At 42.8% G+C, this 46,843-nt stretch carries 40 protein-coding genes and 2 pseudogenes; 20 read left to right on the plus strand and 22 right to left on the minus strand.

Annotated elements, in window-relative coordinates; all coding sequences use genetic code 11:
* The 3 genes from CEX98_RS21535 to CEX98_RS22955 form a co-directional block, all read right to left on the minus strand.
* Window positions 1-2,875: hypothetical protein (locus CEX98_RS21535; RefSeq protein WP_143484367.1), on the minus strand; the 2,875-nt coding region annotated here is incomplete at its 3' end.
* Window positions 2,876-3,110: 235 nt separating this feature from the next.
* Window positions 3,111-3,686, minus strand: a complete 576-nt coding sequence (locus CEX98_RS21540; RefSeq protein WP_099644043.1) for a hypothetical protein — start codon at window positions 3,684-3,686, stop codon at window positions 3,111-3,113.
* A 125-nt stretch (window positions 3,687-3,811) separates the two neighbouring features.
* Window positions 3,812-3,985: a hypothetical protein gene (locus CEX98_RS22955; RefSeq protein WP_172439828.1), complete on the minus strand. Its 174-nt coding sequence runs from the start codon at window positions 3,983-3,985 to the stop codon at window positions 3,812-3,814.
* 255 nt (window positions 3,986-4,240) lie between these two features.
* Between CEX98_RS22955 and CEX98_RS23635 the strand changes: the two are divergent.
* A pseudogene (locus CEX98_RS23635) lies at window positions 4,241-4,352 on the plus strand (ISAs1-like element ISPsesp1 family transposase); the annotation flags it as partial.
* An 820-nt stretch (window positions 4,353-5,172) separates the two neighbouring features.
* On the opposite strand, the gene CEX98_RS21545 reads toward CEX98_RS23635, so the two are convergent.
* Window positions 5,173-5,343, minus strand: a complete 171-nt coding sequence (locus tag CEX98_RS21545; RefSeq protein WP_242441782.1) for a tyrosine-type recombinase/integrase — start codon at window positions 5,341-5,343, stop codon at window positions 5,173-5,175.
* Between the two features lie 184 nt (window positions 5,344-5,527).
* On the opposite strand from CEX98_RS21545, the gene CEX98_RS21550 reads away from it, so the two are divergent.
* Window positions 5,528-5,686, plus strand: a complete 159-nt coding sequence (locus CEX98_RS21550; protein ID WP_172439829.1) for an IS3 family transposase — start codon at window positions 5,528-5,530, stop codon at window positions 5,684-5,686.
* Between the two features lie 123 nt (window positions 5,687-5,809).
* On the opposite strand, the gene CEX98_RS21555 is transcribed toward CEX98_RS21550, so the two are convergent.
* Window positions 5,810-6,724, minus strand: a complete 915-nt coding sequence (locus CEX98_RS21555) for a LysR family transcriptional regulator (RefSeq protein WP_172439830.1) — start codon at window positions 6,722-6,724, stop codon at window positions 5,810-5,812.
* Between the two features lie 103 nt (window positions 6,725-6,827).
* Between CEX98_RS21555 and CEX98_RS21560 the strand changes: the two genes are divergently transcribed.
* Window positions 6,828-7,271: an SRPBCC family protein gene (locus tag CEX98_RS21560; RefSeq protein ID WP_099644047.1), complete on the plus strand. Its 444-nt coding sequence runs from the start codon at window positions 6,828-6,830 to the stop codon at window positions 7,269-7,271.
* Window positions 7,272-7,477: 206 nt separating this feature from the next.
* Here the strand turns inward: CEX98_RS21560 and CEX98_RS21565 are convergent, their stop codons facing one another.
* Window positions 7,478-9,034, minus strand: coding sequence for an AbgT family transporter (locus tag CEX98_RS21565; RefSeq protein ID WP_099644048.1), 1,557 nt, complete (start codon window positions 9,032-9,034; stop codon window positions 7,478-7,480).
* Between the two features lie 185 nt (window positions 9,035-9,219).
* Here CEX98_RS21565 and CEX98_RS21570 point away from each other — a divergent pair, with 185 nt between their 5' ends.
* Both CEX98_RS21570 and CEX98_RS21575 read left to right on the plus strand, forming a co-directional pair.
* On the plus strand, window positions 9,220-10,077 hold the full coding sequence (locus tag CEX98_RS21570; protein WP_099644049.1) for an HDOD domain-containing protein: 858 nt from the start codon (window positions 9,220-9,222) through the stop codon (window positions 10,075-10,077).
* An 87-nt stretch (window positions 10,078-10,164) separates the two neighbouring features.
* Window positions 10,165-11,397, plus strand: a complete 1,233-nt coding sequence (locus CEX98_RS21575) for an NRAMP family divalent metal transporter (protein ID WP_099644050.1) — start codon at window positions 10,165-10,167, stop codon at window positions 11,395-11,397.
* A 54-nt stretch (window positions 11,398-11,451) separates the two neighbouring features.
* Here the strand turns inward: CEX98_RS21575 and CEX98_RS21580 are convergent, their stop codons facing one another.
* The 6 genes from CEX98_RS21580 to fadI all read right to left on the minus strand — a co-directional run bounded on the left by CEX98_RS21580 (window position 11,452) and on the right by fadI (window position 18,835).
* On the minus strand, window positions 11,452-11,727 hold the full coding sequence (locus CEX98_RS21580; protein WP_099644051.1) for a YfcL family protein: 276 nt from the start codon (window positions 11,725-11,727) through the stop codon (window positions 11,452-11,454).
* Between the two features lie 13 nt (window positions 11,728-11,740).
* Complete coding sequence (locus tag CEX98_RS21585; protein ID WP_099644052.1) at window positions 11,741-12,862, minus strand: ATP-NAD kinase family protein; 1,122 nt, start codon at window positions 12,860-12,862, stop codon at window positions 11,741-11,743.
* On the minus strand, window positions 12,852-13,418 hold the full coding sequence (locus CEX98_RS21590) for an elongation factor P hydroxylase (protein WP_099644053.1): 567 nt from the start codon (window positions 13,416-13,418) through the stop codon (window positions 12,852-12,854). The genes CEX98_RS21585 and CEX98_RS21590 overlap by 11 nt, the downstream gene beginning before the upstream one ends.
* 66 nt (window positions 13,419-13,484) lie before the next feature.
* A complete protein-coding gene (locus CEX98_RS21595) occupies window positions 13,485-15,017 on the minus strand; it encodes a sensor domain-containing diguanylate cyclase (RefSeq protein ID WP_099644054.1) in 1,533 nt (510 codons plus the stop codon).
* Between the two features lie 408 nt (window positions 15,018-15,425).
* Window positions 15,426-17,525, minus strand: coding sequence for a fatty acid oxidation complex subunit alpha FadJ (fadJ, locus tag CEX98_RS21600; RefSeq protein ID WP_099644055.1), 2,100 nt, complete (start codon window positions 17,523-17,525; stop codon window positions 15,426-15,428).
* On the minus strand, window positions 17,525-18,835 hold the full coding sequence (fadI, locus tag CEX98_RS21605; protein WP_099644056.1) for an acetyl-CoA C-acyltransferase FadI: 1,311 nt from the start codon (window positions 18,833-18,835) through the stop codon (window positions 17,525-17,527). Before fadI ends, fadJ begins: the two co-directional genes overlap by 1 nt.
* A gap of 277 nt (window positions 18,836-19,112) precedes the next feature.
* On the opposite strand from fadI, the gene CEX98_RS21610 reads away from it, so the two are divergent.
* From CEX98_RS21610 to CEX98_RS21655, 10 genes are all read left to right on the plus strand, one after another.
* Window positions 19,113-20,069: an AAA family ATPase gene (locus tag CEX98_RS21610; RefSeq protein WP_099644057.1), complete on the plus strand. Its 957-nt coding sequence runs from the start codon at window positions 19,113-19,115 to the stop codon at window positions 20,067-20,069.
* A 4-nt stretch (window positions 20,070-20,073) separates the two neighbouring features.
* Window positions 20,074-21,027 carry a DUF58 domain-containing protein gene (locus CEX98_RS21615; protein ID WP_099644078.1) on the plus strand — a complete coding sequence of 318 codons (954 nt, stop codon included), beginning with the start codon at window positions 20,074-20,076 and terminating at the stop codon, window positions 21,025-21,027.
* A complete protein-coding gene (locus tag CEX98_RS21620; protein ID WP_099644058.1) occupies window positions 21,028-21,459 on the plus strand; it encodes a DUF4381 domain-containing protein in 432 nt (143 codons plus the stop codon).
* Window positions 21,452-22,435, plus strand: coding sequence for a vWA domain-containing protein (locus tag CEX98_RS21625; RefSeq protein WP_099644059.1), 984 nt, complete (start codon window positions 21,452-21,454; stop codon window positions 22,433-22,435). The genes CEX98_RS21620 and CEX98_RS21625 overlap by 8 nt, the downstream gene beginning before the upstream one ends.
* Window positions 22,436-22,439: 4 nt before the next feature.
* Window positions 22,440-24,260, plus strand: a complete 1,821-nt coding sequence (locus tag CEX98_RS21630) for a VWA domain-containing protein (protein WP_099644060.1) — start codon at window positions 22,440-22,442, stop codon at window positions 24,258-24,260.
* Window positions 24,254-25,885, plus strand: a complete 1,632-nt coding sequence (locus CEX98_RS21635) for a BatD family protein (protein ID WP_099644061.1) — start codon at window positions 24,254-24,256, stop codon at window positions 25,883-25,885. The genes CEX98_RS21630 and CEX98_RS21635 overlap by 7 nt, the downstream gene beginning before the upstream one ends.
* 143 nt (window positions 25,886-26,028) lie before the next feature.
* The gene (locus tag CEX98_RS21640) at window positions 26,029-26,550 is read left to right on the plus strand and encodes a sigma-70 family RNA polymerase sigma factor (RefSeq protein ID WP_340069477.1); all 522 of its coding nucleotides are present in this window, start codon (window positions 26,029-26,031) and stop codon (window positions 26,548-26,550) included.
* Window positions 26,550-27,269 (plus strand): DUF3379 family protein, encoded by a 720-nt coding sequence (locus tag CEX98_RS21645; RefSeq protein ID WP_099644063.1) that lies wholly within the window; start codon window positions 26,550-26,552, stop codon window positions 27,267-27,269. The genes CEX98_RS21640 and CEX98_RS21645 overlap by 1 nt, the downstream gene beginning before the upstream one ends.
* A gap of 120 nt (window positions 27,270-27,389) precedes the next feature.
* The gene (locus CEX98_RS21650; protein WP_099644064.1) at window positions 27,390-28,232 is read left to right on the plus strand and encodes a Tim44 domain-containing protein; all 843 of its coding nucleotides are present in this window, start codon (window positions 27,390-27,392) and stop codon (window positions 28,230-28,232) included.
* A 333-nt stretch (window positions 28,233-28,565) separates the two neighbouring features.
* On the plus strand, window positions 28,566-28,877 hold the full coding sequence (locus CEX98_RS21655; RefSeq protein ID WP_099644065.1) for a hypothetical protein: 312 nt from the start codon (window positions 28,566-28,568) through the stop codon (window positions 28,875-28,877).
* 436 nt (window positions 28,878-29,313) lie between these two features.
* Here CEX98_RS21655 and CEX98_RS21660 read toward each other — a convergent pair whose 3' ends face one another.
* The 7 genes from CEX98_RS21660 to CEX98_RS21690 all read right to left on the minus strand — a co-directional run bounded on the left by CEX98_RS21660 (window position 29,314) and on the right by CEX98_RS21690 (window position 35,184).
* The gene (locus CEX98_RS21660) at window positions 29,314-30,126 is read right to left on the minus strand and encodes a kinase (protein WP_242441783.1); all 813 of its coding nucleotides are present in this window, start codon (window positions 30,124-30,126) and stop codon (window positions 29,314-29,316) included.
* A gap of 37 nt (window positions 30,127-30,163) precedes the next feature.
* A complete protein-coding gene (locus tag CEX98_RS21665; RefSeq protein WP_099644066.1) occupies window positions 30,164-32,170 on the minus strand; it encodes a TonB-dependent receptor plug domain-containing protein in 2,007 nt (668 codons plus the stop codon).
* Between the two features lie 129 nt (window positions 32,171-32,299).
* On the minus strand, window positions 32,300-32,560 hold the full coding sequence (locus CEX98_RS21670) for a CBU_0592 family membrane protein (protein WP_099644067.1): 261 nt from the start codon (window positions 32,558-32,560) through the stop codon (window positions 32,300-32,302).
* A gap of 166 nt (window positions 32,561-32,726) precedes the next feature.
* Entirely contained in the window at window positions 32,727-32,978 is a 252-nt protein-coding gene (locus tag CEX98_RS21675; protein WP_099644068.1) for a hypothetical protein, read from the minus strand.
* A 6-nt stretch (window positions 32,979-32,984) separates the two neighbouring features.
* The gene (locus CEX98_RS21680; protein WP_099644080.1) at window positions 32,985-33,395 is read right to left on the minus strand and encodes a DUF1761 domain-containing protein; all 411 of its coding nucleotides are present in this window, start codon (window positions 33,393-33,395) and stop codon (window positions 32,985-32,987) included.
* 51 nt (window positions 33,396-33,446) lie between these two features.
* Window positions 33,447-33,962 carry a response regulator transcription factor gene (locus tag CEX98_RS21685; RefSeq protein ID WP_099644069.1) on the minus strand — a complete coding sequence of 172 codons (516 nt, stop codon included), beginning with the start codon at window positions 33,960-33,962 and terminating at the stop codon, window positions 33,447-33,449.
* On the minus strand, window positions 33,943-35,184 hold the full coding sequence (locus CEX98_RS21690; protein WP_099644070.1) for a sensor histidine kinase: 1,242 nt from the start codon (window positions 35,182-35,184) through the stop codon (window positions 33,943-33,945). Before CEX98_RS21690 ends, CEX98_RS21685 begins: the two co-directional genes overlap by 20 nt.
* Window positions 35,185-35,364: 180 nt before the next feature.
* On the opposite strand from CEX98_RS21690, the gene CEX98_RS21695 reads away from it, so the two are divergent.
* Both CEX98_RS21695 and CEX98_RS21700 read left to right on the plus strand, forming a co-directional pair.
* Window positions 35,365-36,435: a ketoacyl-ACP synthase III gene (locus CEX98_RS21695; RefSeq protein ID WP_099644071.1), complete on the plus strand. Its 1,071-nt coding sequence runs from the start codon at window positions 35,365-35,367 to the stop codon at window positions 36,433-36,435.
* A gap of 394 nt (window positions 36,436-36,829) precedes the next feature.
* Window positions 36,830-38,308, plus strand: a complete 1,479-nt coding sequence (locus CEX98_RS21700; RefSeq protein WP_099644072.1) for an aminoacyl-histidine dipeptidase — start codon at window positions 36,830-36,832, stop codon at window positions 38,306-38,308.
* Window positions 38,309-38,361: 53 nt separating this feature from the next.
* On the opposite strand, the gene CEX98_RS21705 is transcribed toward CEX98_RS21700, so the two are convergent.
* Together CEX98_RS21705 and CEX98_RS21710 are read right to left on the minus strand one after the other, a co-directional pair.
* Window positions 38,362-39,726, minus strand: coding sequence for a leucyl aminopeptidase family protein (locus CEX98_RS21705; protein ID WP_099644073.1), 1,365 nt, complete (start codon window positions 39,724-39,726; stop codon window positions 38,362-38,364).
* A 55-nt stretch (window positions 39,727-39,781) separates the two neighbouring features.
* Window positions 39,782-40,156, minus strand: coding sequence for a hypothetical protein (locus CEX98_RS21710; RefSeq protein WP_099644074.1), 375 nt, complete (start codon window positions 40,154-40,156; stop codon window positions 39,782-39,784).
* Window positions 40,157-40,686: 530 nt separating this feature from the next.
* On the opposite strand from CEX98_RS21710, the gene CEX98_RS21720 reads away from it, so the two are divergent.
* Window positions 40,687-43,338, plus strand: coding sequence for a TonB-dependent receptor plug domain-containing protein (locus CEX98_RS21720; protein WP_099644075.1), 2,652 nt, complete (start codon window positions 40,687-40,689; stop codon window positions 43,336-43,338).
* A 96-nt stretch (window positions 43,339-43,434) separates the two neighbouring features.
* Complete coding sequence (locus CEX98_RS21725; RefSeq protein WP_099644076.1) at window positions 43,435-44,901, plus strand: tetratricopeptide repeat-containing sulfotransferase family protein; 1,467 nt, start codon at window positions 43,435-43,437, stop codon at window positions 44,899-44,901.
* On the opposite strand, the gene CEX98_RS21730 is transcribed toward CEX98_RS21725, so the two are convergent.
* The gene (locus CEX98_RS21730; protein WP_099644077.1) at window positions 44,843-45,763 is read right to left on the minus strand and encodes an alpha/beta fold hydrolase; all 921 of its coding nucleotides are present in this window, start codon (window positions 45,761-45,763) and stop codon (window positions 44,843-44,845) included. The two genes, CEX98_RS21725 and CEX98_RS21730, sit on opposite strands and share 59 nt — an antisense overlap.
* A gap of 123 nt (window positions 45,764-45,886) precedes the next feature.
* Here CEX98_RS21730 and rlmF point away from each other — a divergent pair.
* A pseudogene (gene rlmF, locus CEX98_RS21735) lies at window positions 45,887-46,747 on the plus strand (23S rRNA (adenine(1618)-N(6))-methyltransferase RlmF).
* Window positions 46,748-46,843 lie beyond the last annotated feature (96 nt).

The following is a 46,843-nucleotide window of genomic DNA, read 5'->3' on the forward strand; positions in this document are numbered from 1 at the left end:
CTTCAGGAGAGTCAATAAAAGTGGCAATCTTATATTCTGGAGCCCCAAATGCTTGATACGTTGTTGTGGTAACGTTCTTGAGTGGATCCGTCACTTTAATTTTATTGCTCGCTAGGTACGCATGTTTGGTAGCGCCAAGACCCGACACACTTACTGTTTTTGTGCGGCCTAATGCGTCATAAGTCGTACTGGTACCGTTTAATTCAGTACTATCAGTGCTAACAAATGAGACTAAGGTCTGACGATTTTTATAATCGTACTCAAAATTTTGATATCGAACACGGCTTTTTGCATCTGCATTTATCGTGTTATCTATAGTTTTAGTCTGGGTAAGTCTCAGTAAGCTGTCGTAGGTTTCTATTGTTTCAACAAGAGGCCTGGCTTCATTACACTGATTGTCTTGATTTAAAGTACAACGCTTAATGGTACGAGTATTATTTACATCATCCCAGACGAATCTAGTATCAAGCCAAGATTTATCAGCAGAGTCGTTTTCTAAGTCGATCGATAGTATCCTACCAACTGAGTCGTAACTTAACGAAGTTGAGACACCACTAAAATCAGTTTGCTTTGTGACTAAACCATCATCATTTACTTCTATAGCAGCATGAATTGCTCCTGTTGCGCTGAACCTAGATGGAATAGTCACTTTTCTAGCGATACCTCGCTTAAAATCAGAACGTTTAAAGTACCGTTTTTCATTGCTACTCTTTGGCCACAGATTTTGGTTAAACTCGATCTCAGCAACATTCCCTTCATTTGTATATTTCTTGAAAGTTTCTGTTAATCGGCCATTGTCGTAAATTTCTTTAACTAGTTTCAGGTTTCGATAGCTGTTATCAGCTGCCGTGAAATCACCATAGTTTACTTCTTGCGTCTTTTTATAAGTCTCGTCATTTGAAGAAATAGAAACTGACTCTAGTAGGTTGAATGCATGATGAGCGACGTCGTGTTTATAGGTGCGCTTCACAAATTTACTGCCACTAGGTCCTGATTCCTGAGTTTTGGTGGGCGCATCATATTCATTGAAAGTAAGATGGGTGAACTCAAAATTATCTTTAGAGCCATCCTCAAAAGTGTCTATTGTAACCTGAGACTTCGGGCGCATAAAGAAACCACTAGTAAAGTCATTCTTAACTAAGCTATTTCCTCGCAAAGTGCTTTTATCATTAGTACTGATAACTCGTCTCAGCGGCGGCAACGTACCATCTTTACCTAGATAATCGATGAGAATTGGAAGGTTTTCTGTCCATCCCCATTTTGCACTGTGATGATGCGCAACTTTCTCACCACCAGGAGTAGTGACCACAGTTGTTTTCAGATCGTAAGGTTTAAGGCCATATGGTAACGTACCGAACTTCCAACCAGCCCTTCTTGATTCACTAGGCTTTTTATCATTATGAAAATAACCTGAAGCATTAATATAGCGGTAATTCCATGTATAACTTTCGTTATCTGAGTAGGTAACCGTTTTATTATCTAAAGCATACGCTAATGAACAAGTTTGCGCTTCAATTAATACAGAGTCCCATTGGGTATCAAAGTCAGGTTTAAGTATACGAAGTTCCACATTTGCGCGATTAAAGGACCTATTTTTATAACTATACGTTGCTTTAAACCCACTAGGGTGCTCTATGTCGATTAACGTCCCTTTCACAGTAAAATATTCACATACTTTCCAGTTTAGATTTCTTTCTTCAGAAGGCACTGTGAATGTATGGAGACCAAGGTAAGCCTTTATCCAGTCAGTTGTTTTTGGGTGTTTGAATGACCAGTTTCTGTTATCTGGTAAGGTTACTTTTGATAATGCATTGATCTGCTCATTGAGTACGTAGCTTAAACCGCCTTGTTGGGCATAGCTATAATTCCAAGTTTTTCCATTTGCACTTGCTGTTGCCACTAAGTTTTTAAATGGACCTGAACTATAATAGGTTAGAGTGATTTTTCGACTACTAACACTAGATTTACCTTCGTTTCCCTCTATAGATATTAACTTTCCTTGGCTATCATACTTATACTCAACAGTATTGCCGAATTTGTCTTCAACTTTTGTAGCTAACAAAAAAGCATGGTAGGTCTCAAAGTGAGGTGAATCCTTTTTAGATGATGCTCTCTTTTCTACTAATTTTAGTATTTTACCCTTAACCACTTTTAATTGGTTAAAAGTGTAGATAGTGCCATCTAACGTTGTTATTTTAAAGCCTTCATAGCCACCAGGTGCAAACGTACATTCAATTTTCCATTGTTGATTGGTCGTTTTAACACCATTTGTACCACTCTTATTGATGATTTTTGCACTACCCTGATTTGGAATGTAGATATTGTCACCATTCCAAAAACTTTGTCCCTTTTCGATTTGTAAATTTTGGTCATAATACGGGTTACGGTTTTTATCCGTAAACTCCCCTACATCACCTAACTTACCTGAGCATGCTTTCCCCGTTCCCCAGCTACCTTTAAAGGATTTTTCGTCTTTCAACGAAATCATATTCGCTCTCACATGAGGAATGTCTATACCCCAAGTGCCAAAGTCTCTGGTATTACTGTCAAATGAGTCACTACCAACAAAGACTCGAGTTAAGTTAACAGGTAAGCTGCTATTACCGGGTATACTTATATCTGTTTGACGGAAAGTCACCGATCCGGTAGCTGGACTAAACTCCTCACCTAAATCATCAATTGTATATGGCTGAACACTATGGTCCAAGTTAAACAGTTCTCGATAGTTAGTCGTTATCTCTTTATGAATCGGTCGACTGTCAAGAGGAGTTTCAATCATCGCGGCTGAAACACTGCCACTTATTAACATTCCAAGACTAGCTAGAGCTGTACAATTAAAAATAGCTAGCCCATTAAACATTTTTTTTATTTCCATTTACGTAATTTCACTATTATTTTTAAGAAGTTACCTTTCACACTACTTTTCGATTTATCCATTTTAGTAGAGTATTTTCACATACTTCCACCATCATTACTGCTCATAAACCAAGCAAAAACGCCCCATATATGTTCAAAATATATCTCTCGCTCTTATTTGAAACAAAGGTTTCAGCCGCTTATTATATATGATTATCGCTTTATCATTAAGTAGCTTTAATAAAAACAGCAGATTATTTTATCTTACTTTGAGCAACTGGACTACCAAGATAATCTGTATGAATAAAAACAACTTTCTTGGGCTTTTTTATATTCACCTTTATCGTATAATTTTTACTCAACCCTTCTGAATCCAAGGCTTTTATCATAATAATGGAATGTCCCACTATATCTGGGAGAGGCTTTATATTAAGCTTCCATTTGGCCCTGAACTCCCCTGTACTTTCGATGACTCTTCCATTATCTTCAATAAGTAATTTATTGCTAATTTCACTGGTTTGAACTAAAGATATATTTTCCAATGGTAAAACATTTTCATCATTACTTGCCATCACAGATAATGAAAAGTTCGATGAATCGACGTCGCTGGCTGTAAAAGTAAAGGTTTCTCGTTTACCGATTATTACCTCTAACTCTTCAGGTAAACTGATAACAACAGGGTCATTTATACATTCCACTATATAGCTCGTGGTCACCAATTCTGTTGTTTGTTGATTGTTGTATCTGCCTCCCTCAAAATTCAATTCAGGTGAGCTATTCATGCCCTTTAAAGGACCTAACTCAAGCGGCGGATCTTTAATAATAGTCAACGGAAACCCGTTTTTAACAATATATTCTGTACTATCTTTACCACAGAAATTAGAAGCTGGTCTGTAGATTAGTGAATAGTTTGAGTTCCATGCCTTTGAAACAAGGCCATGTTCTGGGAAACTTGTTATCTGTTCGATGTAGGGAGGAGCCGACGTGAAGCCGCACTAAATACATCATTGATAGAATGCTCAACATAACTATCTTCATCTAAATACACCACGTGCTCTACTGATGCAAACGATACGCTAGAGCGAGCCAAAATAGCTAACGTTAGTAGTAGTCCTTCTTGTAACCTCATTACTGCTTATAGTTCCATAATAAAAAAACAAATCGAATCACAAAAATAACACAAAAACACATTTTTTTAACCCACCGTGCGAGACTAGGCTTTAACTACTCATCAAACAACTTCCCAAAAAAAGAAAGCCTAGATGAAAAAATCATATCTTGAAAAAGTATTATCTGGGGTTATTGGGTGGTTAAGAAAATGCTTTAATACCCACCTATTTCCTGATCTAGTAACGCTCACTTTATCAATATCTACTTATTAATTATGTCGTTATTCAGCCACCTTAAGCTTGTCGAAGATAAGCGTTCTTCTATCCCCCCCTGATTTTGCATATTTTTTGTTTCTAATCATCACGGCTATTTTATCCGGTTGTGAGGGTTAGAAAAATATCATCAATTCGAGCCTTAGTTTCAAATTCAATCGCCACATTTGATACGTTTCATTGTCAAAAAGCGACACTATTAGTACTGATTTCAAGAGGGGCTGACTATCTGGTTCAAGTGAAAGTAAATCGGAAAACACTTTGTAAAGCAGTCACTTTATGTTTTGACACAGCTTTTGAAGAAATAATGTTAGCGGGGTTTACAGTCTTAGCTGGCGGCTTCTCAGGTATGATTGGCATCTGAAGCAGCGCACCGTTGGGTGCTAAAGCAACCTACTATTTAAGCGTACTAACCATCAAGAAAATATTTGCGGAGTTGCTGGTGGTGGCCCTGCCAATATGATTTTAAAATAACCTAAACGGCATCGGCTAGTTACTCAATATCGTCAGATTTAACACACCAAAATGATGTCCATAGAACGACGTTATTCCCGACTTCAACTGAGCTTACAATATTGAAATGGCAGCTCCCATGTTAGTGAAGCTGCCAAATACGAGTCTATGATCAGAAATCAGGGAGTATATTACATTCTTCGTCTGATTATATGTACACGGATTCTGGAATACCTTATTGCCATGCGAATTGAAAAGTCACCAGAAAGATCAAAATGGAATGAAGCGCCATCCATACCTTGCACAGAAGAAGAAATTTTAATGTACTTACCCGGTAGTAAACTGGTAAGTCTGTTTTTCACTGTTCCCCCCAGTTACTCATTTTAGGTTTCAATGTTCGAACATCTTCTGTTTTTTCACCGAAGTAACAACCATAAATACACCTCTTATCAGACTACTTAAGTATAATTTAGCGATATAGTCATGCCAATAGTTCAAAACAAACCACTTGCTTTAACAGCCGAGGGATGTGTTGCTTCATAACTTCAGATGATTTTTTACGGCTAATGTGTGTATAGCGTTGTATGGTGAAAATACTAGCATGGCCCAGCATTTTTTGAATATGACGTAGATCGGCACCATTGTCTAACATAAATCGCCCCGTGTGACATTTATAGATGCTTACCGTGAGCATTACAGTGTCGAGTCAATTTGCAAGGAATTGCCGATTGCACCATCGCTCATAAACAGCTTCAGCGACAGCCTGAGCGTTTATCTAAACGAAAAAAGCGTGATGCTGAGCTGATGATAGTTACTCGACAAGTATGGGAGACAACATGTCTGTTTATGGGGCTAGAAAAGTATGGAAGCAATTACAGTTAGATAACCATCAAGTAGCTCGCTGCACTGTTGAGCGCTTAATGCGAAATATAGGTATTCAAGGTGCTCATCGCGGTAAAACGTGCAAAACAACGATACCAGATGAGCAACAATGATCTGTGATTCGGTAAAACATGATTTTTTCATAATTAGTCTTCTACTTGAATGATTGCAGAAAACGCCAATTATACCTGTCACACTTTATGGTACTGCGATACTAAAAGTTTAAATGAATCACCCTAGATTTTAAGTTTAGGTGACTGCCCAGCTATGTCGCCCTGTTTCAGTATGAACTCCTTAAATACACGTACAAGCTCAGACTGATGCTGTGTTTTACGATATACCAGACTCAACGGTTTTGAAGGCAAACTCAGATGCGGAAACACATTTATTACTAGGCCTTTGTCTATCGGCTCCACAAGCGCATCCTCTAAATTAAACCCAATACAACCATGTTCTAGAACCAGTTGATGTATTGCTCCTAAATCATCAATTTGATCTTGATTACTGGCTACAAAGGTAAACTGTTCTCGCTTTAACCACTGCCTAAGTTCAGAAGAGAGATTCTCTAGTGGAGGTAAAGCCACACGATGAGTTGCCAAGGTAGAGACTTCTTTTGGTACTCCATAATCAGATAAATACTTAGGCGTTGCATAGAAAATAGGCTTCACCTGCTTGAGGACTTTAGCTACTAACTTCGAACTATCTGCAAGCTCTCCAATTCGGAACGCAAAATCTAATTCAGAGTCTTGAAAGCTTTCAATGGCTTCCGAAAATGTTAGCCGGTAACGAACTTGTGGGTATGCTTTGGAAAATTTTGATAAATATTTTAATACAGATGAACCTAACAACGACTTGGACAAGGTTATACGGAGCTCACCTGCAACCGTTTCATCGTCAGCTTTTATCTGACTTTCTGCCAGTGAGATTTGTTTCAATATTGATACCGCTGACTGGTAAAACTGATAACCCCGCTCTGTCGTGCGCAGCTTTTTGTTTGAACGGTCAAATAGCTGTGCATTTAATGCCGCTTCAAGATTAGCTATCTGTTTGCTAAGTGCCGATGGCGTAAGGTTCAAGCTATGGGCAGCTAGACTGATACTACCTTTATCAACCACAGCAACAAACGCTTCGTATTGTGAAAATTTAGACAATTTAAATTCCATTTTGGAAAGATAAACTCAATTATATTTCGCTTTAAGTACAATAAAAAGCGATTTATATTTTAGTCAATAATAATTAAGTAAGAGAAACACGATGATTTTATTGGCTAAAAAAGACATAACACTGAACGTAGACACTGAAAAAGCATATTCATATCTCACCAATATGGAAAACTATGGAGATTGGTTTCCAGGTGTATCGTCGATAGCATCGGCAAATAATTTAGCGCATTCGGCTGTGGGAAAAAAATACACTGAACATCTCACTCTCCCTACAGGTGAATCCACGTTAACTATCGAAGTTACCCGCAGTGAACAAAATACGGCTTTTTATACTGAAGGCGATTTACACCCGCTTTACCCCGCAATGGCTATGACATTTAAGAGACTCAATAAGAACGACACACAATTTACTATTGAGTATTTTTCTCGAAGCCAAGAAGCAACATTGAACCAAGGTATGCTTTCAAGTTTGCAAAATGATTTGTCAGAAAGGTTGGATATCGCTGAAACAAACTTACAAAGGATTTTTGCATAGATGCTTGTGTCACCTTCCCATAAAATGAAACATACATAGCTAAAACTTTCTGCAATCATAAAAGCAGAAGACTAACTAACCTGAATTCGGGTTAACTACGAAAAAATCCGATGACCTGCGATCATCGGATTTTTATTTTCTTGTGCCAAATATCAATTACGTAACTGAATGGCGGTACTGCGATTACAGTACTTTCACTTTATCCGCTACATGCCTGCTGGATAAACATAATTAGCTTGTAAACCTAATGGGATCCCAAGCGTCCAGTAGATAAGTAAGAAGATACTCCAGCCAATTAAAAACGCGATTGAGTAAGGTAGCATCATGGCTATCAAAGTACCAATTCCCGTCGACTTAACGTATTTCTGGCAATAGACCACCACCAGTGGGAAATACGGCATCAGTGGCGTAATAATGTTCGACCCAGAGTCACCTACACGATAAGCGGCTTGAGTTAAATCTGGTGAAATACCCAATTGCATTAGCATAGGAACGAAAATAGGACCTAGCAATGCCCATTTTGCTGAACTCGATCCAACAAACAAGTTAACAAATGCCGTTAAGAAAATAATACCCACAACCGTGACATAACTAGGTAACGCCAATGCTTTGAGAATTTGCGCTCCCTCAATAGCCAATAACGCTCCAAGGTTTGAGTGGCTAAATGCACTGATAAATAGCGCACAGAAGAATGCCATTACGATGTAATAAGACATGCTATTCATCGCTTTGGTCATTGCATCTATCATGTCTTTTGACGTTTTAAATGTTCCAACCACAAAACCATAAACGGCGCCAGGGATCCAAAACAGTAAGAAAATGAGCGGTACTATGGATTGCATCAACGGAGCACTAAAGTCGGTTAATGCACCGGATGGACTGCGCAGAGCTGAGTCCTCTCCACTTGATGCGTACACTAACAAAGCGATACCCGCTAACATCACCAAAGACGCGATAACAAAGCCTTTTTTCTCTTTGCCCGTGATTTCATCGAATGAAGGCAAGCTATCGGTATCGCCGTCTATTTCTGTCGCTTTCAATCTTGGCTCGATAATTTTATCTGTGATATACCAACCCAGCAGAATAATGAAAAGACTAGAAGCCGACGTAAAGAACCAGTTGTTTAACGGATTAATAGCGATTTCAGGGTCAATAATTTGTGCTGCACTCTGAGTGAAGCTTTGTAGTAAAGGGTCTATGCCCGATGGAATAAAGTTTGCGCTAAAGCCACCACTTACACCAGCAAATGCAGCCGCAATACCCGCAAGAGGATGTCTTCCCATAGCATAAAATATTACCCCTGCAAGCGGGATCACAAGTACATAACCAGCGTCAGTTGCGGTGTGGCTTACTATTGCAATTAAAATAATAGATGGCGTTAATAACACTTGTGGTGTGCGTTTAAGCATAATTTTTAGGCCAGTGTTAATATAGCCTGAGTGCTCAGCGACTCCCACACCTAACATGGCCACAAGCACCACGCCAAGCGGTGCAAACCCTGTGAAGGTTTTCACCATGGTTGCCATAAACCCAGCAAGTGCATTGGGGTCAAGTAAATTGTGAACTACAATTGCTTGATTAGTACGAGGATCAATTGCGCTAAATTCCACGCCTGAAAATAGCCAAGAAAGTAACCAAATCAGCAACATTGCTGATAAGAAGATAATTGCAGGATCAGGCAGTTTGTTTCCTACCCTTTCTATCCCGTTCAAAAAACGGGTGATCGCAGAGTTTTGCGAGTTCGCTTGTTGTGTTTCGTGCATACCATTGCCCTAAGAAAAAAACTGCTTAACCATAACTTAATATTTACATGTTAGGCAAGAAAACGTGTCCAATGCTGAGACACTTTGCTGATTAAGTAGCCGGCTTTGTATTTTTTGCTGTCAATCAATGTTCAATAATGAAAATGCGCTATGCTTGTTATATCTCTGAATGTAAGGGTCTTTAGATGATAGATTTAGACGACAAAGTATTGTCCGACGTCAAGCATGGCTTCAGTTTACCACCAAAGCCTGCACTGATTAGCGAGCTCCAAGCTGCCCTGTCAATGGAGCAGCCTGATCTCAACGATGTCGCAACCATTATTGCTCATGATGTTGGCGCTTCCGCCGCGGTGCTAAAGGTGATTAATTCTCCATTGTATGGCTTGTCTAGATCGGTAACAGATGTCAAGCAAGCTGTGGTTTTTCTTGGCTTGAGCGCCATTAGTACGTTAGTGACTGGTTTTTTGCTCAAAGAGTCGTTTGAACAGAAAAAATGCTGTATTAGCCTTGAGCGATTTTGGGATAACGCATCCGATATAGCAGACAGTATTATGGTGATTGGCAACAAACTTAAATCTCGCGTACCTATTGAAAACCTTCATCTACTGGGCTTGTTTCATGACGCTGGGATCGCTGCTATGGCCGTAAACTACCCCGACTATATTGAAACGTTGATCGCAGCAAATAAAGATTACGACAAACTGTTGGTAGAACACGAAGAGTTAAAGTACAAAACCAATCATGCTGTTGTTGGGTACTTTTTGGCAACTTCTTGGAATCTACCCAAGGGCATTTGCCAGATGATTTTGTGTCACCACGACCCTAGCTTCTTACCTAGTTGCAAAGACGAAGAACAAAAGCTTGCATTTTCTGCCTTAAAAATGGCCGAAAATTTTGTGCATATTAATAAACGCTTTATTGCGGCACCAGATTGGCATTTAATGAAGGCCGATGTGTTAAAAGCCTTGAACCTCGATGAAGATGACTATCAGGATATTAAAGAAGATTTAGATGAATACTTTTTAGAGCAAGACGGCGCCTAGCTGACTCTATGCACATGACTGTTGCGGCAATAATGAAAACTGAATAGACTGGCTTTAATTAAAATAACAATAAATAAGGAACATACCTTGCCAGCATTGCGTGCCCTAAAAGATAAATTTGCCATATTTGGCCCCGGTATTTTAATGGCAACGGCAGCGATTGGCGGTTCGCACTTGGTTTCATCAACACAAGCCGGCGCGCTATTTGGTACTCAGCTGATTTGGCTTATCGTCGCAGTCAACCTACTCAAATACCCGTTTTTTAAATATGCGGTGGAATACACCAGCCATTCTAAGCAGACTGTCGTTGAGGGTTATCATAGCCACTACCGATTTGGCTTTAAGGTATTTGTTTTATTAAATATCTTTGCTGCTATCGTCAATACCGCAGGAGTCTTGCTGCTCACATCCAGTTTGCTCAGTTACGCTTTACCCTTCGCTATAAATATAGAATTACTCAGCTTTATTTTGCTCGCAAGCTGCCTGACCATCTTGCTATTGGGTCACTACAAAATCCTCGATGTGACGAGTAAATGGGTGATGATTATTTTGACTCTGTCAACCATTGCTGCACTTGCCATAGCAGCTACAAATGGCCCAGCGCATGCCCCTCCTTCGGTGCCTACCTCCCCTTATGATCTGGCGCTTTTAGGCTTTTTGGTTGCATTGATGGGGTGGATGCCAGCGCCGATTGAGATTTCGGTTATCAATTCTTCTTGGCTGAAAACCAAAATGATGAAACAGAAATTGACTAACAAGCAAATCCTACTTGATTTTAAGGTGGGTTATTTTGTTACCTTGGGACTGGCTGTGGTCTTTTGTCTACTTGGCATGTTAATGCAGTATGGGCAAGAAAAACCAGTTGAGCTTGCAGGGGTTGCATTTTCACAACAACTCATCGATATGTACGCTAACACCATTGGCGAATGGGCTCGCTGGCTTATTGCAGGCGTTGCCTTTTTGTGTATGTTTGGCACCACCATCACGGTACTTGATGGTTATTCAAGGGTGCTGAGTGAATCATTACAGCTCACTCGCCCGAGCACCACAAAAAAAAGCTACACCTATATTTTGCTGCTTCAAGCCGCACTTGGTATGTTGGTTGTGCTGTTTTTTAAAGCAGATCTAAAAAGCATGCTAATGTTTGCAATGAGCTCTGCGTTTGTCACCACTCCGGTGTTTGCGTGGATGAACTTAGGCTTAGTTAAAGGTGAGATTTTTACTCGTCAGCCCACTTATACCAAAGTGTTAACTGGATTGGGATTGGTTTATTTGATTGGATTTGCGCTACTGTTCGTGTTGTGGCGCTTATCGCTGTAGGAAGGTCGCGCAGCAGGTGTGCCATTGGTAACATGTGCTGCGCAAATTATAGGCTTATTTGAGGTTTTGCACCTGCTCCCAAATAGTCACCACATGGGCTTTATCTTCATCGTTCAGCTCACCATTTCGATAAGCTTTTACTAAGCTTTTTTCAACCTGTTCGTTCAATTGTTCAATCGACAAATCTGCTTCTTCAACTTGTGCATAACCCACAGCTAAGTCAAAGTGACCACGTAAGTAACCGCCGGCAAACAACTCATCGTCATTTGCTTTATCTACCAGTTCATCAAAAAACTGCTGTGCTTTTTCTACATATTCTACTAATGACATTTGTATTCCTACATTATTCTTGATGACCAATGGCATACATGACATGGTCGTTAAATCCAGTGATCACTTTAATAAATCCAGCGAGCGATTCGTCAAGTTGTTCATCTCCTGTATCCGCAATCAAAGGGCGACCATTTAGTGCCTTCAATTTTGATTTTGTTGCGATAAGGATAATATTGTCTTTGCCTACTTTTTTGATGAGTTCAGGGCTTAGCTGCTGATTACCACGGCCAAATATATGGCCTTGTCCACCAATCAGGGTGATCACAAGTTTGCTGTTACCGTCAGCCAGCGCTAACAATTGCTGCGCAGTTTGGTCTTGCGCTATTAGGGTTTGATCTTTTACCACATCCACCCCTAGCAAGGTATTTTCAAGGCCCATTTCTTCCATCACCGCAGCGACGGTAGAGCCTGACCCCATGATGTAAGTATGATCCTCTTCCATTTCAGAGACCACATATGCCGCAATATCGGCAAGCACCAACTCATCGCTTTCTTTGCCGCCATTTTTCACGGCTTGTACGTATCTCAGCTCTGTAGGCACTTGCATCTCGCCATAACGTTTCGCCCGCACAGTCCCTTCTCTAAATGCGGCTTCATCAATGTCCATTACATCCGCTTCACCGATAGAAACCAGCTCTCCTGTGACTAACAGTTCGACAACTCGTCCAGCGGCTTTAGGCGTAATTGCATAAACACCACTATGAATTTTGCATCCAGCAGGGATCCCAAGGACAGGACAGTCATCACCGAGCGCATGGCAGATATTGCGAGCGGTGCCATCACCACCTGCAAATAGTAATAAGTCAACACCTTGCTGTTTAAGCAGTTGCGCTGCAGCTTCGGTATCTTCTGGTGTTGTTGCAGGGCTGTTAGTCCGATATACCACATGGGTATTAAAGCCAAGCTCGGTTGCTGTGCGCTCACCCATTTCGCCGTTTACGGTGAAAATCTCTATCTGATCTCGATGCCCTAGCAGCTGAGTTAATGCGGTCTTGGCCCTTTGATTGGCTCTTGGCTCTGCACCTAATGCCAATGCCTGCTGCGCGGTATCATTACCATCACTGCCCTTTAAGGCCACGCTGCCGCCTAGTCCCGCTAAGGGATTAATGATTAGTCCAAGCTTAAAGTGCATCTTCAATCTCCATGCTAAACTCTGGCGGGATATGCCAGCTAAATTGCTCTGGGCTTAGTGGCCAAGGCGTATTATAAAAATCGCTCAACGCTTTTAGTAATTGTGTGGTTCGGGAATTAAAACCATGCTCTAGGAAGGTGAGTACTTGCTGATGCACCCGCTTTTGAAAACTAAAACGGCAAGTTTGCTCACCGTTAAGGTTGTCCACCGATACATTAAACGCAAAGCCAGCAGCACAGCTTAATGCCCACTCGATAGCTTGAGGCTTTACTTCAACCTTTTCGAACTCATGTTGTTGTGTTTTATCTCGACCATCAGGACAATACCAATATCCGTAATCCTCCTGTTGCCGGCGTGCCTTGCCCGCAACTAACCAATGCGCAATTTCATGTAATGCACTGGCATAAAACCCATGCGCAAAAACAATGCGATGATGAGAGTGTTCCTTGTTGGCTGGGAGGTAAATTGGCTCATCCTCTCCCGCTACGAGTTCTGTGTTGAGGGTACTTAGAAATAACCCATTAAAAACTGCAATGAGATCTTCTATGTTATGCATCAACATCCGCCACAAATCTAAATAGGGCGCAAATTGTAAGGTTTTTAGCGGATAATGTAAAAGGCATCAGGCCTTTTTATCGAGTACACCGTGAGGGGCAATATAAAGTGTCGCTTGGTTCCGCCCTGATTCTTTCGACTCATATAAGGCCAAATCGGCTTCTTCAAACGCGCGTTCTTGATTAAAGCTTTCGCCAATAAGTTCATAGCCTGCAACACCAATACTGAAGGTTAACCCAAAGCTGGTAAAGCGCGTAAATTCATCAACTAGCCGCTCAGCGAAATTAAGTGCCGCATCAGGGCGGGTTTCAGGGCACACAATCACAAACTCATCCCCTCCCCAGCGTCCAATGTGGTCACTTGGCCTAGCTTGCTCTTGTAAAAATTGCCCTACTTCTTTAAGCGCATTGTCACCATCTTGGTGTCCTGCGGTATCATTTAACTGTTTAAAGTAATCAATATCTATAACTAAAACAGATAGGGCTCGATGATAACGAATGGCTCTTTGTACTTCCTCCTTTAAGGCCGCCTCAACTTTTCTGCGATTCATCACCTGAGTCAAAAAGTCCAGTTCAGCACGAGACTTTAGCGCTTGCTCTTGCCGCAAATCTCTTACTACCGCGATAAAAACATCGTCTTTTGAAACTGATACACTCGACAAAGCAATGTCCAAGGGGATTTCTACTCCCGATTGATGACGCCCCACTATATCAAGCCCTTCGTGTGTTACCCTTCGCATGCTGGCGCTACCGTGGAATGCTTCTCTATCAGCCCTATGTTTACGAACAAACCGCTCTGGAATTAAATCTTCAACCTGCATTTTTAATAGTTCATGAGCCGGATAGCCAAACAATTCAGTGCAAGCTTGATTCACTTCTTTTAAGTAACCTGATTTGTCACAGTACAAAATGGCATCTGGTGTTGCATTGAATAACTTGCGCTTTTCGTTAAGCAACTTCAGTATAAAAACGAGAGTAAAAATAGTGAGGCAAGCAAATAGCAACATCACAGGCAATATCAACAGTGCCCCTGTTTTTGCGATACCTTGCGTTCGAATAAGCTCTGCGGCTTGATCCGCTTTTGCACTTGTAAACTGCTCACCAATTGATTGACGTAAAAAATTAAACCCAGCTTCCGCTTGAGTATCATCCACTTTAACTAGCCTATCTATCTCTGTTGGGCTTAACTTCCCAGCGGTGAGCCTTGATTTTGCCAACGCTAACATTCGAGTGTATTCATCAAAGGTGTTTTGAATTGCCCCTAAAGCTTCGCCCTCTTGCTCGCTCAGCGGCAATAAACTAAGCGTTTTTATGGTCGCTTTCGTCGCTTCAATATCACTGAGTGCCGCGTCATAATAATGCGCCTCTTGACGTAACACGTAATTTTTAAAGTGGTGAATAAAGCCGTTGTAACCAAAACCGCGCTCTAGTTCAGCCAAAAGCTGTGCACGTTTGATTGTAACTTCGGTATCAGACTGCCAAGACTGATGAAATGAGGAGAGAGATTGGGTTAGCAAAGTTGACCAATACATCACGCCACCACTCATTAGGATGGTAAAAATAACCAACGCACAAATTTGTAGATACACACGCTTATTCATATACCCTGCCGCCAAAACTCAGCTAACCAAGGCCACTACACCCAAAGCTTATGGAGTTAAGTGATCTAAGTCGCTGTCAGATCCATGTATTACCAATTCGCTTAATCAAGTCACCTATTTAAACACCGCACAGCATCCAGCTATCTCCAAGGCACTTACATTTATGTAAGCAAGGCGAAAATTTTGCTATTTAGTTGTTCTAAATCAGAAATTTTTAACGCTGTTAGCGTCAAATTTATTCCCCACATTGAGCAGGTATTAATGCGAATTGGTATATTGCCACAGCAATTGCTGATAGTAAGTCTAGACCAGAGAATGAAAAAAGCCGCATTACAGCGGCTTACAGATAAACTATCTTAACCTGAACTCAAGATAATAGTTAATCAGGTTATACTAGTATAAAAGTGGCTAGTAATAGGCTTTGCCAGCTTCTGCCATCGCCAGTAATGGTTCAGCAGGCGTGAATACTGGGTTATCCGCAGCATAAGTAGATAGCTCAGAGCAAACCTTATTGGCGCCCTTTTTATCCATATAGCTAAATGGACCACCTAAGAACGGCGGGAAGCCAATACCAAAGATTGCACCAATGTCGCCATCTCTTGCATTACGGATAATTCCCTCGTCAAGGCAGCGAGCCGCTTCATTCAGCATCTGCGCTACACAGCGATTCGCAATTTCTTGTTTATTCAGTCTTGGGGACGGCGTTACACCTAAGAGTTCGTAAACCGACTCATCCACTTTTTTGCCTTTTTTCCCTTCGTAGTTATAGAAACCACGACCCGTCTTACGGCCAAGACGTTTGCTATCAATCATGCGCGCAAAGGCATCGGGAGCTTTAAAGCGATCACCTAACTCTTTTTCTAAAATAGGAGCAATTTTAGAACCAATGTCCACCCCTACTTCGTCAAGTAATGCCAACGGTCCGACAGGGAAACCAAACTCAACAAGTGCTTGGTCGATTTTCTCAATCGGCTCTCCGGCAAGTAATAAATTCGCCGCTTCGTTCACATATGGTGCTAGGATGCGGTTAACATAAAAGCCTGCTTTGTCCTTTACTACAATTGGCGTTTTGCCCTGTTTACGCGCAAACGCCACGGTGCGTGCAATCACATCATCACTGGTTGTCTCGTGTGGAATGATTTCAACCAATGGCATTTTTTCTACAGGTGAAAAGTAATGCAAGCCAATCACGTTTTCTGGTCGTGCGGCTTTTGCTGCGATTTGGCCAATTGGTAACGACGAGGTGTTACTGGCAAAAATAGTCTGCTCACCACACTCACGCTCAATATCAGCCACCATTGACTGCTTTAAATCTAAATCTTCAAATACCGCTTCAATCACCATATCTGTGTGTTTAAAGCCCGAGTAATCGGTTGTACCTGTGATCATATTCAAGGTTGACTGCATCTCAGCCTTTGACATGATACGACGTTTTTGACGTTTAGATAGAATCTTATAACTGTAGTTAAGAGCGTTACTGATCCCTTGGTGGGCTACATCTTTAATCCTAACTGGTGTACCTGCTTTCACCGCACTCACATGCGTGATCCCGGCCCCCATTAAGCCACCACCGAGCACAGCTACACGTTTCACAGGCGCTAAATCTTCGCCCTGAAAGTCTTTTTTCATTTCCGTTGTAGCGAAGAAAATACCGCGAAGTGAGCGGGACACTTCAGACATAACCAGATCCGCAAACCCTTCAGCTTCTGTTTTGTAGCCTTTGAGTTTATCTAGCTCAATTGACGCCCTAACGGCCTTAATAATGGCAATTGGCGCGGGGTAATGGCCGCCGGTTTTCTTTTCTACGTTTTCTTGGGCTTTTTTGAAAATGATATTGCGACCAAACGGATTTGACTCCAGTAATTGGCTGATTTTGTCTAAGTTAGGTTTGCGCGGCTTCGGCTTACCTTTTCTTGCAAGCTTAACGGCAACATCCAGTAAGATGCTATGTGGAACAGCATCATCAACTAAGCCTGCTTTTTTCGCTTGCTTCGGACGAACCTGTTTGCCTGTCAGCATCCACTCTAATGCTTTTTGAATACCGACGAGTTTAGGTAACCGTTGCGTGCCGCCACCGCCAGGAAGTAGACCAAGCTGTACTTCAGGTAAGCCTAACTTAGTCTTACTGTCTTCGGTACAAACACGGTAATCACAAGCAAGCGCAAACTCTAACCCACCGCCTAGCGCAACGCCGTGGATAGCAGCCACCGTAGGGAATGGCAACTCAGCCAATTTAAAGAAGGTTTTATGACACATTTCTGATATTGCTAACGCGTCATCACGGGTTTTCGCGTTATCGAGCATTTTAATATCAGCACCAGCAATAAAGTTATCGTCTTTGCCGCTGACAAAAACCATACCAGTTACGTCGTCTTGCTTGCTTTTAGCAATGATCTCAAGCAATTCATCCGCAAATGAATCGCGCAAAGTGTTCATCTTTTCACCCGGCACATCAATGGTGACGATGGCGACTTTATGGTCATTTAGTTCATAAGAAAATACTGACATTACGCGCTCTCCAATACAAATGCTGCTCCAAGACCACCTGCTGCACAGGCCGTTGTTAATGCAAGGCCACCACCACGACGCTTAAGCTCATGTAAGCTTTGCGTGATCAAACGTGCCCCGGTCGCGGCAAATGGGTGACCATAAGCCAGTGAGCCACCGTTTACGTTAAACTTATCCATGTCGATTTCACCAATGGCCTTGCTACGTCCAAGCTTCTCTTGCGCAAACTTATCAGAGCCAAACATTTTCATGTTCGCCAGTGCTTGTGCCGCAAAGGCTTCGTGCATTTCAATCAAATCAAGATCGCCAAGCGTAATACCCGCTCTGTCCAGTGCAACCGGTGTGGAATGCGCAGGACCCATCAACATATCTTCGTGTACGCCAATGGCAGAGAATGCAAAGCTACGCACATATCCTAAGATATCGTAACCAAGGGCTTTTGCCTTACTTTCACTCATCATTAGTACCGCTGCGGCACCGTCTGTTAGAGGCGTTGCGTTTGCAGCTGTCACAGAGCCATGTTTTCGATCAAACACAGGTTTTAGTTTCGCATAACCTTCTAACGAAGAGTTTTCACGAATATTGTTATCTTTGTCAATAAAGCTCTTGTATGGCTCTACATGGGCCGCCATCACTTCGTTATTTAGTAACCCTTGTGACCAAGCTTTTGCCGCTAAACTGTGCGAGCGATGCGCCATAGCGTCTTGATCTGCTCGGCTGATCCCATGTGTTTTTGCCATTTGCTCTGCAGTTTGGCCCATGGATAGTCCCGTTGAGTACTCGGCAACGGCAGGGGGAACTGGCAGTAAATCTTTTAGTCTTAGTTTCGAGAAAATCTGTAAACGCTGCTTAAGTGTGCGTGCTTTATTCAGATCCACTAGGCTGCCTGCAAGCTTTTTGCTTACCCCGATTGGCAGCACAGAAGAAGAGTCCGCGCCACCTGCAACGCCAACGTGTACTTGCCCTGCGATGATGCTTTCGGCGACATTTGCGATGGCTTGGAAGCTAGTCGCACAGGCACGAGAAACAGAATAGGCATCTACAGATACTGGCATGCCAGTACCAAGCACGATTTCACGAGCAATATTAGGTGCCTCTGGCATTTGTACTACTTGTCCAAAAACCAGTTGGTCAATTTCTTTGCGATCGAAGTTGAGTCGCTCAAGCATTTCGTTGACTACGATCTTACCTAAGTCTAGTGCTGGAACGTGATGAAAAGCGGTAGCTTGCTTTGCGAATGGCGTACGCAAGCCGCTCACGATAGCGATTCGGTCGCCTTTAGGTGTTTTTAGTATGTTTTGTTCAGACATGAATTTGCTCTCCCGCTGACAGGTCTGACCTGTTAATTTCCTTCGATTCTAAACAACCAAATCGTTGTTGCCAATAGCAAAGCACGAAATGGTTGCTTTTTAAACCGTGAACATCAACTTTAGATGCTTTTTCGAGCAATCTCAAAGTATTTGAAATTGTTATTGAAAATTTATGAACTTTTCTAAATTTACCGGTCTAATCACCTTGATTATTCATTCAGCGTCCATATAAATAATCTGAACTATTTTTATTTTTGTCGGCTTAAAAGGCAGTCTCATGGCAGTAAACGCATTTTCACAATTAAAAGAATATTTAGATACCCAAATTCTAGGGCAAAGTGCACTGACCGAATCGTTGCTAATCGCACTTTTAGCAGATGGCCACTTACTCGTGGAAGGCCCGCCAGGTCTTGCCAAGACTCGAGCGGTAAATGCACTAGCCAAAGGAATTGAAGGCAGTTTTCAGCGCGTTCAGTTTACCCCCGATCTGTTGCCGTCTGACGTCACAGGTACAGATATTTACCGTCAACAAACTAATGAGTTTGTGTTTGAGAAAGGCCCGCTATTCCATCACCTTATTTTAGCGGACGAAATTAACCGCGCACCTGCAAAAGTTCAATCCGCTTTACTTGAAGCAATGGCAGAAAGGCAAATCACGGTCGGCAAAACGACTTATCCATTACCTGAACTGTTTATGGTGATGGCGACTCAAAACCCGCTTGAGCAAGAAGGAACCTACCCCCTTCCAGAGGCACAGTTAGACCGCTTTTTACTCCATTTGAATATTGATTACCCAGATGCACAAACTGAGGTAGACATATTACGATTAACACGCGGTGAAGCACTAGAAGAATATCAGACGTCGTTCACGCCAATCAGTCAAGCCACGCTATTTGAAGCGCGCAAAACGGTGCTTGGCATGCACCTAGCTGAACCATTGGAGCAATATCTAGTGCAGCTAATTATAGCCACCAGAGAGCCAGAACGCTTTGACACAACGCTGGCTAGCTGGATTGATTATGGTGCCAGTCCTCGTGCAACAATAGCTTTAGATAAGTGCTCACGCGCTCACGCTTGGCTTCAAGGTCGAGACTTTGTTACCCCTGAAGATATCCAAGCTGTGGTTCATAATGTCCTGCGTCACCGCATCGTGCTGAGTTATGAAGCGCAGGCTGATGGGATCACTAAAGATCAAGTGATCAGCAAGATTATCGAATTGGTTGCTGTGCCATAACATGATGAACGACGTCACCCATTTTAATGCGGCCAGCTGGTTTAATGAAAGCCACAGTAATGGCGTCGAGCTTGGTCTCAAAGAGCTCCTATTTTATCAGTCTAAAGCCCATTTACTCTCGCTAAAGCCGCGAGGTAAAGTAAAGAGTGCTCAGGCAGGACAGTATCTTGCCCCTCACAAAGGCAGAGGTATGGAGTTTGCTGAGGTCAGACAATATCAGTACGGCGATGACATCCGCGCCATCGATTGGCGTGTTACCGCTCGTACCGGTGAAGCGCATACCAAGCTTTTCCAAGAAGAAAAAGAGCGGCCAGTTTTTATCTTTTGTGATTTTTCATCTAGCATGCTTTTTGGCTCAAAGTTACTGCTTAAGTCTGTACTTGCCGCCCACTTAGGGGCCTTGGTGGCTTGGTCTGCGTGTAAACGTGGTGACCGAGTTGGTGGAGTAGTGTTTAATGACACCCATCATCATGAATTAAAGCCTATTGCCAGAGATCGTGGTGTATTGGCACTTGCCCATCAATTTTGTACATTACATGAGCAAGCACTATTGCAAAAAGACACAGCGACTTCTGAAAATCGCTTTAACGAGAATTTAAGACGTCTAGTTCACCTCGCAAAGCCCGGCAGCCTTATTTACTTGATCTCAGACTTCACCGAGCTCAACGAAGAAAGCTTTAAGCTGTTAGAACGAGCAACTCGTCATAATGAAGTGATCGGGTGTATGGTAAGCGATCCATTTGAGCATCAATTGCCAGAGTATAGCCAAGCTATTGAGGTGTCTGCTGGTGAACAAAACTGGACTCTGCCTCTGATGGACAAACAATTCAGAGCAAAATTCTCGCAAAATGCGAGTGACTTCTTCAATAAGAGATTAGCGTTACTCAAACGCTCAGGCATGACACTTCAAAAATACGATGCGTCATTGCCAATTGAATTACAAATAATGAGGGGTTAAATGCAAGTCAATCCACTCGACCAACTCAATGATGTGGTCATCCCTCAAAGCGTAAGCTGGTGGCCACTTTCTTATCCTATGTGGGGCGCAATCTTTGTTGCCGTTGCAATTATCGTTAGTGCCTGTTGGTTGTACTATCGCAGACAACAGTTTTTAAAGGCGAAAAAAGAAGCCATTAAACTAAGCCAAGTACAAGAAAACCCACAGGCATTGCATGCTTTATTAAAGCGTTTAGTGAAACACTACTACGGTGATGTCGCCGCCAGTCGATACGGCAAAGAGTGGCTGGCACTACAAGCAAAACTAACCCGAGTAGAACTCACTCAGCAAGAACTGGATTCTTTGTATGCGCCAACTCAAGTCCCAGAGCTTAGTAATAAGCTTATTCGGGCTATTAGTACCTTTAAAGTCAAGGAGCGCCTAGATGGTTGAATTTAGCTGGCCTCTTGCATTTTTACTGCTTCCACTACCTTGGCTTATTGCCAAATTTAAACCCAGTGCAGCACAAACCAATATACATATTCGCATGCCAAGTGTGGCCAAGTTACAGCTGGGCCAATCAAGCCAATTGCATAAACGAGCCAAAGTCGGCGTGATTGAATCACTCATTTGGATGTTACTGGTGAGCGCAGCTGCTAACCCTACTTGGCTTGACGACCCGATTGTTATTCCCAATGAAGGGCGAGACATTATGCTTGCTGTTGACCTGTCGGCATCAATGACTGAACAAGACATGGAATACCAAGGCCGTTTGGTTGATAGGTTGTCAGTGGTGAAAGCCGTGGTGAGCGACTTTATTGAAGCGCGCCAGGGCGATAGGCTCGGTCTTATTCTTTTCGGTGACACTGCATTTTTACAAACGCCCCTTACCCGCGATTTGGCTACCGTCAGCCAAATGTTAACCGAAGCACAAATTGGGCTGGTTGGGCGCGCTACGGCTATCGGTGATGCCATTGGTTTGTCGGTAAAACGCTTTGAGGAACGTGAGCAGAGTAATCGTATATTAATTCTATTGACCGACGGCCAGAATACGGCAGGTAATCTCGAGCCGAATGAAGCACTTATCTTGGCCCGTGAAGAAGGAATTAAAGTTTATACAGTAGGTGTAGGCTCCGATGGCAGACGCGGATTTGGCCTATTTGGTTTTAATTCAATGGCAGGCAGCAGTATTGATGAAAAAACCCTACAGCATATTGCCAAAGAAACTGGTGGACAATATTTTCGCGCGAAAGATGTAGAAAGCTTGCAGCAGATTTATGCAATGCTTGACGAACTTGAGCCTATTAGCGACGAAACACAAACCTTCCGCCCTAAGGTTTCGTTATTTTATTTACCGCTACTAGCTGTACTTGGGCTGCTGTTTATAGCGCAGCTTAGCGTTGCATTCAGAGCAAAAGTAAGGGGATAAGAGGATGGAATTTGAGTTTATTCGCCCACAATTGCTTTGGTTGTTGATCCCTTGGATTATCTACTGTGCTATGCAGTGGTCTAAAAAAAGCAAGCAACACAACAGTCAACTTATTGCCCCTCACTTGATGAAAGTCGTGATGGGGGAACAAAGACAAAAACACCAAAAACAGGGAAATACATGGCTGGGCGTTATTTTTTCTTTGCTGAGTATTATTGCAGTTGCAGGTCCAAGTATAGAAAAACAAGAAGTGCCCGTTTTTAAAACTCAAGCACCACGAGTGCTGGTACTTGATATGTCTTACTCTATGTATGCAACCGATCTCGCCCCTAACCGTCTCACTCAGGCAAGATTCAAAACCTTGGATATGCTGAAGTTGTTTCAAGAAGGCGAAACAGGGTTAGTTGCCTACGCAGGTGACGCCTTTACTGTATCACCACTAACAACAGACGTTACAACACTGGAAAATTTAATCCCAAGTCTTCGTCCCGAAATTATGCCATCAAAAGGCTCAAATGTTTATGCGGGTATTGAAGAAGCCGTTAGCCTGTTAAATGGTGCAAGTGCCACGTATGGCGATATTATTTTAATTACTGATGGGCTTGAACAAGAAGACGCAGAGGATGTACGCTCGTTACTTGCTGACAGTCCGTATAAGCTCAGTATCTATGCACTAGGCACTGCTCAAGGTGCGCCGATTAAGCTTCCTGAAGGCGGTTTTTTGAAAGATCAGTATGGGCAAATAGTAGTACCAAAACTCTTCACTACTCGGTTAGAAAAACTGGCCAAAGTGAAAGGAGGTAAGTTTGCCACTTATACAACCGACGACAGAGATATAAACACTTTTAAACCAAACTTAAACTCCAATACTTCTATTGTCCAAACTGAACAAGAAAGCGCTAAGTGGCGCGTAGATGCTGGAATATATATGCTGGTTGCACTGATCCCTTTAGCATTATTATTGGTGAGAAACCATGCGATTATGCTCAGTGCAGTGCTTGTGTGTACCCTACTACCACAACAACAAGCACAAGCCAGTGAATGGACCCAGTGGTTTAAAAATGCAGATCAAAATGCTTTGCAGGCTTATCAAAATGAAGCTTTTGAACAGGCAACATCGGCTAGTGATCCAGTGTTAAAAGGTGCAGCCTTATATAAAAGCGGCGACTATGAGGCAGCGGCTTCGGTGCTAAAACAAACCAGTTCAGCACAAGGCCAATATAATTTGGGTAATGCTCTCGCCCAACTGGGCAAGTTGGATGAAGCAATCTCGGCCTATGACAAGGCATTAGCACTGGACCCTGACTTTACCCAAGCAAAGGATAATAAAGCAATCGTTGAGGCACTAAAAAATCAGCAAGACCAACAAAGTCAGCAAGACCAACAAGGTCAGCAGGACCAACAAGGTCAGCAAGACCAACAAGGTCAGCAAGACCAACAAGGTCAGCAGGACCAACAAGGTCAGCAAGACCAACAATCGGGTAGCCAATCAGAGCAAAATAACAATGAGCCCGAACTAGCTCCTTCGGCACAACAACAGCAACAGGCTGAACAGCAGGCGCAGGAACAAGCTCAACAACAGGCCCAAGCAGCGTCTGAGCCAGAGGCAGAACAGAAACCGCAAGATGAGCAAGCGCGCAATGCTGCTATGATGCAAGACAGTCGCCCTCTGACTCCCGAAGAAATCGAGAAAGCACAACAGCTGAATCAGCTACTTAGAAAAGTACCTGATGATCCGGCCATATTATTGAGAAATAAAATGCAATTAGAAGCACAAAAACGCAAACAAAGACGTCTACCGAGAGGAGTTGAAAAATCATGGTAAAGCGTATTTTATTTTTTCTGTCTTTGTTAATATGCAGCCAAACTTCATGGGCTTTAGATAAGCTCACCGCGAGCGTAGACAAAAATCCAGTACTGGCTGGTGAATACTTTACTCTTTCAATTATTGCAGAGGGCAAAGTAAAAGGTACTATTCCCGATGTATCCGCTCTAAGCAACGACTTTGTCACTAGCCCCGTAAATACCAGTTCCAGAACCAGTATTATTAACGGCAGTGTTTCAAGTTCGACAACATGGCAGATGCAGCTTGTTGCTCGCTCACCAGGAACCTACACTATTCCAGCGTTTGAAGTGGATGGTGCGAAATCACAGCCCATTGAAATCTCAGTGGTTGCTCGTGATGACCAGCAGCAAAGCAAAGATATTTTCGTTAACACTGAGCTAAAAACCCGTAATCTCTATGTCCAGCAAGCTGCCCTTTACACCGTTAAGTTATACATAGGTAAAGATCTACTGGATGGTCAATTAAGCGATCCAGTTTCTGATGGTGCTATCTTTACTCAGTTAGGTAAGGCCAGTGAAGAGTATGAAATTATCGATGGCCGCCGTTATATGGTACTCACCAGGGAGTACATGATCCAACCACAAAAAAGCGGCAACTTTACTATTGAACCGCCTGTATTTAATGGTCAAATCAGAGACAATTACCGCAGAATGGCGACATCCGCGGTTGGCGATAGTATCGACTTTTCAGTATCTCCGATCCCTGCCGATGCTGCCGATACTTGGTTACCAAGTGAATATTTGAATTTTTCTGAAGAGTGGCAACCAAAAACCGCTACATTTACCGTGGGCACTCCCATTACCCGCACACTCACACTAACCGCAGTTGGCGTGACCAAAGAGCAGCTTCCAGAAATTCAAATGGAGGACGTCAATGGCTTTAGAATTTACCCGGATACCTCTGAGCGCAAACAAATCACCAGAGATGGTAAGGTTATTTCGCAGCTGATTGTCTCGTTTGCGTATCTACCACAGTCAGCTGGTGATTTTACTCTGCCAGAAGTCACACTGCCTTGGTTTAATACCATTACCAAACGTGAAGAGGTCGCCACCCTACCGAGCAAGACTCTAAGCGTTGTTCAAGATCCAAACCAACCGCTGTTACCACAAACACCGAAGGTGGCCCAGCAACCGCTGAATACTACGCCAAGTTCAGCGGCATCAGTGCCAGCACAGGTGATCACAGAATATAAAACGCCGCTTTGGGTATGGGCTGTAGCGGCCAGTGGCTATGTGGTGTGGCTAATTACCCTGCTGATTTGGTGGAGCACATCTAAATCAAAGGTACAGCGCCAACCTCAACCAGCACAACAAGTAACCGCACCACCATTTGTTTCTTTTGAAGAAGCGGTTAAACAAAACAGTGCGAACGCGTTCTACCAAGCATTGCTTAACTATACTAAACAACAAAATATACCAATGACAAAATGGCTTAAACAACAGCCAGAATCATTGCAAAGCAAAGTGCACGCACTACAAAGTTCACTCTATAGCAATACCCAATCTCAGGTTGACTTGTCTGCTCTACTTAATGAGATAAAACAAAGTGTAAAGCGGACGGTGAACAAAGGCTCCAAGCCAGCCCTTGAGGAATTGTACGACTAAGCGCCATTTGGCGCTTTTTTATTCCGAGCGCTTTAATATGACAGAAAAATCACTCGGTAATGCGCACTACTCAAAACATTACTGTTATGCTTAATAAAAATAATTGGTTTGTGATGAAATAAACCAGCCAAAAGAAAGGTCTCATCAATATGGCCACTAAACAACATCAGTACGAGTCACTGGTGCGGACATACCACAAAGAGCTATATAAGTTCGCTTATTGGTTATCTGGAGATCCGACTGTCGCAGAAGACTTAGTACAAGAAACTTTTTTGCGGGCATGGCGTGCGCTCGACTCTTTACAAGATGAACATGCCGCCAAGCCTTGGTTATTAACAATTTTAAGACGAGAAAATGCACGTCGTTTTGAGCGTAAGCAATTTGACTATGCGGAGGTGGAGCAAGACACGCTGGTCGACGATAGTAGTTCAGCTTTGGATGACGAAATGGAACAAACCGTTGTGCAAAGACAAATAGCTAATTTATCGCCAGAATATCGAGAACCATTATTGCTACAAGTGGTAATGGGATGTTCAGGTGAAGAGATCGCCGACATCCTTGAGCTGAACAAAAATACGGTGATGACGAGATTATATCGTGCCCGAAACCAGCTCAAAGACGCTTTAACGACAACATATGAACCAATAAAGGGGGCATCAAACTGATGGATGAACTCGAATTTCGACGTCGCCTAGTTGCTGATCCTCATGATGAAGAGGTAATAAAGCAAGCAGAGCAACAGCCTGAGTTGCAAGCACTAGTTGATGAAATGCAGTCTTTCGATGATTTTTTGAGTAAATCACTGGATATAGATGTACCTGAAGGATTAGCAGATAAGGTCATTGCTAAGCAACAAGCGCTTGAACAAGCTGAGCAAAAAGTAGTGAAGGTATCTTGGTTTAGACGCGCAACAGCGCCATTTGCCATTGCTGCAAGTGTGTTTTTTGCTGCCGTGATATTTTACTTTGGTGGTTTCGGACAACCGCTGGATACCGGCGAGCATGCTTTAGCTCATGTATATTACGAGCAAAGTGCCCTAGAAAAACAAGAGGCTGTGTCATTACAAACCGTTAACGAAAAGCTGGCGATGTTTGGTGGTAAGTTTGATAACTTACCGGGCAAGATCGTCTACGCGACCTTCTGTAACTTTAAAGGGCAAAAAAGCCTGCACTTAGTGATGCAGTCTGAGTTTGGCCCGTTAACGGTTTTTGTTGTGCCAACAGGGCAACAAAGTACCATAGATAATCAAGATAATTTTGGTGATGGCCGCTTTAGCGGATTAATTGCTCACAACGGAAAAGCAAACACCATTTTGGTTGCTAATCGCGGCGCCCCACTGGAAACTTTTCAGTCCGAGGTAGCCAGCTCACTGCGCTGGTTATAGTCCCCTGCACTGCTTTCATCTATTGAGAGCAGTGCCTCTTTTTGTTTTTATCAAACCCTATTCAAATCGCCATGTGACTTCATTACAATGTCGCCAGTTATTTTGGTATATAGGAACTTTATGAAACATTTCATTGTGTTATTTTCACTTGTTTGTTTTTTATTCACTGCTAGCTTCAATGCAGAAGCAAGAAAAAAGTTTGGCAGTAAAAGCACGGGTAAAACGCAGCAAACGCAAACCACCCAGCAAAAACAACAAACAGATACACAAACATTAAACAAAACATCCACGACTAAACCTAAATCAAGCAAAAAAGGCATTATGGCTGGCGTGCTTGGTGGTTTATTAGCTGGTGGATTGATTGCAGCGATGCTCGGTGATGACTTCGAGGGATTCCAATTCCTTGAAATGATTTTACTCGCAGCTGCTGCATTTCTAATTTTCAAACTCGTAAAAGGAATGCTGGCTAAAAAGCAGCAGCCAAGTTACGCTGGCGCGCCTAATATGGGTAACTACAATGCTCAACCGCAACAGTTTCAGGCTCAAGCGCCTAGCAGTGGTGGCTTTGGCGCAAGCAGTGTACCGATGAACTTACCCAGAGACTTCGATATTAATGGCTTTTTACAAGGAGCAAGACAACATTATCAAACGCTGCAAGTTGCTTGGAACAACAATGACTTCGCGACGGTTGCTGAATACGTTAGTCCTGAACTTGTTGAAGAGTTTAAGCGCCAACGCGCTGCACATGATGAAGTAAAAACCGAAGTAATGTTCGTAGATGCAGAGCTGGTGCGTGCGGACACGCAACCGCATATCTGGGAAGTTAGCATTAAATTTACCGGTAAATATCGTGACCTTGGCGATATGCAAGAAGAGCCAATCCTTGAAGTTTGGCATTTAGAACGCAAAACAGCTGGGGATGCTCCTTGGTTGATCGTAGGGATTGAAGACCTTACAGCCTAATATGTAAAACGCTACTGCAGCTCAGTTAACCGCTGAGCCGCAGTAGCGTTTACTCGTTCAAACAGCTTTCACACCTTAGCTTAACAGGTAGCGGTGAACGATAAGCTGCTCCTTTTCTATTCAGTAACATACGGTTTTTATATCTATGGCTCTATGGCCGTAAAATTTCTTCCGTAGCAAAAAGAATGATTAACTTTCTAAAATCAATTCGTTGTTCAGACTAGCCACAGCTAAATGCAAAGAAATATCATTGCTAATCTGGCTAAATTTAGGTGTAATGAAGACTGCATGTCGATTAAATATTAGCGTTTTATACGTAAAGGAGTACTCATTATGTCTGCCTTCATCTACTTACCTTTTTTTGTTGCGTTATCATGTTTGTTTTTTCGAACTTTCCATTTAAAAAAAATAGCAACACATGTGAAAAATGTTTATCCAGATGAGTGGAATAAATTATGTGAAAATAAAATGGGAATGAATATTACAACGGCATCCTTTGCAAACCTTGAAGAGTCAATGAAAAATGGGTTTTTATCAAAGCAAAAAGATCCTCTTGTACAAAGTTTTCATCGCAAAGATAGAATAATAATAGTATCTATGTTTGCCTTCACCGTTTTGCAATTAGTGTTGGCATTCTTCAATTAGATTGCGTATATCTGACGCAACGGAATGGCTACCTTGGCCTGCTATGCAGGCATGATAAAGCCAAAGTTAATTAAGTTAACCTTAACCACATTTATCAAAATGTCACTGTAAATGAGGCTATGGTGAGAGAGGTTAAATTGAAGCGGAGTGTTCTGTTTAAAATATATCTGGGTTTGTTAGTGTTATCTATCATAGGCTTCCAATTCCAACTTACAACAGCTAATGACTTTTTTGTTAGCCCCCTGTATGTCGGTAGCATGCTCTTTGGTATGATATTAGTTATCAAATCGTTGCGTTATACCTGCCCAAAGTGTTTACGAAACCAAATAATGCTAGGGTTTTACAAATACCGTTTACCATCAGCGAACTGTTACAACTGCGGTCACGATATTGATAAAAAATCGTAGAATATAAATCAAAAAACGCTGGATCAAACCTAGTCAGCGGCTCTGTGTTTTACATTCACCACTTCCCTTGCCTCTCCTAGGCATACCAGGGTATCCGCGGCATCGGCTAAGTATTGCATTCCCCACTCAGAAAGCCGCTGGAATGGTTGAATAAATTGTTTAACTTGTTCATCGCTCATTCCCCGGCCTCGAGTTTTGATAAGCTGATGTTCTTGCTCTAGGCGCCAACGAAATACTCGGTCAAAATCCATTCCGTTGAGATAAACAAGATAATCTATTTGCGCGAATCGCGGTTGGTAGTATTGTTGTAAAAATTGATTCACTACCTTGCGAAACGAGGCGTCTTTATCTTGCTGACGCTCATATGCATTGACTGGTTGAGTCAATAATGATGCTGGCTGTGCACCAATACCAAGGCACCAGCCTTCAAGAATTAACACCGACAGCTCGGCTTCAACCTTTCGCCACTGCGATGGCGGTAGTTTTTTGTCTATGGATTTATCAAAAACGGGAAGAGAGAACGCTTTCCCAGCCCTCAATTGCGTTAATACAGTATCAAGTAACGCAAGATCATGGGTGCCGGGCAAGCCTCTTTGTTTAAACAGTGGGTGATATTGCTCCGCCAATTGAGCTCGCGCTTGGGGGTCTAAGTAAAAGTCGTCCAGCGACACACACTCACACGATATACCATCTTGCTGCAGTCGCTTTGATAGCTGTTGGCTTAAGGTTGATTTACCAGCACCTTGAACCCCACTCACACCAACTAATAAAGGCTCTTGAGCGGTTTGCTTCTTTTTGACCTGTGCGCTTAGCTTATCAATTAATTCAGTATTTATGCTCACACACCATCCCTTTCCATTTCTTTTACAAGGGGATTATTTAAAATGATTTCTTAATCTGCAAGCGCAAATTTCTTCCCTGCTGCGGTACTCTGCCATCGAATAATCTTGGGTCAAACACCACGTGCTTTTTGTCGCTTAGGTTTTCGGCTTTGAGCTGCACTACCAGATCAGGTTGCCACTGCCATGCTAATGTCGCCCCCAATAAATAGTAGCTATTTTGCGAAAATGCGGTGATCTGGGTGTTTTCAGGGGCAGGAACATAGGTTTTGTCACGCCAAATTGCATTTAGCGTCAATTCCCATTTATCTACCTTGTGGGTGATAGCTAAAGCAGCAAACTTCTTAAAACTGCCATTTAACGGCTCATCAAATAACTGAGTGTATGCTCCTTGCAGCCACGTTGCGTCACTGAGGTTAATATTAGTATTAACTTCAATGCCTTGCATACTGGTTTCGAATACATTATCGAAGGTAAACTCAGCTTGTTCATCAGCAATTGGTACTAAATTGATAAAATCAGCCAATTGGTTGTCAAACAACACCACATCAAATTGCTTACTCTGATCTTGGTAGTGCCATACCAACTCTGTGGTTTTGACATACTCCGACGTCAGTGCTGAATTGCCTTTTGTAACGTCATCATTAGAGTTTAATTCATTGCTCACGGGTGTACGAAAAGACTCTCCGTACTGTAATTTAAAGGTGTTGTTGTCATCATAACTATAAACAAAAGCCAGCCTTGGTGAGAGCTTTTCATCTATCTCTTTAACTTCATCATAGCGAACACCAGCGAACATACTAAGCTGTTTGCTAAATTGATACTTTGCCTGAACATAAGCTGCGTAAGAGTCGAAATCTTGAAGCAAAGGATAAAATGGCGAATACTCAGTGATCGTTTGAATACCACCTAGATAGTTACGATTATAAATCACAATATCGCCAACGGTTTGATCGTAATACGTGGTTCTAACCCCGGCTTTACTTTGCTCCTCTTGTGATAACTCAAATCCAAAGTTCCAATGTGATTTATCACTTTGCTGATAGTCACCATCTAGGTTGTAGGTCAAGTCTCTTGATTGCCAAGCTGGACCGACTAAAAAGTCCCCACCCTGTGTTATCCCAATTTCGTCTGCCGTAACAATCAGCCCTGCACTTTCAATATTATGTTCAATAAAGCTCAATTTATGCGTTAACGCTAATTGCTCGGTCAGTTGCCAAAGGTACTCGAGCGTTGCTGCGTAATTTTCGCTTTTATGCTCATTTTCAGGAGAGTAACGGGAGAGGTTTAAAAACTCATCAAGGTGAGTACGGTTATATCTTAGTTGCCAACTCAGGGCTTTATAACTGCCTCCCACAGCAGCAAAAATTGACTCCAGCGGATCATCCACGGCCCCACCAAAGTAGCTATCACCAGCGCGCTTGTTAAATGCGACATTAGCATACACCCGAGTTTCATCCGATACTTGTTTAGCTAGATTAATAGCGGCTTGCACGCTCCCATGCTCACCATATCCAGCAAAGAGCTGGTTACTTTGCTTTTTGGTAATAACATTCATCACTCCAAGAAAGGCATTACTACCATAAAGCGCAGAGCCAGGGCCTCTAATAAACTCAACTTTGTCAATAATTTCAACGGGTATAAATGGCGTATAGACTGAAGCTTTACCAAAAGAGGACTCATTAAGTCTTTGCCCATCAATCATCACTAACACATGTCCGGTGTCTAAATATACACCGCGCGTATGTTCTTTTGGCACCGCGCCAACCCAATCGCCTCGAGTGGATTGAAACCCAGGTACAAAGTTCATGAGGTCATAAACATTATCAACCCCTAGGCTATTGATCTGCTCCGAGTTAAAAACGGTGATGCTGGATGGAACGGAAGCCCGTGTTTCATCGGTTTTAGTGGCAATGGAGACATTAACATTGAGCAGCTCTTCAAACGAGAGCTGATAAAGATCAGAGTCTGCCGGTTCTGATCCAGCAGTAACAGTAAAAGGCGTTATTAAAAGCGCAACTTTGAGTAAGGCACTTGATTTATTCATATAATACGAGCTCTATGTTCCCACACGTCACTCGTAGCGTTAGACCCATCTAACCTACGTAGCAGCATCTGATTAGCTTAATAATACTTGCTCTTTGCCACTACGCAAGTTTTTGATTAGTCTTTTCTTTTATACTGCTGCCAGCTTTCTCGCTTTGAAATACTTAAACAATCCAATTAACGATGCCGCTATCCAGAATAGCTCAATGACAAAGCTTGCTAAGTTAAAGTTATAGCAAAGACTAATGAGCAGCAGAATCGCGCCTGTTAAGTTCATCAGATTGTATGTCAAACTCTCAGGTGACGCTTTCTCAAGTTGCAACATAAAGAATGCACCTACCACAAGGAAAGTACCGCTCATACCTATAATATCGAACAATAAATCGATCATGTTTTTTCCATTTTGCAAGACCCAATAGGCTGGCCCAATTCCGTGGGAAGGGTCGCTTTCATTCATTGAAACAGCAAAGACAAACGGCGAGATAGTAGCAAACTGGAAAATTCAAGACAGGACATTTGTCTGTCCTGATGAAAGAATATTGACGATGCTGAGCGAGTTATTTGAATGTTACTTTGCCACCGATGATTTTTAGGGCCGGTGCCCCTCTGATCAATGTATCTCGAGCAAATGCCTGTTCACAGTTCGGACAGTTCATTTGATCTACTGTAAAATCTTGGCTTATGCGTTCTTTAAAGCACTTGACCAAGCTTCCTTTGCCACCTTTACGGTACTTAAACAGCTGCTGTTTACAGCCAGCACAGAAGATATCGACGGTTCTAACGGGACCCTTTTTATTTGGCTTTGCCATATCCTGCTAACTCATGCTCCTCAATACAAATGCGATAAGGGTAAACTGTAACACATGATAGCCACCATTGACCAAAAACAGCTTCAAAGGCCGTTGCTCAAAGATATAACTGATCCCCAAGGCACAAGCCACAAAGAATAAGCCGATCCCAGCTCCTGTAGCGGTTGCCTGAAATAACGAAACCGATAAGTCTAGAATGACGGCCATAAATAAGGCAGACAACAAGGATAAAACAAATGCCACACCAAAGGTCATTTTCGGATCGCTGGATTGTAGGTCTAATTCAGTAAGTCCACACCCTTCCATCCATGTTTTTTGGAATAATATTGGCGAATACCAGATCCCGCCCAACATAAATGAGGAGAGTGCAGCAAGCAGAATAGACCAGAGGTTTAATGCTTCAAATGAGAGTATCATCGACTGACTCAGCATATTTCGTTTTAGTTAATAATCAGTATATGTGAAAACCTACTTATAAACAGGTTTCTTTTGTAATTTCCGTTGCAGTGTTCTGCGGTGCATGTTCAACTGTCGAGCTGTTTCGGAAATATTACCGTCATTGGCCTTAAGGACCTGCTGAATGTGTTCCCACTCAAGCCTTTCTGGCGACATTACTTCCTCTTCAATATACTCGGCTTTTTCTCCCAATAAGGTCTGCACAATTAGACTCGTACTCGCAGGTTTTGTTAAATAGTCATCTGCACCTAACTTTATTGCCTCTACTGCCGTGGCTATGCTGGCATAGCCTGTAAGTAGCACAACTCGTGAATGAGGGCTATGCTGCTTGATCTGCGCAATAAAATTAACCGCGTTGACATCCCCTAACTTCATATCAAGTAAAAAATAACTAAAATCAGTTTGTTGCATCACCGTCAACATGGCTTCGATAGAAGTGACATGCTCAACAGTTAGGCCCTGCTTTTCTAAACGTCGTATTAGGGTTTGTGCATAGGGCACATCATCTTCAACTAACAGTAGTTTCATCGCTCACCTTTGGTAATGTAATCGTACACTTAGTGCCACCCGTGTTGTTATTTTCTATTGCTAGCTGCCCACCAAGACGCTCAATGGTGGCGTGGCTTAATAATACTGCCATTCCTAACCCCGACTCGCTAGAGACCACTTGGTGACCAAGCTGCTTGAGTCTCTTTTCATCGATCCCAATACCACTGTCTAAGATGGTGATAACATGATGAGTAGAGAGTGAGCTAATACTTACCTTTATCTCAGACTTTCCAGATGCTTCGTTTGCTCTTACACCGTTACTTATCAGGTTTAATATCGAGGGGGTGAGCATGGGGTCGTCGCACACAGCCCCATCCAGTCCATGCAAATCAAACTTAAAGTGCTGCTGCGGAAACTGCAAATTAGCTAACCCCTTAAGCTGCTCTGCAAACTGAGTTATTGACATTGCTTGTTTCGATGCCGACTTTAAGTATTCGGTAAATTCTCTAAAAACGTCGAGCTGCTCTTTGCACTTTCCCAAAGGAGTAGACATCTCTTGAACACCAGGGTCATTCGGATAAGACTCCTCTAACTCTTCATGCAGCAGCGCCAAGTGTGCGATGGGTGTCGCCAGTTGATGGGTTGCTTGTGCCGCTGCACTACCAAGTGCAATGAGCTGCTCCTGCTGCAATTGCTGCTCTCTGAGGGCTGCTATCGCACGCTCTTTTTTGCGATTTTGTTTGACCAAAAGACTCACAACGGTAGCCACTACGATGATGGTAAAAGTAAAATTGACCAACATGCCAAGTAGGTGTGTCGACATATCCATATGGTGTACATGTTCATGAGACATCTTGACATACAAATAGCTGTAAGCCCCAATAGCGCTCGCCGATACCATTAGCATATTGATGGTGGGAATAGTCACTGCGGCAATCACCGTTGGCAATACCAATAAAGATACAAACGCATTGGTTGCGCCACCAGTTAGGTCGAGCAAAATAGTGAGAAATAAAATATCAGCCAATAGCTGCATGGTCATGCCAATGGGTGCAGCTTCTTTGGTGTTTCGGTATGCATAAATACTTAAAAGCTGAAAAACCGACTCCGCAGCGACAACGCCAACCACAGCAACAAAATCAAACTGTTTACCAAATACCAATGCGGCGATCATTAACATGAGGATTTGGATCACAATAGCGACTGAGCGTAACAGCAACAGTTGCCCTAATGCAGAGCTTGGGGAAAACGCTATTTTCATAAGAAGACACAATTTCTAGCAAAGATGGCCAAATTATACCTATATTTAGTAGTAATGGCCCTGATCAAAATCAGTGAATGTCCAGAAAATCATGGACTGCTTCGCTTTTATGGCAATACCGTGAAGGATTTGGTATAAAGAAAAGATTGGCCAACTGGTCGGATTAGATTAAGAGACACTATGGTTTATGCAAAAATCACAGGCTGGGGTAAATGTATTCCACCAGCCAGTATCAGCAATGATGAAATTAGCACTGTCGTTGACACAAACGACGAGTGGATCAGTACAAGAACAGGGATCAAATCCAGACGCGTTAGCCACGTTAGCACCGCAGAGCTTGCAACGGTTGCCAGCCAACATGCATTAGCCTGTGCAGGTCTTGATGGCAAAGATATTGATCTCGTACTACTTGCAACTTGTACGCCTTCAACTATGGTCGCCAATACCGCTTCTTTAGTGCAGAAGAATATTGGTGCGGTTGGCGCTGCTGCATGCGACACCAATGCCGCATGTTCAGGCTTTTTATACGCTTTACAAAATGCCACTGCACAGATCCAAGCAGGTATGATCAAAAAGGCCGTTGTTGTCGCCGCTGAGCGTATGACTTGGTATGTTAACTGGGCCAAGCGCGATAGTGCCGTATTATTTGGTGACGGTGCTGGTGCCGTAGTGCTCGAAGCGAGCGATGAACCAGCCGGCCTACTTGGCACTAAAACCGGTTGCGATAGCTCAGATCGCAGTATTCTACACATTCCAAATTATGGCACCGATATGGACCGCTGTGCAGGTACTGGACCGTCGGATCTGTCTTTTGAAGGTAGAGAGATCTTTAAACGTGCGGTAAAAGGCATGAGTGAAGCGTGCGATGACGTATTAACGCAAGCCTCGCTTTCTTTGGATGATATTGATGTGCTCATCCCTCACCAAGCAAATCTGCGTATTATTCAAGCGATTCAAAATCGATTAGAAATTGCTGACGATAAGGTAATGGTGAATATCGATAAGTATGGCAACACTTCTGCTGCAACGATTGCAATTGCGCTTTGTGAAGCTGTTGAGAATGGCTTAATCCAACCGCACGCTAATATAATGTCTGCGGCATTTGGGGCAGGCCTTACTTGGGCAGCCAGCTATTTAAAATGGGGAGAAAGGGTCACGCCAATCGCAACCTCTAACGCCTGCTTACCCGCTTGCGATAAAACCGGTCTTGAGTTAATTGCACCTGCCGTGGCGGTAAGTAATACCAATTAATTTACTTCCCTAATCAATTTGAAGGGTGCAATAACATATTAGCACCATAAAAACTTCTTATTTAGGACAATAAAATAACCTGAACTCGGGATAACAACTGCTTCTCTTGCAGCTGTTATCCCTTTTTCCTGCGTTAAATTTGCTTGCAATAGACCAGCAACATTTTTGCCTTGCCTATTTGGATATATTTATCTTGGGCAAGCACGGTGCGCCTGTTATTTCCCCACTTCAAAATAGCAGGCGTACTAAATACAATGGGTACAAAGCCCAATAATTGCGCAGCTTTTATACTACACGGGCGTTCCTTAACTAAAGTTAAGGTTAATGACTCGATCTTATCCTTCGGTGAGTGGTAATATTGTTACATTATTATCTCTCACCCAAGGAGTTTACGGTGCTTAAAGCGCATAACGAGATCAGTCAATTAGAACCTCAAGCCATTTGGAAATTCTTTGACCAAATTTGTGCCATTCCTCACCCATCAAAACACGAAGAAGCATTAGCTGGCTTTATTGTTGAGTGGGCTAACAGTAAAAACCTAGCGGTTCGTCGCGACGAAACGGGTAACGTTTTTATTAAAAAACCGGCTACCCCAGGCATGGAAAATCGAAAGCCTGTTGTACTACAAGCACATATCGATATGGTGCCACAGAAAAATGATGATACCGACCATGACTTTGCCAACGATCCAATTAAACCATTCGTTGATAATGGTTGGGTAACAGCAACGGGCACCACACTCGGCGCAGATAACGGTATTGGTATGGCATCTTGCCTTGCCGTACTGGACTCTGACGACATCAAACACGGCCCACTTGAAGTATTGCTAACGGTTGATGAAGAAGCGGGGATGAGTGGTGCTTTTGGCTTAGAGTCTGGTTGGCTAGAAGGTGAAATCTTACTCAATACCGACTCCGAGCAAGAAGGCGAGATCTACATGGGTTGTGCCGGCGGTGTTGACGCCTCAATCACGCTCCCCCTTGAACGTGAAGCAATCCCAGCACACCACCAAGTATTTGAGCTCTCGCTTAAGGGCCTACGCGGCGGACATTCAGGCGTTGATATACATACCGGCCGCGCAAATGCCAACAAGCTTTTGGCAAGACTTTTAAAGCACCACATTGGAGATTTTGACCTTAAACTGATAGCCATCAAAGGTGGCTCCTTGCGTAATGCAATCCCTCGTGAAGCTTATGCGACGGTGAGCTTTGACAGTAGTAAAATTGACCAACTTCAGTCTCTGATTGAGCAATATGAAACCACAGTAAAACAAGAACTTAGTGCCATTGAAACAGGAATCACCTTTGCGCTCAGTACGGTAGATAAACACGATTTGGCAATGACAGCGCAAAGCCAAAGCAAAGTATTGGCGCTACTCAACGCATGTCCAAATGGCGTTATTCGTATGAGCGATGATATTCAAGGGGTTGTTGAAACGTCCCTTAATATGGGTGTCATTTCAACTTCAGCTGATAACCTTGAAGTACTGTGCCTGATCCGTTCCCTGATTGATTCTGGCCGAAGCGATGTCGAAGGTATGCTGCGCTCGCTTGCCGAACTTACCGCTGCCAACATCGAGTTTAGCGGTGCTTACCCGGGTTGGAAGCCAGATCCTAACTCTCAAGTACTCGCGATATTCCGTGATATGTATGAGTCAATCTATGGTGAAAAGCCCCATATTATGGTGATACACGCAGGCTTAGAGTGTGGTCTCTTTAAGGAGCCGTATCCAAATATGGACATGATTTCTTTTGGTCCCACCATTAAGTTCCCGCACTCGCCTGAAGAAAAAGTCGAGATTGCAAGTGTTGGTTTGTACTGGCAACAAATGAAAGGGATCTTGGAAAATATTCCAGAGAAAAGCGCCGAATAACGGCTAAATAAAAGCCCAGCAGATTAATCATCGCTGGGCTTTTGATAAAATCTTTAGCTAAATTTCTTCTCAAGATAGCTAAACATAGTTCTTAGCCCAAGAGCCTCACCACCTACAGGTCTTCCTGGCAGTGCTCTTAAGTTCCACGCCATCACATCAAAGTGAAGCCAAGGAGTCGTCTTAGGCTCAACAAACTCTTTTAAATAAAGTGCCGCTGTAATAGAACCACCAAATGGCGTTGAACCACAGTTTGCAATATCGGCTACATCGCTCTTAAACAATGCCTTGTATTGATCAAATAGCGGTAGCTGCCAAATTGGATCCGCATTGTTTAGGCCTATTTCCATTAGTTCTGAAGCGATTTTTTGATCCGTTGAATAAAAACCGGGTAACTCCGTACCTAATGCAATGCGACATGCGCCGGTCAAGGTAGCGAAATCAACCAAGAGCGCTGGAGATTCCGTTTGAGCTTCAGCTAATGCATCACATAGTACTAAGCGCCCTTCGGCATCGGTGTTATCTATTTCAACTGTGATCCCTTTACGCGTTTTGATCACGTCACCCGGTCTGAACGCATTACGTGAAACCGCATTCTCAACCGCAGGGATCAGTACACGCAATCGAACCGGTAGCTTTGCAGCCATCACCATATTCGCAAGTGCAATAACATGTGCGGCACCGCCCATGTCCTTTTTCATGTTACGCATACCAGACGCAGGTTTTAGATCGAGCCCACCAGAGTCAAAGCATACGCCTTTACCTACGAGAGTCAGCTTAGGGTGTTTATCATCGCCCCAGCGTAAATCTAATAATCGAGGGGCATTGTCGCTTGCACGACCAACCATATGAATAGTCGGATAATTTTGCTCTAGTAGCTCATCGCCAACGATTTGTTCAAAATCAGCACCATATTGCTCTGCAAGCTCTTCCATTACCTCAGCCATATGCTGCGGCATCATATCTGCGGCAGGTGTATTTACCAAGTCACGAGCAAGGTTAATTGATTCAACTGCAGCCTTAACTTTGTGATACGTCTGCTCATCGGCAATCGCCAGTTTAGCAACAATAGGAGTAAGGTCTTTATAGGCTGAAAACTGGTATGCACCGAGTAAAAAGGCAATGGCATTGCTTTCAACTTGTTCTTTAGCAACGTCTAGCGTATACGTGCCTTTAGGTAACTGTTTTGCTAGATCGCCTAAAGCCCAAAAGTCGGCATCTTCTTCAACCAAAACGATAACTCGCTCAACCTCATCAGACTCCAAAGCGGGAATAACGATGGTTTTTTGTGACTGAAGTTGTGCCGTTTTAACAAATAGTTGAACGGTTTCTGATTGTTTTGCTTGCCACGATGCAAGGTCTGTCGCGGAGAAAATAGAAATGGGTGTACCCATAGAAGAGTGAACGACTAGATTGTTCATGTAGGCCTCAAATTTATAATGTTCTTGCTTAGACTAACAAGGCTAAAAGGAAAATTCACGAATTCTTGGTGTCTGTTGGCTTTTTTTTCAGGTTGAATGAACTTGGTAGCACATCAACTCCGACTAAATGACCCACTTTGACGATGATGGGAATAGTGATCGGCGCAAAAGGCAGTATTGCAAACACACCCAAGCCTAAGCCTTTTAAAATATCAACAAGTTGCGCATTAGCAGTCTTGAGCTCGGTCTTTTCCGCCCGACCCAAAGTGTAGCGCTTGTAGATTTCAAGCATCTCCTTGGTTTCTTGCTTCTCCTGCTCAAGGGCGCACTTGAGTGCAATCATTGCTCGACGTAGCCTAATTTGCTGTCGACGTTTACTGATCCGAGCAACGCGCATCGGTGCTTTATGGACAACTTTGATCAGTTTCATTCATTAACTCAAAAGTAGTGTTACCTTGAGTCTATCAAAGTTTTGACTCTTTTAGCTATTAGCCATTGGTACAAAATGCACGCTTTACAAATTGATAAAGCATGAACTTACTAAAACAGCCCTTTCTCCGACAAAACGGCAAAATGCACATACAAACACTTACCATCTAGCTCAACGTAAAGTATTAGTGCTATACCTATTCAAATAATCTACAAAAATACAATAGTGCTCTTTCCTATTTTTAAGCGAAATTGTGTTTCTAAAGATTTCAAACAAATTGGCATTTGCTCAAAAAAGTACCTGAGCAAGCTAAAAAATCATTTCTAACAATAGCTTACCCTCTCCATTTTTATATTCTTTCTAAACTAAACAAAAAGTTATTGGAAAAGTTGCAGTTTCAAAAATCACTGCTAATTTTAAAAAAGCGCTTGCCAACACATAGCAAATTAAATTATATGTGTATTAAAGGTAAAAATATTATAAATGACCTTTTTATTGGTATGACAACAACAATCAACTGGGGAAACAGGATGAGACAAAAAAGTAACACGCTGCGCCGTGCAATTCGCCTTGCGCTAGCTTCAGCAGCAACTACTTCACTTCTTACAACAACCGCAATGGCTGAAGAGGCCGAACAACCTAAAGCAGATGAGAAAATCGAAAAAATCGCCGTCGTTGGTTCAAGGGCAGCGCCTCGCTCTGTTGGCGAATCACCGGTGCCTATCGATATCATTGGTGCAGAAGACATGTCTAAGGCCGCAGGCTCTGACATGCTGGAACTCCTAAAAGGCTCCGTTCCTTCACTGAACGTACACGCCAACCCAATCAGTGATGCCGCAACCTTAGTAAGACCGGCTAACTTACGTGGCCTACCCGCTGACAGCACGCTCATTTTATTAAATGGCAAACGTCGTCACCGCTCATCGGTCATTGCATTTTTAGGTGGCGGTATCAACGATGGTGCTCAGGGTCCTGATATTTCAGTGATCCCTAGTATTGCTTTGAAACAAGTTGAAGTACTTCGTGATGGTGCAGCAGCGCAATACGGCTCTGATGCAATTGCCGGGGTAATGAACTTTGTACTTAAGGACGCCAGCGAAGGGGGTTCTTTCTCTGTTCGTCAAGGTGAGTACTATGAGGGTGACGGCGATACGACCGTTATCGAAGGAAACATTGGTTTACCGTTTACCGATGATGGCTTTGCAAACCTAAGCTTTCAGTATAAAGAAGCCGATGCTACAAGCCGCAGTGTACAGCGTCCAGACGCAGCAGCATTTGCTGGTGCAGGCTTAGAAGGTGTAGCGGATCCCGCACAAATTTGGGGCGCACCAGAAATCAAAGACGACATTAGCATTTTTGGTAATGTTGGAGTTGACGTAACAGACAACGCTCACTTCTACATGTTCGGTAACTATTCAGAACGAGATGTTAAAGGCGGCTTCTATTATCGTAACCCAACAACTCGTCCAGGTGTTTATGGCGGTACAATTAGGCTCGTTAATGGCGTGCCAATGAGAAGAAGCCCAACAGACGAGGATCAACAAGCAGCATGGGATGCAGCAACACCAACTGTGCTTGTGGGTGCGTTAGACGGTGGTTTGGATGCACAATTAGACTGTCCGATTGTTGAGATCCAAGCAAATGGGTTACCAGACCCAACAGCATTGGGACAATTAGATGCGGCCAACTGTTTCGCCTTCAACCAATTACTTCCAGCGGGCTTCACGCCTAATTTTGGTGGTAACATCACAGATACATCTTTAACTATGGGTGTAAGAGGTGAATTTAAAGACGGTTTCTTAGACGGCGCATACTGGGACTTGAGTGGCTCTGTTGGCCGCAACGAGTCGAGATACTTTATTACCAATACCGTAAACGCATCAATGGGTCCAGATACTCCGATGGACTTCAGTCCTGGTAAATATATCCAGTTAGAAAAGAACTTTAACTTTGATGTATCAAAGGGCTATGATTTTGATTTAGCGTATGATGTGAATGTTGCTGCGGGTCTTGAATGGCATGAAGAAACATTCGAAGTTCTTGCTGGTGACGAAGCCTCATTCATTGCAGGCCCGCTGACAGAACAAGGCTTCGGCATTGGTTCCAATGGATTCCCAGGCTTCAAACCTTCAGCTGCCGGCGAATACACACGCCGTAACTATGCAGCTTATGTTGATATTGAAACGCCGTTTACTGAAGACTTTATGATGGGATGGGCCCTTCGTTTCGAAGATTACGACACTTTTGGCTCGACTACTAACTTTAAGATCACCGGTCAGTATCATGTCACTGAAGACTTCTCGGTACGTGGCTCTGTGAGCACAGGCTTTAGGGCACCAACCGTTGGTCAGGCCAACGTATCTAACGTACAAACAAACCTAAGTAGTGGTGTACTGGTAGATTCAGCACTGCTACCTCCAACAAACCCGATTTCATTGCAATTAGGTGGTTCAGAGCTTCAACCGGAAGAATCTGAAAGTTACACGTTAGGCGCTGTTTATCGCTCGGGCGACTTATTCATCACACTTGATTACTACAATATTGAAGTAACAGACCGTTTGAGCCAATCGGAAAAGATTGAGCTTGATCAAGATGATAAAGCTGCTCTGAAAGCAGCAGGGGTGCCAAACGTAGACAACCTAGCACAAGTAAGTTTCTTCACTAACGATTTTGATACTACAACGCAAGGTATCGACTTAGTAGGTAACTACTCAATGGATATGCTAGGTGGCTATGCAACCTTCAGTGCAGCTTACAACTGGAATGAGACTGAAGTTGACCGCTTCTCTGCAATTACGGGTGATTTTAAAGTATCTCGCCTAGAAAATGACCTACCTAAACATAGAGGTACGTTAACGTGGGCTCAGCAGTGGGATAACTTTTCAGGCTTTGTTCGCATGAACTACTTTGGTGAGTATCAAGGCGTTCACGTCGATTATGATGCGACAGCAAAAACAGCTGACTCAACGTTCACTTTTGACGCTGAGCTAACTTACTATGCGACTGACTCAATCAGCTTGTCTGTTGGTGCAAACAATATCTTTGACCAAGATGCAGAAGAACTAGACTTCTTCGACGCGACTGGCATCCCAAATAATAACTGGGGTGGCAAATACTATGAAACTTCACCATATGGTATCAATGGTGGTTTCTACTACGTCAAAGCAACTTATACGTTCTAACTTTTACTGTAACCCAGAAACAAAGGCGAACTAGCATTAGCTATTTCGCCTTTTTATTTTTATCCTATAGCTAAGTTTACAAAATCGATTATTAAAATGTTGTTATTAAAGCGAGCCAATGAGCTATTGGCAGAGAATAAGCTTCGCGAAGCCGAGTTTATGTATAAGTCGGTTTTAAAACAATCTCCGAACAATGGAGCTGCATTATTTGGCGTAGGTCGCATTTGCATGCGCTTAGAGCAATATGACAATGCAATTTATTATTTAAAGCGTGCCTGCGAACATCTACCAAAAATGTTAGAACCTCTTTTTGCCCTTGCAGATGCGTTTTTAGCTGTTGGCTCTCCTGTCGATGCCAAGACGGTGCTCGAATATACCTTAAGTATTGCCAAGCATAACGCCCAGGCTCACTATCAGCTCGGACAGTTTTACTTAGATTATGGCTTTCTTGAACAAGCAGAAAACGTTTTTAAAGCTGGATTGGACTGTCCGCATGGCGCCGTCACTGCATTTATGCTCTATGAATTAGTGCAAATGTCAAAACCAGCAGCGCTACCAGACTATTTAGCCATGCTGACTAAACTGGAAGATGAATTTGAAGCACCAAGGCTCAAAACCGTGGTTTATTATGCGAAAGCCAAATGCCAAGAGCGCTTAGGCGATTACGATGCGGCACAAGAAAACTTTGCGCTAGCTAATGATACGCAATTGTTATTGAGTGAGTTTCGAACCAGCGATATGTTGCCATTTTTTGAGTCGATTAAGCAACATTGTGGTCAGTCATTTTTTAATAGGCCAAGCGATATCGTTAAAACCACTTTTATACCGGTATTTATTGTTGGCCTTCCGCGCACCGGGTCTACCCTACTGGAGCAGATGCTGGTCCAACACTCACACGTTGGTACACTAGGTGAGAACACAGTGATAAGCGACCAAATCGTGCCCTACTTGTGCATGCGCAATAACTCGGCATTCCCAGCGTGCTTGGATCAATTGAGCAATGCGATGCTAGATCATTGTCGGATCCTCTATGTTGATGAAATAAAACGTTACCGTGTATCTGAAGAAGTTGTGATCAATAAACTGCCTGCTAACTTTCAAAATCTAGGCTTAATATACAAGCTATTTCCAGAGGCCAAGATAATCCACTTGACTCGAAATCTTAAAGCAACGGCTTGGTCTGTGTATAGCAATCATTTTGCCGAGAATGAGCCTTACTTTTGTTCATTGAGTGAGTTTGCACTTTATGCACAAGCACAGTCCGACTTAATGACCCACTTTAAGACGTTTATGAAAAACAATATCTATACGCTAAGCTATGAACAGCTTATTGCTGAACCCGAAAAAACCATCAAGCGCTGCTTGGGCTTTATGTACCAAAAGTACGAGCCAGAGTGTTTAGCGTTTCATAAGTCTAAAAAGCCAGTACATACATTAAGTAAAGCTCAAGTTAGAAAGCCAATTAGCACGGCGCCACTCGAAAGGTGGCAGCGCTACGACACTTTTATTGAGACGATGATGAATCCTGAGCAAAACGCTCAAACCACGCAAGCAAATCCTTAAATTGATCATCTCGGGCATGTTTATGGGTGAGCATATCAATGTGCCCATAATCATGTTTGTGACCATGTTTTTTGCCATAAATCTTAAGCGTTTGGATCCCCTTTCCCGACTCATTTATAAATGCTTGAATATCAACAGGCTGTGCTAATGCCTTATCTTTTACTCCCGCTATATGTAAGGTCGGTGGCAACTTAGTTTGTTGTAGTGCTTTGGCGTAATCAAAACCGTCATCCGAGTCTATCCAAGGGTTCCTCTTAGCCCAATCGGCACTTTGCGCATGTGACTTAACAGATTCATCATCACTCCCCCATCCCAGTTTTTTTGCAGGCAAGTAACCGTGCTTTTTGGAAAAATAGTGGGCTAGGTTAAACCAAATTAAGTTCGCTTTTAGCAACTTACTGGGATGTTTGTTATGTAAGCTACGTTTAGACCCAAAATAGACGCATGCCTTTACATGCGCAATTTCATTCGGAAAACGTGCCAGCACACTATTCATCAATACGCCACCCCAAGAGTGCGCAACCCAATATTCAGGCCTATTACCTGCGTACTGCTCAATAAAATTCAGCATTTCAGGGATCTCGTGAAGAATCGACTCCGTTTGTCCATAGTGCGCATCAGGGTCGATCTGAGGAATACTTCCACCTCGCCCTCTTAAATCTCCAACAAAACATCGGTATCCATGTTCGGCAAGAAAAGGCGCTAAGCCTTTATTACTCTCGGTGTAAAAGATTTTTCCATTCTCTACAGCACCGTGCATAAAGAATACAATAGGGCCGTTACTGTTGGGTTTTGCGATATAACGAAGGTGAAGCTGATGACCATCCTCAATATCAATTAACAACGATTGTTGATCTATCATTTTTTATTCTTGTTTTCGAACACTTTCCTCATCGTACCAGTTGATTAATTAGTAAGTAAACTCTTCAACGCTTAAGAACCAAAGTAAAAGTGTTATAATCATTTTTATTTATCCGAGAACACAGTGCACCCTAAAAACAAACATAGTGCAGGCTATAACATAGATAAGCTGACCGCAGCTGAACCCGCCCTAAAAGAATTTGTATTCAATAAACCAGACGGATTACAAAGCATTGACTTTACCAATCCTGATGCTGTTAAGCTGTTGAACAAAGCCCTGCTGAAGACCGAGTATCAGATTGAATTTTGGGATATTCCGCCACAGTTTTTATGCCCGCCCGTGCCGGGAAGGGCCGATTATATCCATGCACTGAACGATCTATTAGTTGATAGTAAGCTATCAGAACAGGTTCAAGGGTTAGATGTTGGTACAGGCGCAAATCTTATTTATCCAATTTTAGGCGCCAAAGAATACAATTGGCGGTTTGTTGCCAGTGATATCAACCCAATAGCAATAAAATGCGCCAAAACAATCGCTGAATTGAACAAGCTCCCAGTCAAGGTCATTCAACAAAAGCAGTCTCAACATTTCTTCAGATCCGTTATAAAGGCTGATCAGCAATTTCACTTCTCTATGTGTAATCCACCGTTTCATGCCAGTGAAGAAGAAGCACATAAAGGTACGAAAAGAAAATGGAAAAACCTTAATCGCTCCCCTAAATCTGCACTTAACTTTGGCGGTTAAGCGCAAGAGCTATGGTGCGAAGGCGGAGAAAAACGATTTTTGCTCGATATGATCTCAGAAAGTACCGAATTTAAAGAGCAAGTTTATTGGTTTACCTCACTTGTCTCCAATAAAGACAATATAAAAGTACTGCAAAAGCAGCTTAAACAGGTCTCCGCGGAGCAAGTAAAAGTGATTGAAATGGATCAAGGCAACAAAAAAAGTCGTTTCATTGCTTGGAGCTTTTTCAAACCTTTGTAGAATGGAAAAGCCTACGGCGCCTTCCATCTAGGAGTTACACACAAATCGGTGGATAAACCACCTCCCACCTCGGTGGGAGCGAGTTAACCTCGCGAT

It is taken from the genome of Pseudoalteromonas piscicida (assembly GCF_002744175.1).
In the GTDB taxonomy this organism is placed as follows: Bacteria; Pseudomonadota; Gammaproteobacteria; order Enterobacterales; family Alteromonadaceae; genus Pseudoalteromonas; species Pseudoalteromonas piscicida_B.

Bases quoted from the DNA above. Each gene is read 5' to 3' on its own strand.
- CEX98_RS21615 (WP_099644078.1), top strand. From the start codon at position 20,074: ATGAACGACGTCACCCATTTTAATGCGGCCAGCTGGTTTAATGAAAGC.
- CEX98_RS21730 (WP_099644077.1), bottom strand. From the start codon at position 45,763: ATGATAGATCAACAATCGTTGTTAATTGATATTGAGGATGGTCATCAG.
- CEX98_RS21550 (WP_172439829.1), top strand. From the start codon at position 5,528: ATGTCTGTTTATGGGGCTAGAAAAGTATGGAAGCAATTACAGTTAGAT.
- CEX98_RS21565 (WP_099644048.1), bottom strand. From the start codon at position 9,034: ATGCACGAAACACAACAAGCGAACTCGCAAAACTCTGCGATCACCCGT.
- CEX98_RS21705 (WP_099644073.1), bottom strand. From the start codon at position 39,726: ATGAACAATCTAGTCGTTCACTCTTCTATGGGTACACCCATTTCTATT.
- CEX98_RS21590 (WP_099644053.1), bottom strand. From the start codon at position 13,418: ATGCATAACATAGAAGATCTCATTGCAGTTTTTAATGGGTTATTTCTA.
- CEX98_RS21690 (WP_099644070.1), bottom strand. From the start codon at position 35,184: ATGAAAATAGCGTTTTCCCCAAGCTCTGCATTAGGGCAACTGTTGCTG.
- CEX98_RS21710 (WP_099644074.1), bottom strand. From the start codon at position 40,156: ATGAAACTGATCAAAGTTGTCCATAAAGCACCGATGCGCGTTGCTCGG.
- CEX98_RS21545 (WP_242441782.1), bottom strand. From the start codon at position 5,343: ATGTTAGACAATGGTGCCGATCTACGTCATATTCAAAAAATGCTGGGC.
- fadJ (WP_099644055.1), bottom strand. From the start codon at position 17,525: ATGTCAGTATTTTCTTATGAACTAAATGACCATAAAGTCGCCATCGTC.
- CEX98_RS21560 (WP_099644047.1), top strand. From the start codon at position 6,828: ATGATTTTATTGGCTAAAAAAGACATAACACTGAACGTAGACACTGAA.
- CEX98_RS21635 (WP_099644061.1), top strand. From the start codon at position 24,254: ATGGTAAAGCGTATTTTATTTTTTCTGTCTTTGTTAATATGCAGCCAA.
- CEX98_RS21685 (WP_099644069.1), bottom strand. From the start codon at position 33,962: ATGAAACTACTGTTAGTTGAAGATGATGTGCCCTATGCACAAACCCTA.
- CEX98_RS21665 (WP_099644066.1), bottom strand. From the start codon at position 32,170: ATGAATAAATCAAGTGCCTTACTCAAAGTTGCGCTTTTAATAACGCCT.
- fadI (WP_099644056.1), bottom strand. From the start codon at position 18,835: ATGTCTGAACAAAACATACTAAAAACACCTAAAGGCGACCGAATCGCT.
- CEX98_RS21595 (WP_099644054.1), bottom strand. From the start codon at position 15,017: ATGAATAAGCGTGTGTATCTACAAATTTGTGCGTTGGTTATTTTTACC.
- CEX98_RS21675 (WP_099644068.1), bottom strand. From the start codon at position 32,978: ATGGCAAAGCCAAATAAAAAGGGTCCCGTTAGAACCGTCGATATCTTC.
- CEX98_RS21680 (WP_099644080.1), bottom strand. From the start codon at position 33,395: ATGATACTCTCATTTGAAGCATTAAACCTCTGGTCTATTCTGCTTGCT.
- CEX98_RS21570 (WP_099644049.1), top strand. From the start codon at position 9,220: ATGATAGATTTAGACGACAAAGTATTGTCCGACGTCAAGCATGGCTTC.
- CEX98_RS22955 (WP_172439828.1), bottom strand. From the start codon at position 3,985: ATGAGGTTACAAGAAGGACTACTACTAACGTTAGCTATTTTGGCTCGC.
- CEX98_RS21620 (WP_099644058.1), top strand. From the start codon at position 21,028: ATGCAAGTCAATCCACTCGACCAACTCAATGATGTGGTCATCCCTCAA.
- CEX98_RS21725 (WP_099644076.1), top strand. From the start codon at position 43,435: ATGTTGTTATTAAAGCGAGCCAATGAGCTATTGGCAGAGAATAAGCTT.
- CEX98_RS21645 (WP_099644063.1), top strand. From the start codon at position 26,550: ATGGATGAACTCGAATTTCGACGTCGCCTAGTTGCTGATCCTCATGAT.
- CEX98_RS21585 (WP_099644052.1), bottom strand. From the start codon at position 12,862: ATGCACTTTAAGCTTGGACTAATCATTAATCCCTTAGCGGGACTAGGC.
- CEX98_RS21610 (WP_099644057.1), top strand. From the start codon at position 19,113: ATGGCAGTAAACGCATTTTCACAATTAAAAGAATATTTAGATACCCAA.
- CEX98_RS21695 (WP_099644071.1), top strand. From the start codon at position 35,365: ATGGTTTATGCAAAAATCACAGGCTGGGGTAAATGTATTCCACCAGCC.
- CEX98_RS21720 (WP_099644075.1), top strand. From the start codon at position 40,687: ATGAGACAAAAAAGTAACACGCTGCGCCGTGCAATTCGCCTTGCGCTA.
- CEX98_RS21670 (WP_099644067.1), bottom strand. From the start codon at position 32,560: ATGATCGATTTATTGTTCGATATTATAGGTATGAGCGGTACTTTCCTT.
- CEX98_RS21655 (WP_099644065.1), top strand. From the start codon at position 28,566: ATGTCTGCCTTCATCTACTTACCTTTTTTTGTTGCGTTATCATGTTTG.
- CEX98_RS21625 (WP_099644059.1), top strand. From the start codon at position 21,452: ATGGTTGAATTTAGCTGGCCTCTTGCATTTTTACTGCTTCCACTACCT.
- CEX98_RS21650 (WP_099644064.1), top strand. From the start codon at position 27,390: ATGAAACATTTCATTGTGTTATTTTCACTTGTTTGTTTTTTATTCACT.
- CEX98_RS21630 (WP_099644060.1), top strand. From the start codon at position 22,440: ATGGAATTTGAGTTTATTCGCCCACAATTGCTTTGGTTGTTGATCCCT.
- CEX98_RS21580 (WP_099644051.1), bottom strand. From the start codon at position 11,727: ATGTCATTAGTAGAATATGTAGAAAAAGCACAGCAGTTTTTTGATGAA.